Below are 56154 nucleotides of genomic sequence, written 5' to 3'. Positions count from 1 at the left end.
CCAAGCGGAACGCACAGTCTCGCTGCATCTCCGGGCAGCGGTCGGTGCGCAGCCTGGTGGAGAACGCGCAGGTGTCCGACGAAGGACTGCGGCGCTTCCACGCCGACAACGACCCGGCCGCCCGGCGTCGGGTCCGTTGAGTAGGAAGCCGGAATTCGCCTCGTCGCGAGTCGTCACCCGGAGAGCATCGAAGCCGCCACCTACCCGCAGCACCCGGCGCTGCCGGACGCGGCAGTGCGGTGCGAGATCGGCGCGCCCCGTTTTCTGGGTAGTTGGTGTCTATACAAGTGGGAGATGAATAGGCCCGATCATCGTAAGGACGGGATGATGGACGACTTCTTGCTGAGGCAAGCGCGGCAGGGCGATGGGCAGGCATTCGGTGAATTGACCGGGCCATATCGGCAAGAACTGCAGGTGCACTGCTATCGCCTGGTCGGTTCGGTTGCCGAAGCCGAGGACCTCGTTCAGGAGACGCTGTTGGCGGCGTGGCGGGGAATGGACCGTTTCGCGGGGAGTTCCTCGCTGCGTACCTGGCTCTACAAGATCGCCACCAATCGGTGCCTGAACGCCCTGCGCGATCACAGCCGCCGCGCGCAAGAGGTCACCGCGACTTCGTCGAACGAGCTTCCCGAGACGGGCCGGCTGTGCGAGGTGCCGTGGCTGGAGCCCTACCCGGACGCGGCAGAGGGATTTGATGCGCAGCCCGGCCCGGAGGCGCTACTGGAGAGCCGTGAAGCCGTGTCGTTGGCGTTCGTGGCTGCGGTGCAAACGCTGCCGCCTCGCCAACGGGCCGTCCTTGTACTGCGCGATGTGCTCGGATACCGAGGAGACGAGGTCGCGGGCCTGCTTGACACGACGTCGGACGCGGTCGCCAGTGGACTGAAACGAGCCCGACAGGCACTCTCGACCCGGCAGCGGGCACCCCAGCGCCCGGTGCTGCCGAATTCTGTTGCCGAGCGGCGCGTCGTCGACGCCTTTGTCGCCGCGTTCGAGCGTTGTGATGTACCAGCGATGGTCGAGCTGCTCACCGACGACGCGATATTCTCGATGCCGCCTTTGACACAGGAATACCAGGGCCGTGACGCCATCGCGGGTTTCTTCACCGAGTGGGGCTTCGCGCACGGCACAAGGCGATTCCGGCTCATACCCACCCGAGCCAACGGCCAGCCGGCATTCGCGCGTTATCTGCGAGATCACCACGCAGGCATAGCCCACGCACATGGGATCACGGTGCTGACGCTGGATGGCACCCGAATCGCTCAACTCACCGCCTTCCTCGACACCGGCCTGTTCCCCCGGTTCGGCATGCCCCGAACCCTGCCCATCGAGAGCGTCTGAGACCGATCCGCAACCGAAAAGGATGAACGAGACATGGTCCGCTACCTCGTGCTGTACGCAACACCCAAGGACCCCGCTGCATTCGAGCGGCACTACTGCGAGTCGCACATTCCGCTGATCAAGGTGCTGCCTGGACTCCGCCGGTTCGACTTCGGTCACTCTCCGACACCGGGTCGTGGTGAGCCGTACTTCTGGGTCTCGTCCTTGGAATGGGACGACATGGCAGCCCTGAAAGCGGCATTCACCTCGCCCGAGGGTGAGGCGGCCGCGCGCGACGTGGAGAACCTGACCAAGCCCGACATGCTTCGCAGCATGATCTTCGAATTCGAGGAAGTAATCCACTGATGGAAATCGACGGCTCACCCGACCAGCGCGGAAGCGGCCGGGTAGCACTACACGACTCGATAGAGATATCCGCGCCCGCGCAGCAAGTCTGGGAGCTGATCTGCGATTGGGCCGGTATGTCGCGCTGGTGGCTGCCTGCCGAAGAAGGTGGACTCCAAGGCCCTCAACTGATCAGTTGCGAGTTGGTCGGCGCACCGGGATCGGTACCCCGTACCCGGCGAATGGTGTTGAGCGATGGCGGAGTCGTCGAGGAAACGATCTTCTACCAGAACGACGAAACACGGCGAATCCACTACATCAAGGCTGACAATCAGCACGTCGTAGGATATGTCGCCACCACGTATGTCGACGATCTAGCCGACGGAGGTTGTGTGGTACACATCGCATCGAAATTCGACGCGACACAACCGGATGCCAGTTCGGCTGCGGCAGCCTGGTTCGCGGACATCTACCGATCCATGTTCGCGGGATACAGCCGATATTTCACACGACAATCGGCACACTGACATCCGTCGCGGGTGAACCTCCTAGCGTCGACAGCGAGCTGCGCCAAGTCAGAGTGCGACTGGGTGACCGGATGGCACCTCGAGTGTGTTCGGCTCTAGTTCTGGCTGTCGGCGTGGATGTGCGAATCGCAAGGCGCGCAGTCGAACTCGGTAGACGCGGTCATGGATTCGCGGCGTGGCGCCGGAACGGCGCGAGCGCCGCATCGCCGAGATTCGGTCCGGAGATGGTGACCGACGTGTCGCTGGACCCGATGACATCGGCGCAGCGCAGGGTGAATCGTGGGTGCCCGCCGATGATCGCGGTGAAATCCGGCTCGGCGGCGCCGAAGACGACGCGGGTGATCCCGGCCCAGACGATCGCCGCACTGCACATGGGGCAGGGCTCACCACTCGCGTAGATCGTGGCGCCGATCAGCTCCCCGGCGTGCCCGGCCTCGATCGCGGCCGTAATGGCGACCAGCTCCGCGTGAGCGGTGACGATGCCTGCGCTGGCCACCTGGTTGCGACCCTCGGCGATCACCGCTCCGCCCGCGACGATGACGGCGCCGAACGGGCGATTGCCCTCGTGACCGGCGTGCTCGGCGAGCGAGATCGCCCGCCGCAGATGGGTTTCCTCGTCCTTGATCATGCCGTTCCTTCACTCATGCGCGGCCACGCAAAATCGAGACGATCGCGGTCGGCCCACGGCGCTGCGCATTGTCGAGCGCGGTGCGGCCGGCTCCGTCACGGATCGACGGGTCGGCGCCGGTGTCGAGCAGGGCGGTCACGACCTGTTGGTATCGCTCGGATCCGTCTCCGTAGACGATCGCCTCGTGCAGGGCGGTCCAGCGCGGCGCTATTCGGAGGGGACGCCTGTTCACCTGAGATCTCCTGACTGGTTGCTGACTTCCACAATGCCCAGCGCGTCCGATAGAGTCCAAGACTTACTTTCCATCATCACGATAGATTGCATCTATAGGAACGGTCATGGAACTGCGCCACATCCGGTACCTGTTGGCGGTCGCCGATCACGGCAACTTCACCCGCGCGGCCGACGCGCTGCACATCTCCCAACCCACCTTGTCGCAGCAGGTCAGGCAGGCCGAGCGGGCGCTGGGAGTGGAGCTGCTCGACCGGTCCGGCCGCACCGTACGCCTCACCGAAGCCGGCGCGGCCTACGCGCATCACGCGCGACTCGCCCTGCGCGACCTCGACGCTGGCGAGCGCGCGATTCATGACGTGCAGGACCTGTCCCGAGGGCACCTGCGGGTGGCGATGACGCCGACCATCACCGCCTACCTCATCGGCCCGCTGGTGCATCAGTTCCATGTCGCGCACCCGGGCGTGACCCTCACCGTCGTGGAGACCACCCAGGATCGGATCGAGGCGGACCTGCTCGCCGACCGCGTCGATCTCGGCATCGCATTCACCGGCACCCACGCCGCCGGGATCGAGAACTCCGCGTTGTGCACCGAGAACCTCAGCCTGGTGGTCGGATCGAGCCACACCCTCGCCGCGCGATCGAAGCCGCTGCCGGTTCAGGAACTTGCACACCACCCCTTGGCTTTGCTCAGTCGCGACTTCGCAACCAGAGCCCACATCGACGCCTACTTCGATCAATGCGAGATCACGCCGAGCATCGGGGTCGAGGCCAACTCCATCGGCGCACTGATCGAGTTCGTTCGCCGAGGTCGGCTCGCCACCGTCCTACCCGACGCCATCACGCGTGCCCAGCCGGACCTGCTGCCCACCGCGCTCACCCCCGCGTTACCCACCCGAACTGTGGAACTCTTGCGTCGCAGTAGCACCTATCACTCGGCAGCCGCGCGCGCCTTCGCCGCGATCGCCCAGGCAGCCACACGGTCGAACTGAGCGAGCCGCACCAACAAAAGTCGGATCGCAGTCGAATCGACTATAGATGCGACCAATAATCACGATGGGCAACAAGTATTGGACTCTATAGCGACAGGTTGTGCATGGTGGGATCGGTCGGGACCATGCGATCGAATGTCGTTGCGCAGCTGGCCAACCTGTCGACCCATCCATCGGTGTCCCGCGGCGTGGACGCCGGCACCGTGACCGTCGAGGGATGGGTGTTCGACATCGGCACCGGCGCGGTCACGGTGTTCGACGCCTCCGGATCCGAAGCCGCACCGGCCGCCTGACCGCATAGTCACGGTCTCCGCGCGCCGCGCGGGAATCACCTTCCAGCACGCCGACCCACCCTTGCGTCGGGTCGGTATTCGACCAGAAAGGAAGCGCACAAATGGTGCACGCACAGCTCGACCCCACCGCCCGCCTGGCACTGGCCGCCGCGGCGGTGGAGGCCAAGACCGCGAAACATCTCACCTGGCAGCAGATCGCGGATGCCGCCGGCTACTCGGTGGCCTTCGTGACCGCCGCGGTCCTCGGCCAACACGCCCTCCCCGAGCAGGCCGCGACGGCGGTTGCCGAACTGCTGGGGATGGACGACCACGCAGCGATGCTGCTCCAGACGATCCCGACCCGCGGATCCATCCCGGGAGGTGTCCCGACCGATCCGACGATCTACCGCTTCTACGAGATGCTGCAGGTCTACGGCACCACCCTCAAGGCCCTGGTCCATGAGCAGTTCGGGGACGGGATCATCAGCGCGATCAACTTCAAGCTCGACGTGCGGAAGGTCGCAGACCCCGAGGGCGGCGAGCGCGCCGTCATCACCCTCGACGGCAAGTACCTGCCCACCAAGCCGTTCTGAGAAACGAAGACAACCGATGACCGATTTCGCACGCCACACCATCGACCTCGCGCGCCGCAATGTCGCCGAGGGCGGGCGTCCGTTCGCGACCGTTGTCGTCAAGGACGGCCAGATTCTGGCGGAGAGCCCGAACCGGGTCGCGCAGACCAACGACCCCACCGCACACGCGGAGATCCTTGCCATCCGCGAGGCATGCACCAAGCTCGGCACCGAGCACCTGACCGGCACCACGATCTACATCCTCGCCCTGCCCTGCCCGATGTGCCTGGGCGCGCTGTACTACTGCTCACCCGACGCGGTCGTCTTCCTCACCACCCGCGACGCCTACCAACCGCACTACGTCGACGACCGAAAGTACTTCGAGCTCAACACCTTCTACGACGAGTTCGCCAAACCCTGGGACCAGCGACGCCTGCCCATGCGCCATGAGCCCCGCGACGAAGCGGTGGACGTGTACCGCCTCTGGCAGGAGGCGAACGGCGGCGAGCGTCGCGTCGCCGGCGCTCCAACCGCCAACTGAACCCCAATGCGCAAGCCGTCCGAACAGCCCGCCGAAAGCAGCCGCTGTGGCGATGGCGACGGACGGTATCAGCCAGCAGATGGCCATCTCGCTACCCAGCAGCCATCGATAAGCCAAAGGAGAACGTAACCATGGACATTCGCAAGAAAATAGGCAAGCGCACCGGCGCCCTCGTCGGCGGAGCACTCGCCGTCGTCGCCGCGGGCACCATCGGCGCATTCGCGGTAGGCGGCGTGGACGCGGGCCCGGCGGCGCAACCGGTGCTCGCCGGCAGGGTCGAGCCAGCCGACCTGCGGCAGACCGATCACCTCACGCTTGCTGCCGCCACCGAGGCCGCGCAGGCCGCGCTCGCCGCCGCGAGCCAGGAGAATCAGCGAGTCAGCGTCGCTGTCGTCGACCGTGACGGCAATACCATCGTGCTGCTGCGCGGGGACGGCGCGGGACCGCAGTCCTACGAGTCCGCGGAGCGGAAGGCCTTCACCGCAGTTTCCTGGAACGCGCCGACCGCTCAGCTGGCCGAGCGTCTGGACAAGACCCCGCGGCTGGCCGACATTCCCGGCACCCTGTTCCTGGGGGGCGGTGTCCCGGTGGCGACGGGTGGTACACCGATCGCCGGCATCGGTGTAGCGGGTGCACCCAGTGGTGATCTGGACGAGAAATACGCCCGCGCGGGTGTCGCCACGCTCGGAGACTGAGGTCGGCATGGCGTGGTGCAAGAGCCGTGGCACCGATCCCGCGTCGCGCTGGGGTCTGTTCGGATGACGGTGTAACACGGTCGCCTCGTGCATCCCTGCTGCTCAGGCCACCGCGTGGCCCCGCTGCCCGGGTGCGGCGATCGCTTCGCGGTGGTCGCGATTTGAGGCAAACGCCTCATGCGACCACGGAGGCTGCGGACCGATGATCAGGGCATGACCAAGCGAATTCAGCAATCACGGAGGTTACCGGTCATGACCGAATTGGCATTCGAACCACCGACCGTCGAGCGGTTCGGTACGCGCACTTCAGATCACGCACCTAACGGCGGGCGAATCGATGCGGTCGACGTAAGCCGGCAGGTCGGGGCGCGGCAGATTCTCCAGCAGCTGTCGCTGTCGGTCGAACCAGGCGAGTTGGTCGCCATTGCCGGCGGCAGTGGCGCAGGAAAGAGCACATTGCTGGAGATCCTCGCGGGACTGCGACCACCGTCTGCCGGGGAGGTTCGGCATGACGGCGTCGTTCGCGGGGCCCGAGTCAGCGCCGATTCCCGTATCGGCTACGTGCCCCAAGAGGACATCATCCACCTCGAGATGCCCCTGCGCCGCACGCTGCGCTATGCGGCGCGGCTGCGGCTGCCCGCGGGCACATCGGCGGCCGAGGCGGACCGGGTAGTCGAAGAGACCATGCATGACCTCGACCTGGCTGATCGGGCCGAGGTGCCGGTCCGTGCGCTCTCCGGCGGTCAGCGCAAGCGGGCCAGTATCGCCGTGGAGCTACTGACCCGGCCACACCTTTTCTTCCTCGACGAACCCACCTCCGGGCTCGATCCGTCGACCGCAGCCGACGTGATGCGCCTGCTGCGCCGACTCAGCCAGCGCGGGGTCACAGTCGTCCTCACCACGCATGAGCCGAACTCCATCGACCGGTGTGACCGGGTGGTATTCCTGGCACGCGACGGCCACCTGGCCTTCACCGGCAGCCCGACCGAGGCGCGGCGCTACTTCGGCGTCAAGGATCTCGCCGAGGTGTACGACCGGCTGGCTCGGGAGCACACCCCGCAGATCTGGGCGGAGCGATTCGCGGACAGCGGTGGGAAGTCGAAAACCCGGCCTGGCTCGGCTCCACTGCCCAGCCCCGCCGCCCGTTCAGACGTCAAGCGCACAGACATGGTCCGGCAATGGTGGCTACTTACCCGACGCAATGTTGATGTTCTCCTACGCAACCGGCTGACCCTGGCGGTCCTGCTCGGCTCACCGGTGCTGGTCACTGCGATGATGGCGACGCTGTTCAAGCGAGACGCGTTCGATCCGCGTAGCGAAGCCGACCTCGGCCCGGCCCAGATCGTGTTCTGGATCGCATTCGCAGGCTTCTTCTTCGGCCTTACCTACGGCCTGCTCCAGATCGTCGGGGAGATGGCCGTCTTCCGGCGCGAGCGCCTGGCCGGGCTCAGCGTCGGCGCCTACGTGGCATCCAAGGTGACAGCGCTGCTTCCGGTGCTGGCTGGAGTGAGCGCGGTGCTCCTTGGTGTGCTACGGGCGCTCGGTCGGCTCCCCGCCGTCGGATGGGACGTGTCCGCCTTTCTGTTCGTGACGATTGTGATCGAGGCGATCTCGGCACTGGCCCTCGGATTGCTCGCCTCGGCCGCGGTCTCCAATGCCGCGCAGGCCGCCCTCGCCCTGCCGATGCTCTGCTTCCCGCAGGTTCTGTTCGGTGGCGCCATAGTCCCCGTTGACAAGATGGCCCTACCGGGACGCCTGATGAGTCTCGGCCTGTCCAACCGCCACGCATTCGAAGCGCTGGGTCGCGACCTGGAACTCGACCGGTACACCGCCAAGCTGCCGGCCATGTCCGCCTACGGCGATACCTTCCACGGAGGCACCGGCGCCAGTCTCATCGCGCTCGCCTCGTTTGCCGTTGGCCTCATGCTGGCCACGATATGGGTCTTGGACCGGCGGTCCCGGCCCAGCGCATCCCGGCGATGAAGGGCCCACGCAGTCGGTCCCGGTGTCGGCTCGGCCAACCCGGTACCGGGTCCCGACTGTGCGTAATCAGCCGGGTCTCCGGCGCGCTCCGCATCCCGACTTGCCCGTCCACCGGACGGGCATCGACTACGCCGCTGAGCCATGTGACGTCAATAGCGCACCCGGGCAGCATCATTGGTGGTTGCCGAGCTGAAGTACCTGGCGCAGTGGATGTTTCAATTTCGGACGGCCGCATTGACCGGGAACCCAGCCAGACCCCGATCGATCGCGGCGAGACTGGCCTGCGTGCGGTTGTTGACGCCGAGTTTGGCGTAGACACGTTCGACGTGGTTGCGTGCCGTTTTCTCGGCGATGAACAGTTCGGCGGCGATTTCTTTGTTCGATCGGCCTTGCGCGACGAGTCGCAGGATCTCGACTTCGCGGTCGGTCAGCCCGGCCGGCCAGGGCGTTCGCCGCGAGTTCCGCGGACCGGCCACCGCAAGCACGGCCGCAACCGACTCGGCGTCGAAGCGTCCGGCGCGCGCCTCTTTTCGCAGCTGATCGGCAGCGCCGCGAGGATCGAGCGGCGGCCGGTCGGGACGCGGCTCGAGCAGTCCCTGATAAGCCTCCGCCGTGGCAAGCAACCGGTCCTGCGCGGTCAACTCCGCGCCGGCGATCCCCCGGGGAAAGCCGGACCCGTCGATCCGTTCCCGGTGCTTCATCGCAATGGGCACCACCGACTCCAAGCCGTTGACTCGACTTAGTATCCGGCCGGTCAGATCCGGATACATCCGTACCCGTTCCCATTCAGCCGTAGTGAGCGGACCCTTCTTCTCCCAGATCCGGTTGGACACTCCCATTTTGCCAAGGCCGTGCACTAGGCCGGCACGGTAGAGATGCGTGATGTCCGACGGCGACATGCCCAGGTGTCGGGCCGCCCCGGCCACCAGATTCGCGACGCCACGCGAATGCCCCAGAGTGAACGGAGATTTGAGATCGGCGAAATCGGCCATGGCCTCGAGTAACTCGTCGCTCTCCTCGGCCGTCATGGTTCGGTCACGATCCGGTGCTTGGGCCAATGCTGTGGTCCAGACATCGATTTCGAGCAAACCGTCCACGATCGCCGCCGCGTCGCGATCGAACACCGCCGCCACGGCTGGGCTGAACTGACTGCCGCGCCGAGAACGGAGAACTTCCTTCGCATGCACGAGCCCACCCGTGCGCAGGTGCACCTCGACGACGTCTGCGACGTGCGCGATGTGGATCTCGACCGGGATATCGTCTCCGCGAGAACCGTTGGGCAGCCCCCGGCCGTCCCAGCGTTCGAAGGCGTAGGCCAGCGCCTTTCCGACCTGCTCGTCCAAGCCCATCCGATCGGAGAGAACCCCGGCGGAACGGCAATGGGACTGGATCAGTGTGGCGACCTGGCTGCGAGCCGTGACCAGAAAGGCAGTGGCGCGGATGCCGCGCTCCCAGCCCGGCAATCCGCGTCCGACATGACTCATCATCAGCCGCAGATACGGCAGGCCGGCCGTGTCCACCGTGTAGGTGTCGGCCCGGAAGGCGATGTCGTCGCCGAAGAGCGCCGAGAGTTCGTGGGAGTCGGCGTGACAACCGATCCACCCGACCAGATTGGCGTAGTACACGGTCGCCTGCTGTTGCAGGTCGAGCCTCATCCGCTCGGCGATCCGTGTCGCGATCAAGGATGACCGAAGCATGTGTTCCATCGGCTGACCCAGACCGAGGTCGATCGCAAGCGATATCGCGGCGAGCAGTTCGGCTCTGCTCAGACCCTTTCCCGAGCCGGGCACCGTCCCGTGCGGGTGCATCTTCCCATTGTCCACCCGGACAACAGCCATCTCTGCGCGAAAGACGAGACCACCGTGTACCCGCGCCACAGCACGCGCGTCGTGACCAGCGCGGGTTGTGGAGCCCTCCGGCTGCCTAGAGGTGGGCGCCGTCGCGCCACCCGCGCCGGGGTTGCCGAATCATTACCCATCGCCACCTGTGTGGTGGAATTTTGTTGTTATTCGCGTGATTTCCTGGTTGCGGTGGGCGTGCTCGGGTGACTATGTAGCGCATGGATTCGAGGAACGCCGCTGCGCGGTTGCTCGCAGAGATCCTTGCCGCCGGCTTCACCGTGGATGGGTTCATCCGCTTCCTGCGGGCCGACCCGACCGCTGACACCGCGGTGCTACCGCCATCGTCTGGTCAGTGGCGGATACCGCCGCCCGGGCAGAGCTACTGAACCCGAACGCACGGGGCGAACCCTTTGCCGTGCGCCGATCGTGCGGCGTCCGGTGGTGGACATCATGGGGTGCGTCGTCAACGTCTCGAGGGTCGATTCTTATGCGCGACAGCGGATGCTGATCGCCGCACCGCGTTGTGCCGGTCAATGATCCGATGACCGAGTGGATCGATGATCGTGCGCGGTCGGCCGAAATGGTCGCGCAGCTGCCGGTGACGCCGTGCGGGTTCGTCGCCGTCGTTGGCAAACCGGCCCGATCGACGGTGATTGCCGTTCGGGCACTGGAGGATTCGGTGATTTCCTGCCCGGACGTCCGGGCTACCGCCCTGCCCGGACGTCGCCACGGCTGGGGCCGCTTCATCCGCAGCCCCGGCCATGACTGGCGCTCAGGATTGGGCCGCTGGCCGCTTCGACAGCAGGAAGACGACAATCGCCGCTATGACAGCGATGACGAACGTCGCGAACGACGCGACGGCAAAGGCGTGATCGGCATGCTGTCCGAGTGTCACGCGCTCCGCGGGCCTGGTGTGACCGGAACCGGCAGGCGGGTCAGGCCTGCTGCGCCCCGCGTGCCAGCAGCAACAGGGCGTCGACCAGTTCCTCTGCCGGAAGGCCGGTGGCGAGGCTGCGCAGTTGCAGTCCGAAGACCAGCGCGACAGCGGTGCTCGCCAGCCGCTCGGCGTCCGGTACGTCGAGACCGGTGAGGATCCGCGCGGCCAGCTGGTCGTATGCGGCGAAGCACTGCGCGGCCGCGGTGCGCAACCGCTCGTCGCGGCCGGCCTGGACATAGAGCTCGAAGGGTGCGATGTACCTGCCGTCGGACTGCGTGCACCCGGCGACCTGGCCGACCGTGGCGGAGGCCCGATCGATGTCCATCCCTTCGGTCCCGCACTGGTCGGCGAGCTCGGTGAAGCGCCGGGTCTCCTCGGCGACGAAGTGCAGCAGGCTCTCACGCAGCATCTCGTGCTGGGTCGTGAAGTGGTAGGTGACCGAACCAAGGGAGACCTTGGCCTCCTCGGCGATCCGCCGGTTGGTGACCCCGGCGACGCCGTCCTCACCGATGATGCGCAGGACGGCGTCGATGATGCTCTGCCGGGTTCCGGAGGACTTGGACATAGCGGCCATTGTGCCACCGGTGCGGGGCGGGATCAGGACGGCGGTCGCCGAGGTCAGCGGGATGCTGTACGCGCCGCGGATGCCGCCGATCGCGCGGTGTAGGCGGACGCGTGAGCTGCTTTTGACATGGTCACCCAACTTTCGTACTGTTCGTTCGTTCGAACGAACAGTTTTCAGGAGGCTAATCACATGCGCATTGCAGGATCAACCGTTCTCCTCACTGGTGCCGTGGGCGGCATCGGTCAGGCCATCGCCCGAGAACTGGCTGCCAAGGGAGCCAAGCTGGTCCTCTCCGGGCGCCGTGCCGACGCCCTGGAGGCGCTCGCCGACGAGCTCGGTGCGCGAGCGGTCACCGCCGATATGGCCGACCCGGATCAGCTCGACCACCTCGCCAAGGCCGTCCCCGACACGGACATTCTGATCGCCAACGCCGCTATGCCCTCCACCGGCGATCTACTCGACTACACACCCGAGCAGATCGACCGCGCGCTGACGGTGAACCTGCGCGCCCCCGTCATGCTGGCCCACGCGCTCGCGCCCCGGATGGTCGCGGCGGGCCGGGGACATATTGTCCTCGTCGGCTCGATCTCCGGGAAGGCGGCCACCAAGTACTCCTCGCTCTACAGCGCGGCCAAGTTCGGGCTGCGCGGCTTCGCGCTCTCTTTCCGCCAGGACTTGCACGGTACGGGGGTGGGGGTCTCTCTGGTCCAGCCCGGCGCCGTACGCGACGTGGGCATGTTCGCCGCGACGGGCGCCACCCCGCCGACCGGCGTGCGCATGGTGTCCCCGCGCCAGGTGGTGACGGGGGTGGTACGGGCCGTTGAACGCGATCTGTGCGAAATCAATGTCGCGCCGGTGGAATTGAAGATACTCAGCGCCCTCGCCGGGCAGTTCCCCGGCTTGGCGGAGAAGGCACAGCGCGGCTCCAGTGCCGAGCGCACCATCAGCGAGGTCGTGGCGGCCCAGCGGGACATGCGGTAGCCGCCTGCTGCGGCGCCGACGGAGGCCGCCCGCAGTGGCGACCGGCCACCGCGGGCGGACGGACGGCGCCGAGCCGACCGTCACCTGCCGAGTGCCGACCATGGAACAGGATTGCAGGTCACGGCCGATCGGCAGCCGAAAACCTTTCGCGCAAAGCGATTTTCTTGAACTTTCCAGTGGCCGTCCGGGGAATCGCGGACACGAACTCGAATCGTTCCGGCAGCTGCCAACGGGCGAATTCCGCCGCCAGATGCTCGCGCAACTGGTCCGGATCCGTCGTCGCACCGTCGCGCAGCGCGATGACCGCCAGCGGGCGCTCGCCCCACCGCGAGTCGGGAACGGCGATCACCGCCGCCTCCGCCACCGCCGGGTGCGCCATCAGGTGATTCTCCAGGTCCACTGAAGAGATCCACTCGCCGCCGGATTTCACCAGGTCCTTGGCTCGGTCGCAGATCCAGATGCAGCCACGGTGGTCGATGCGGACGATGTCCCCCGTGCGGAACCAGCCATCCGGTGTGAAACTGTCCGCTCCCTTGCCGCCGTGATATGCGGCGGCCACCCACGGTCCGCGTACTTCCAGTTCACCCATGGCGCGGTCGTCCCACTCGATGAACTCACCTGTCTCGCTACGTGCGCGAATGTCGAAGAACGGCATAGCGACTCCCTGCCGGGCACGGAACTTGTACTGCTCATCCGTGCTGCTCTCCTGGAGGTCGGCGGGCAGACGGCTGACGGCGCCCAGCGGCGCGGTCTCGGTCATTCCCCACGCCTGCACGACCGTGAGGCCGTGGCGGTCGTATCCCTCGAGCATGCTGCGCGGCACCGCGGCACCGCCGACGATCAGCCGGTCGAGGCAGCTGAGGTCCCAGCGTTGCGGTTCGGCGTCGAGTGCGTCGAGCATCGCCATCCACACGGTCGGGACCCCCGCCGTCATGGTGACCCGTTCGGCGGCGAGCAGATCGAGCACGCTGGCCGAGTCCAGCCGCGATCCGGGCAGTACCAGCCCGGCCCCGAGCAGTGCAGCCGCATAGGGGAGACCCCAGGCGTTGGCGTGGAACATGGGTACGACCGGCAGCAGTGTGTCCCGTGCCGATACCCCCAGCGCATCGGGGAGTGCCGCGGCCAGCGAATGCAGCACCAGCGCCCGGTGCGAATACACCACCCCTTTCGGTCGGCCCGTGGTGCCGGACGTGTAACACATTGCGGCGGCGCGTCGTTCGTCGAGAACCGGCCACACCATCGGCTCCGCGGCGTCGATCAACGTCTCGTAGCCGAGCATCCCGTCCGGTGTCGGGGCATCGCGGGTGATGGCGATGATGTGCTCGAACGGGTGCGCGTGGCGGAAGGTCTCGAACACCTCGAGGAGGGATTCGTCGACCACGATCACCCGGTCCCGGGCGTCTCCCACGATGAAGGCGAGTTCGTCGGGATGCAGCCTGGGGTTGAGGGTGTGTACGACCGCCCCCATCGCAGGAACCGCGAAGTACAGCTCGAGGTGCTCGGACTGATTCCACAACAGCGTCGCGACCCGGTCGCCGTCGCCGACTCCGAGTTCTGCCAAGGCCGAGGCCAGCTGGCGCGCGCGTACGGCGCACGCCCCGAGCGTGGTCCGCTCAACGCTGCCGTCGGGGCGGCGTGAGACGACCTTCGCTCTGTCGTGGAAGCGCTCGGCGCGTTCCACCACCGCGGTCAGCGACAGCGGATAGTCATCCATGGTCAGTCCATTGATCACGTACAACTCCTGAATGATCTGGGCGCAACAGGCCACCGGGGAACGCCCGCTGACGCGATGACATCCTCGGCCGGCCTGTCGTCTGCGTTCAGAATGTGCGGACGGGCAGCGGCTTGATCAGCGGGGCCAGCAGGACTTCGGACTGCTCAACCGTGAGCACCTCCGACGGGTCGAGCTTGATGATCTCGCGCTTGGATTCGTCGATCTCCCACACGTCCTCACCGATCAGACGGCCCTGGTCGTCGTAGGGCCAGATCATGTGCTCGACGTTCTTGACGAGAAAGGTCGCCTCCGGGTCCACGTCCGCGCCGGCCTCGGCGAGGATGACGCCGGGTGTCTGCTGATAGATCGCCGCGGTCGAGCAGATCGTGTTGTCGCCGACCGCGAGCTTTTCGTCATCGACGTAGAAGATGCACTGTCCGGTGCCGGACCACTCGTTGTACACGGCCTGCACTGCTTCGGCACCGTCCAAGACCGTACTGATGCCGAACACGTTGAAGTTGTAGACGGGGTGCGCGACGGTCATCTCCGGGGCGAAGATCTCTCGCCAGCGGCCGGCCATCTCCAGGTAGCGGTGCCTGTTGTAAGCGTGCAGCAGGTACAGGTGGCGCGGGTTGTCAGTGACCTCGATCAGTCGCTCCACAGCGAGGTTGGTCTTGGTGATGTCGAACCGGCTCATGTCGCGGTTCCTTCCTGCCACCGATCCGCGGCGTAATGCGAAGGTCTGCGGGCCGCAGGACATCTGCGTGCGACCTCCGAAGGGAACGTGACCGATCGGCCACGACACGCCACAGTAAGAGATGCAGTTCACAATCTGCTCGTCGCGGGACAACAAGCTTCCCGATGTCAATTGTGCTCGCATCACACATCCGCGCCCGGCCGGCCAGCCAATTCCGACTAGGAACTGTGGCAGGCTCACAATGGAGGACGTAAATACCGGAGTGGGCGCACGAGCCACCAATACGACAGCGCTCTAACTTACGGCCATGCTCACATCTAGATCCCGAATTTCGACGTCCAACCTCTTGCCCGGTGATGTTGAGGTTCCCCGCTGAACGGTCGCCGACCGAGTCCATCGATTGCGCAATTCCGTTGTCGGCCAACCTATTTGCTAATCGGATGGCGGTGTGGGCCGAGCAGCGGGAGCTGCCGCGAAACACTTCTTCCTGTCCTATCGGATCACGATCAGAGCCTCCGTTAGAGCGAGGGAACCTCATTTCACCCAAATCCGCTGGCGCTAGTGGCGCGGGCACAACCTTGGCACCGAACTTTGGCGCAGAGCGCCGAGACAACCGGTGTGCGGCCACCTAACTTCGGGTCCGCGGCCAACAGCCGCCGTGAAACAGAAGTAAGGAGATTCGATGCATACCGTGGACATGCAGGCCGGTCAGGTTCGGCCATGCTGACGCTGCGCACCCCCGAGGAGCGGTTCGCTGAGCTGCCCGACTTTCCCTACGAACCTCGGTATTGCGAGGTCGATGACACCGAGGGCGGATCGCTGCGGATGGCGTGGGTCGAGGCCGGGCCCGAAGACGCAGACCCGATCCTGATGCTGCACGGCGAGCCGTCGTGGTCGTTTCTATACCGGCGGATGATCCCGATCCTGGCCGCCGCCGGCCATCGGGTCATCTGCCCGGATCTGGTCGGCTTCGGTCGCTCCGACAAACCGACCCGCCGTGAGGATCACACCTACGCCCGGCATGTCGAATGGATGCGCGCGCTCGCCTTCGACGCGTTGGACCTGCACAACGTCACCCTGGTCGGCCAGGACTGGGGTGGGTTGATCGGGTTGCGGCTGGCCGCCGAACACCCGGAACGGTTTTCGCGCATCGTGGTCGCCAACAGTGGTCTGCCGGCCGGTGACTTCCCGATGCCCGAGATCTGGTGGCAGTTCCGGGAGGCCATCCAGAGCCAACCGACGATCGACATCGGCGAATTCATCCAGTGGGGTTGCACCAAGGTGATGAGCGACGCGGTACGCGCCGGATACAACGCACCGTTCCCCGACGACAGCTACTGCGCCGGCCCGCGGGTAATGCCCGGCCTGGTGCCCACCTCGACCGACGACCCGGCCGCGCCGGCCAACCGGGCGGCCTGGGCGGTGCTGAGCCAGAGCACGACACCGATGTTGGTGGCGTTCAGCGACGCCGATCCGATCACCGGTCCGATGGCGGGCGTCTTGCAAAGCGAGATGCGTGGCGCTCAGGGCATCGAACATCCGGTTATTCACGGAGCCGGTCATTTCCTGCAGGAGGACTCCGGTGAGGAACTCGCCGGGCACATCGTCGAGTTCTTGGCGGCCGGTCCATCAGCCTGACCCGGGCTCAACAACAAACAATGATCTGGCACAAAGGAATCAATAAATGAGCCGCTTCGATATCACCCAGACCAACATCGCCGTGGAGCGACTGATCGAGACCACGGAGAACCCCCGCCACCTCTATCTCCTGCACGCCTATAACCGCCACCGCTATCTGGAGATGGCGGGCCGCTTCGAAGAGATCTTCGCGCCCGATATGACGGTCGCCGAGCCCGTCTACCACTTCAACTTGTTCGGCTCGATCACCACGCTCGTTGGGGCCGAGGCCGTCAAGGGGGTCTATCGCGAGTGGACCGGCACGGCTCAGTGCGTCTTCTACACCGGAGGCGACGAGAAGTTGGCGGTGAGCGACGACATGATCGTCTCGTCGGCCACGCTGTACCAGCAGACACCGGGAAGCATCCTCGCCGAGGCCGGTCTGGACGTGGACCCCGACGCCACTTATTTGATGAAGACCCGGGAGCACATGATCTGGCCCTACGACGATGAGGGCCGCTTGGTCGGCGAGGACGTCTGGGAATACGACGAATCGCTCCGCGAAGTCATCCCGCTCGACCCGAGTGAGGTCCTCACCGTCGAGCAGTCCGGCAGACTGCTCAACCCGCTCATCAAGCCGCTCCCGGTCTATAACCCCTTCACCGGCCGAACGCAACCGGTCGCGTCGTAACCAAGGCCTATGGTCACCGGCGGGGGTAGCGGATGGCCGAGCTGTCCTACCCGGCGCGATCACAGTTGGGGCAGGGCACTCGATGCCAGCTTGGTCGCGGCTGATTGTCGCGGGGCGATAACTGTGACTATATTCGGCCGTCATGGAGGTCGAATGGCCGCCGGTGCGTGAGCCGTCTGCGCAACGGGTCTGGCGGGAGATATTGCGGCCGATGGGCACGCAGATGCGTGTCTCCGCCAGTGACCTCGCGCAACGGTCGGTCGCCCGGATGCAGACCGAGTTGCCAGAACTGTTCTCCGATCCGCAGAACGTCCAGGAGAACCTGGTCAGCACCGAGGCGAGCCTGCGGCAGCTGGCTCAGATCATCGAACTCGCCGGCGACCCTCGGCAGGTCGAGTTACCGCCGTCAACCCTGGCCATCGCACGGTCAGCGGTGCACCGACAGGTCGCACTCGCGGATTTGATGCGGCTTTACCGGCTGGCTCAGGAACGGGTGTGGCAGTGGATGTTCGCACACATTGTCGACAAGGCGCCGGACGCCGCCGATCAAGCGGTAGCGCTGGATCTGGCAACGGGCTGGCTGTTCGCCTATGTCGATGAGGCGATGGTCCGAGCCGAGAAAGCGTATGAGATCGAGCGCGAGGCCTGGCTGCGCAGCGCTGCCGCAGTCCGCGCGGCGGCGGTCGAGGAGATTCTGGCCGACCGTGAGCGCAATGCACAGCGGGCATCGAAACGACTGCGCTACGACGTGAACCGGCGCCACGTCGGGGCCATCGCGTGGGTCGAGCAGGCTTCCGAGGGCGGCGAAACCCAGGCAGCTCTGGGCGAGGCTCTCGCGGGGCTCGCCCAGACGCTGGGTGCCGAGAGCACCCTCATCCATTCCCTGGGCTCGCTTGCGGTCGCGAGTTGGATGAGCCGCAGAGACGCCTTCACCGCCGACAGCCTCGATGCGGTGGATCGTGGCAAACAAGTACCAGGTGTGATCCCCGGCGTGCGGATCGCGGTGGGCGAGGCGGGCCGAGGCCTGGAGGGCTTTCGCCGCACGCACCTCGAGGCAGACCACGCGCGGCGGGTTGCGTCGCTGGTGGGGCCGCGTGGGGCAGCGATCACTCGCTACCGCAGCGTCGCCGTCGCGGCGCTCGGCACCGCCGACCGCGATCACGCACTGTCGTTCATTACCTGGGTGCTCGGGCCGCTGGCCGCCGCCGACGAGGCCACCTCCCGGCTGGCGATGACGCTGTCGGTGTATCTCGACGAAAACCGCAGCCGCAGTCGCGCGGCCGAGCGTCTCATGGTTCATCCCAACACGGTCAGCTACCGAGTCCACCAGGCCGAGGCACTGCTCGGACGCAGCGTTGCCAACGACTCCTTGGACCTTCAGGTCGCGCTGGCGATGCTCCCCGCTCGACCCGGCCTCGCGCGTCCCCGTCCCGACGAACTGTGACGTGAGCACAACGAGCGCGGCGAACGTTGTTGCCCGGCGCTGAGAGAATGTGACCTGGGTCTCTTAACGTTGCTGCGCAGCGGGCCGCTCGGCCCCGCAGCGCACCCAATGGAGGGCCATCATGCAGTCCGTGCAACAACTCGACGTCAGCTACCCGCGCGATCTGCGCAGCTGGGAGGCCTGAGCGATGAGCGCCATCGAACCGAACCCGGACCAGATCGCAACCCTGTTTTCGGCCGCGTCCGACAACAGCGACCCGGTCGTGATGATCAACCTGTTGAAGTTCGACGAGAACAACGGTGCGGCCACCTACCAGCAATACGCCGAGGCCGTACAGCCCCATCTCGACGCCGTCGGCGCCACCATTCTGTATGCGGGCGACGCCAGCCACGTCGTGGCCGGCGACGTCGACAAGGCGTGGTGGGATGCGATCGTCGTCGTCCAGTACCCCTCACGGACCGCGTTCGTCACCATGGTGACCAGCCAGGACTACCAGGAAAAGGCCCACCCCTACCGGGCGGCAGCGCTGGAGAGCACCCATCTGATCGCGACCGACCCATGGCCGGTCGGCCGATGACCGATGCCGCGATGCTCGAGCAGCGGCAAATCTTCGTCGGCGATGTGCGCTCACCCGTGTTGGTCGGTGGCCCGGACGGCACCGACGAAGCGGTGGTGTTCGTGCACGGAAATCCGGACGCCGGCAGCGACTGGATGCCGCTTCTGACACAGGTCGCGACCTGCGCGCGGGTCATCGCTTCGGACATGCCCGGCTTCGGCGGTGCGGAACGACGCATCGAGACGCTGCCCGGCGTCGGCCACTGGTCCTGGCTCGAGCAACCGGAGAAGGTCGCGAAGTTCGTCGTGCCGTTCCTGCGGGAACAGGTCGGCGGGCTCGACAGAACTCAGTAGCTGCGCGCGTGATCGTGGGCGCGAAACCCTACTGACCGCGGCGCAGCTCCGTCCGTCCCGGAAATGTCGTCGGCGACTTCCGTGAATATTCGCCCAGCTGGGCATCGGCCAGGTGGGCCGCGCACCGAACGAGTCGCCGTGCGGGGCGAAGGCCGAGGTGGCGTATGTGGACCGATTTCCCATACGCCCGGGCGGGCGGCGCCGGAGTCGAGATTTTCGATTATCGGAACCGGGGCCGCCGCGCGGGCTGATTCCAGTCAATAGCAAATGAAACTGTCGGTCGATCGACCACAGTCGGAGCGGAAAGGCTCGATGACGGTGAACAGCTCTGCGTCCGTTGAGACGTCATCGCAGACGCGCTGGGACACGATGCTGGCGAAGGCGAAGATCGCCCCACGGGCGGTGGGGCAGTTCTACGGCACCACACTGGACACCTTGCGGATGGTCCCACGCCGCCCTTTTCAGCTGCGCGAATTCATCGACCAGGCGTGGTTCATCGCCAGCGTCTCGATTGTGCCCACCCTGCTGATCGCGATTCCGTTCTGCGTCATGGTGATCTTCCAGATCAATGTGCTGCTCAACGAGGTCGGCGCCATCGATCTGTCCGGTGCAGGCGCGGGCTTGGCCGTCATCCGCGAGATCGGCCCGGTGGCCACGGTGCTGGTGGTCGCGGGGTGCGGTGCCACCGCGATCTGCGCCGATCTGGGTTCACGCACCATCCGCGAGGAGATCGATGCGATGCGAGTGCTCGGCATCGACCCGCTGCAGCGGCTGGCCGTGCCGCGGGTGCTCGCTTCCACGGTGGTCGCGCTCTTCCTGAACGGCTTGGTGACCGCGGTCGGCCTCACCGGCGGATACCTCTATGCCGTGTTCCTGCAGGGTGCGACTCCGGGGCAGTTCATCACCGCGATCCCGATCCTCACCGGGATCCCCGACCTGTTGATCAGCGAGCTCAAGGCCGGTGTTTTCGGGCTGCTCGCCGCACTGGTCGCCTGTCATTTGGGGCTGCACGCGAAGGGCGGCCCAAAGGGCGTCGGCGACGCGGTGAACCAAACCGTCGTCTTCAGCTTTGTCCTGCTATTCCTCGCCAACTCCGTTATCACCACCCTGTCGCTGCGCTGAACGGATCAACGAAATGACCACTAGCGAATACGGTGCCGTAGCGGCGCTTAGTCGGAAATCATTGGGACGCAAAGCCGTTCGGGCTGCGGCGAGCCCGGTACACGGCGTCGTCGGACTCGGCGATCAGCTCTCGTTCCATCTGCACAGCATCGGCTGGATTCCGCGGACGCTCGGCCGCTATCGTCGCGAGGTCGTCCGCCTCATTGCCGAGGTCAGCTTGGGCACCGGTGCGCTCGCGGTGATCGGCGGCACCGTCGTGATCGTCGGATTCCTCACCGCCGCAGCAGGATACGAGGTCGGACAGCAGGGAAGTGACTCACTGGGCCGGGTCGGCATGGAGGCGATGTCCGGGTTCATCTCCGCCTTTTTCAACACCCGCGAGGCCATCCCGGTGGTCGCCGGCGTCGCGCTCACCGCGACGGTCGGCGCCGGCTTCACCGCGCAGCTCGGGGCGATGCGGGTCAGCGAGGAAATCGACGCGCTCGAGGTGATGTCGATACCCGCCGTTCCGTACCTGGTGACCACTCGAATTCTCGCCGGCCTCATCGCTATCGTGCCGCTGTACGGCATCGCGCTGTTCATGGGATACGCCTCAACCGAATTCGTCAGCATTGTGCTCTCCGATCAATCCCAGGGCACCTACACGCACTACTTCAATATCTTCCTCGTGCCGGGCGACGTGCTGTGGTCGCTGGTCAAGGTGGTGGCGTTCTCGTTGGTCATCATGTCCGTGCACTGCTATCACGGTTATCACGCCTCCGGCGGCCCCGCCGGTGTCGGTATCGCCGTCGGTCGCGCGGTGCGCACTTCGCTCATCTCGATCATGATCATCGACCTGATCATCGGCATCGCCGTCTACGGCGGTATCCACTCCACTGTGCGGGTGTCCGGATGAAGCTCGAGGTCTCCCGTCGTCGCGCACTTCTGCTCGGCATCAGCGCGCTGGCCGCGTTCGTTCTTGCCGTATCCGGCGCCGTCGCGTCCTGCAGTGGGACGTTCGTCGCGAGTATGCGCGTCTATATGTATGCCGACCGGGCCGGGTTGTTGATGGCGCCAGGGTCGGACGTCAAGGTGCACGGCGTCGTTATCGGAAGGGTCAGCGCGGTCGACCTCGACAACGAGCGGGCGAAGCTGACCCTCGATCTGAATCCCGGCCTGGCGCAACAGATTCCGGCCAATGTCGGCGCCGAAATCACGCCGACCACACTGTTCGGGCGCAAGTTCGTCACCCTGATGTGGCCCGAGCAACCGGTCTCGGCGAACCTGTCCGCCGGCTCGGTGATCGACGGCTCGAAGGTGACCGTCGAGATCAACGACATCTTCCAGGCGCTGCTGACAGTGCTGAAAACCGTTGAGCCGCAGAAGGTGAACGCCACCCTTACCGCGCTCAGCACCGCACTCGACGGGCATGGCGGCCGCTTCGGTGACCTGATGGTCGCCCTGGATCGGTACCTCGGACAGTTCAACGACTCGATCCCGGTGTTACAGCGCGATGTTCCGTTGCTCGCCGACAATCTGGATACCTTCGCCGCGGCCACACCCGATTTCCTGACCACGATGCGGAATCTGTCGACTACCAGCAACACCATCGTCGAGAAGCAGGCGAGCCTGAGCGCATTCCTGCTCTCCTTCACCAACTTCGGCAATACCGGCGAGAAGTTCCTGGACTCCTCGGCCACACCACTTATCGGTGCCGTCGAGGCACTGGAACCGACCACTCGGCTGCTCGCCGAGCAGTCGCCGTCGTTCCCGTGTTTCCTGTCCGCCCTCAACCAAGACCGAAAGTATCTCGAGCGGGCATTCGGCGGCGGCAGGCCCGGCCTGAACGCCCTCGGCACGATCCTGATGGGCGACCCGCCGTACACCTACCAGAAAGACCTCCCCGTGAACGGTGCCGACAACCCGCCGAGCTGCTTCGGATACCCGTACGGGCCCGGCAGCACACCCCCCGGCCACACCGACTTCAACACCGGCACCACAGTTTACGGTCCGGTACGGGCACCCGAAGACCTGCTCGGCAACCCATTCGCCGCACTGATCTACGGACTCACCCGATGAACGCCCGTCACTCCGGAATCAAGCTCGTGATCTTCCTGACGATCACCTCGATCATCACCGCCGTGCTCGTCGTGGTCGTAGGTGACCTGCGCTTCGTCCCCACACGCAGCTACCGTGCGCTGTTCACCTCGGCCTCGGGCATGAAGTCCGGTGACGATGTGAAGCTCGCCGGTGTCCCGGTCGGCAAGGTGAAGTCGGTGGCATTCGCGCACGACAAGCTGATCGAGGTCGCGTTCACCGTCTCCCGTGACATCGATGTGCTCCAGAGTTCCACCGTCGCCATCAAATACAAGAACCTCATCGGCGACCGCTACCTCGAGGTCACCGTCAAGCCGGACGGTTCCGGTATCAGATCCGAGCACGATCCAATTCCGGCGGCGCAAACCAAACCTGCCCTCGACATCGATAGCCTCGTCAACGGGTTCAAACCCCTGCTGCAAGGTCTCGACCCGGACCAGACCAATAAATTGTCCGGGTCGCTGATCGCCGTGCTCAACGGCCAGGAACAGAACATCGCCGCACTGGTGGAACAGATCGGCACACTCGGCAATTCGCTGGCCGACCGCGACCAGGTCATCGGCGAGACCATTGCGAGGCTCGATACCGCGTTGGGTGCGATCCATCAGACCGGTGATCAATTCGACAAACTGGTCGTCAACCTGCAGTCGCTGGTCAGCGGCCTCGACAACGACCGCGCCACCCTCATCACGGGCCTGGAGCGGATCGACGCGGGCACGGCCGAGGTGGCGCAGATTCTCACGGACAACCGGCCCGCTATTGCCGGCGACATCACCGAACTACAGCAGTTGGCCGGCAATCTCAACGCGGATTCGGACACGCTGGCGCTGCTGCTGTCCAAGCTGCCCACGACGTACCCGCTGATCACCCGCGTCGGTAGTTACGGAAGTTTCGTGAACTGGTTCGTCTGCGGACTCGCGATTCGTTACCCGGCGATCGGCGGCGGCCATCAGGACACGCCGATGTTCACCGCGCCCGCCGAAAGGTGCAAGCCATGAAACCGTTCTCGGAACGCAACCCGGTCCGGATGAGTCTCATCGGCACCGGTGTCGTCCTCGCGCTGCTCGTCCTGGCGTTCAACTACGAGAGCATCCCAGGATGGCCCGGCGCGAAGTCGATGGTGGCCGAATTCGCGGATGCCAGCGGATTGAAACCTGGTGATGCCGTGCAGATTTCGGGTATCGAAGTCGGCAGGATCGAACACATTACGCTGACCGACGACCACGTCGATATCGCGATGCGGGTCGACACGCACGGTCGAACCCTCGGCAGGCGAACTACTGCGGCGATCAAGGTCGAAACCGCTCTCGGACGCCGGTTCGTGGAGCTGCGTCCGGACGGTGACGGTGGCATCGGTGACCGGATTCCGTTGGACCACACCACCTCTGGCTACGACATCACCGAATCACTGAACCAGTTGACCAGCCGGTTGGCAGGCACCGACAAGAAGCAGCTCGCCGATGCGGTCGACAGTGTGTCGCGCGTGCTCGATACTCTCCCGGACAATCTGCGCTCGTCCTTGGATGGTGTCTCGCGGCTGTCGGCCACCATCGCCTCCCGCGACGGTGCCTTGCGGGATCTGCTGGCCCACGCCAATTCGGTCACCGGCATCCTCGCCGAACGCAACCAGAACCTCACCGCACTGATGACCGACGGCGGATCGCTGTTCGCCGCGCTCAACGACCGCGCCGCAATGATCCGTACGCTGCTGGCCAATGTCCGTGCGGTCAGCGACGAACTGCACGGACTGGCCCGGGATAACAAGGGCACTACCGCTCCGATGCTTGCCGAGGTAGATCGAGTTCTAGGACTGCTCAACACCAATTACGACAATCTGAACGCCGCCATCCTCGGGTTGCGGCCCTACCTCACCCAGCTCGGCGAGGCGGTTGCCAGCGGGCCGTTCTTCGGGGCACTGCTGCACAACATCACTCCCGCGAATCTCAACGGACAACAGCCGGGAAGCCCCGGAGGAGACAGTCACCGATGACAGCATTGCGCGCGAGCCTGTCCCGCGTACCCTTGCCCGGACGGATTCTCGCCGTCCTGATCGCCTTGGCGGTCATCGCTGTCGGCGCCACACCCTGGCTGGCCCGGGCCGCCACGGTGCGGGTTACCGCGTACTTCACCAACTCGGTCGGCGTCTATCCCGGTGACCGGGTGACGATCCGTGGCGTTCCGGTCGGCGAAATCGACGACATCACACCGATCGGTGACCGCGTCCGCATCACCATGCACTTCGACTCGTCGCATCCGGTCAGCGCCGACACGCACGCGGTGATCGTTGCACCGACGCTGGTGTCGGGCCGCTACATCCAGCTCATGCCGAAGCACGGGACGGAGCCGGAACTTCGGGACGGAGCGGTGATTCCACTCGAGCGCACCGCGGTGCCCGTCGAATACGACCAGATCAAGCGGCAGGTCACCGACCTCGCCGATCAACTCGGCCCCAAGGACGGCGACCCCACCGGCACATTGACCCGGTTCACCGATGCCACCGCCAAAGCCCTGGGCGGCAACGGCGCAACCCTCAACAACACCTTGATGAACCTGTCGCAGGCCATGCGGACCCTTGCCGATGGCGGTCCCGATCTGTTCGGGACGATACGCAACCTGCAAGCCGTCGTGTCCGCGCTCGCGGCCAACGACGGTCAGGTTCGGATGTTCGTCAACCAGCTTGCCGGAGTGTCGAATCTGTTGAACGACAACCGCACTCAGCTGGACGCGGCATTGCAGTCGATGCAGGCGATGCTGCCGGAGATCCGCAGCTTCGTCGCCGACAACCGCGACGCGCTCAACAAAGACGTCGCATCGCTCACGCGCATTACCTCGCTGCTGGTGAACCGTGCGGACGACCTCGCCCAGATCCTGCATCTCGCGCCGACAGTTGTAGACAACCTCTACAACATCTACGACCCCCAATCGAACTCGTTGACCGGCAACGTCGCACTTCCGGACTTCCCCGACCCCATGTCGCTGATCTGCGCGCTGCTCACCACTGTCGATGCGCCACAGGAGGAATGCTCGCGCGCCAGCGCACACTTCGGCGACCTCTTCGGTGCCGCCGCGCGTGCGGCAATGGGCAGTTCGGGGTCCGCGCCCGGTCCCGCCGCGGCGGCTCCCGGTATTCCCGGTCTGCCAGCCATTCCCGGGCTCACCGAGCTACTCATTCCAGGAGCAGGACGATGAAACCCTCGACAGCACTGCGGGCCGGCGGCGTACTGCTGCTCAGCGCGCTACTGTCCGCTGGCTGCCGGTTCAATGGAGCCAATTCGATTCCGCTGCCGGGCAACTCGATCCACAACGGCTCGTACACCGTGCGGGTGGAACTGCGAGACATCCAGAATCTGGTCGGCAACTCGTTCGTCAAAGCCGATAACGTCGCCGTCGGCACGATCACCTCGATCGCGGTGCACGACAACATCGCGGTGGCGACCGTCGAGATCGACAACAACGTCCACCTGCGCGCCGATGTGAAAGCCCAACTGGCGCAGACCAGTGTGCTCGGCGCTCAGTATCTCGAGCTGACCACCCCGAAGGACGGCAGGACAAATCGGCAACTACGCGATGGCGATGTGATTCCCCTCGCCGCCAGTGCGGAATACCCCGCGACCGAAGAGGTGCTCGCCGCGCTGTCGCTGGTTCTCAATGGCAGTGGGCTGCAACAGATCCGGACCATCATGACCGAGCTGAACGGTGCGTTCGGCGGTCGGGAAGGTGCGATCAACAAGTCCTTCGAGCGAATCGCGACATTCGTCAACGGGCTCGATGTCCAACGCGACAGCATCGTGCGCGCGATCGACAGTCTCGACGCGTTCTCCCGGGAACTCGCCGACCAGAAGGACACACTCCGCACCGGCATCGAACAGATCCAGCCGGCGCTGGCCATTCTCGATGATCAGAAGGCACAACTTGTCACCATGCTCGACAGCGTCGGCAACTTCGGCGACCGAGCCGCTCAGGTGCTGCGTTCCAGCCGGGCCGACCTCACCGCCGACCTGCACAGCCTGGAACCAGCGTTGACCCAACTCGCCGCTGCCGGTTCGGATTTGACCGGCGCGCTGCTCGTCGGCCTGACCTTCCCGTTCCCGGTCACCGTTGCCGACAAAGCCATCAAGGGTGACTACGTCAACCTGTTCCTCACCCTCGACCTCAGTGTGGAGGCCATCGACAAGAAGATCATCGGCAGCATCCCGTTCAAGGACCTGGTGCCGATGTCGAACCGGGCGGTGGATCCATTGGTCGCGCCGACCCTGCCCGCACCGGCTACCGGCGACCAGAACGGGGGACGGTGATGAAAACCCGATTGGTCAGGGGTCAGCTGATCGTCTTCGCGATTCTCGCGGTGGTCAGCCTGGTCTACGGTTCGATCCACTACGTGAGCGTCCAGCGTGTCACCGGGCTCGGAACGTATACGGTGACAGCCGAGTTCGCCGACGCGGGTGGGATCTACGAGTCCGCGGTGGTCACCTACCGCGGCGTCGAGGTCGGCCGGGTCAGCGGTGTGGACCTGGACTCCGGTTCCGTCCTGGTTCGGATGCAGTTGCGTCACGGCCGGAATATCCCGGCGAGTGCCGCGGCCGCGATCAAGAGCATGTCCGCCATCGGTGAGCAGTACGTGGATCTTGTTCCGTCCGAGGACCACGGTCCCTATCTCGAGGACCGAGCCGTCATCCGCCGCACGAAGACCACCGTGCCGATTCCGACGGGGCAGGTGCTCGACAAGACACAGATGTTGCTGCGCAGCGTATCCACCGATTCCCTGCGCACCGCGCTCGACGAGACCTACCAGGCGGTCAATGGCACCGGGCCGGCGCTGGCATCGCTGATCGAGTCCTCGGCCGAGTTGCTCGATCTCGCGCAAGCCGATATCGGCCCGACCATCGCGCTACTCGACGACGCGGAGCCGTTGCTCCGGACCGGGAACTCGGTGCGTACCGAGATCCCCGCCGCGACACGTGATCTCGCATCCTTCACCGAACAGCTCGTGCGCAACGACGCCCAGGTTCGCGACATTCTGGATCAGGGGCCGCTCGCCGCCGACACCGTCACGGGCACACTCGCCGACCTGACCACACCACTGCCGGTGCTGCTGGCGGATCTGCAGACCGTCGGTCAGGTACTTCGGGTCAATGTGCCGCAACTGCGCCAGATCCTCGTCGTCTATCCAGCCCTTGCGACGGCCACTGCCTACAGCGTCGTGGGCGCTGGATTTCAGACCGACGACGATTTGCGGGCGCCGGCGGCGGCGCTGGATGTCAAACTGGGCGACACACTCAACCCGCCGCCGTGCACCGAGGGGTATCAAGCCACCCAGCGGCGCGACCCGTCGGATACCAGCCCGGCTGAAGTCCCGCGCGACAACTATTGCAAAGTCGCGCCGGACAATCCGAAGGTCGCGCGAGGCGCTCGAAACGTGCCGTGTGCTACCGATCCGGCCGTCCGTACCGCCGATGTCGCGAACTGCCCCGGCGGGTTGCCCTCTACCTGGCCGGAGATGCTGGCCCGTCCCGGCGAACCGGTTCCCGCCGCGGCACCGCCCGCTCCTGGTGCGGCACCGCCGCAGATTCCGGCCGCGGCTCCGCTGCGGGCTCCGGACACTCCGGCGGCGGCCGTGACCGCCCCCTACGCCGAAGGAGATGGAACGTTCCGGGGACCCGACGGTCTCACCTACGTCCTGGGGCAATCAGCCCAGTTCGCCACCCAAGGAAAGGAGTACCAGGGATGGCAGTCACTACTGATCAAGTAGCTGAGGTCGCGACCCCATTCGAGGTGGAATCCAGTACCGAGTCGGTGAATTCGCTGAATCCGCCGGGTCCACGGTGGCGAGCGTGGGCGATCATCGCGCTCACCATCGCGGTGCTGACGCTGGGTGTGGTGAGTGTGCACCTCGCGCTCGAAGTCCGCGATAACCAGCGCGACGACAACCGCGACCAGGCCGTTGCGGACACCGCCCGTCGAATCGCAGTTCAGTTGGTCTCACTCAACCACACCTCGGCGAAGCAGAATCTCGACACGATCGCGGCCGATTCGACGGGATCGTTCCGCGACCAGTGGGACAAGATCTCCGGCAACTTCGCGTCGGTGCTGCAGAGCGGTCAGGTCGAATCCACCGGCGAGATCAAGGAATCCGGCATCGTCGCGATCGACGATGACCATGCCACGGTGCTGACCGCGGTCACTTCCGTGGTCAAGAACACCGAAGCTCCCGAGGGGCAGCAGCGGGTCTACCGCATGAAGATGACCCTCGACCACAACGACGGTCGATGGCTCGTCTCGAACGTGGAGTTCGTCGCATGACCACCAGCAGCACCGATACCACCGGCGCCATCGGCTCCAGCGATGACAACGAACCCGAGTCCGACACCGCCGCTCCGACCGGTGTGGAGTCCGCGCCCGTCAGGCCGGTACCGCGCGGTCCACGCGGTTGGCTTCAGCGCGCATCGACCCTGAGCCCCCGCGCCACTGTCGCCACCTTTGCCGTGCTGGGAATCCTGTTGGTCGCGTTGGCAACAGCCACGATGCTGTTGGAACGCAGTGCGGCTGATCATCGCGCGACGGTTGCCGCCGGGCAGGCGGCCAAGGATTCCGCGGAGTCGCGTATTCCTCGGGTGCTGTCCTATGACTTCAATACCGTGGACAGTGAATTCGCCTCCGCCACAGACAATCTCACCGGCCCGTTCCGAGCGGATTTCGCTCAGCTCGGCTCGCGGGTCATCGTGCCTGCGGCACACCGTGATTCGATCATCACGCACGCGAAAGTCGTCGGCACGTCCGTGGTAGCGGCCGACCCGGGCAAGGTCAGGCTGTTGCTGTTCCTCGATCAGGAGACCACCAGCACCAAGTACCAGGGACCACGCCTGGATGGCAGCCGGGTTCGAGTGATCATGACGAAAGTCGCCGACCAATGGCTCATCTCGGACATCACACCTGTCTGACACCCATTCCATCGACCGGTATCACTGCTGAAGGCCCCGAAGGCCGTAGGAGTCTCATGGGGCGCTGCGGTCAGGACCGTTGTAGATCATCCTGGTCGACGAGCCTGACCGCGGTAGCTCCTACTTCTGGGTTCCGTCGGTAGTGGTCGGTGCGGGGGCGAGCAGGGCGGTAAGGGTAGCGCCGACGGCGGCTCGGGCGGCCTCCGCGGAGAGGCCTTGATGGCGGCGGAGTATGTCCCAGGTCTCCCATGAAGCGGCGGCGTAGGCGGCCTCGCGGGCGGGGCGGTCGAGGCGCTCGAGTTCGGGGAGGTTGGCGCGCAGGTGGGCGCGCAGGGCGGCGCGGCTTTCGTGTAAACGCTCGGCGAGGAAGACGGATTCGTGCTCACGCAGCACGGCGGCGCGGCGGGTGCCCGAAATGCGCTCGTACAGTTCGGCGCGCAATTCGACCAGGGTCTCGATGCGATGACCCGGATCGCCGGTCACCGGTCGGAGCAGGGGGAGCCAGTGTCGCTCCATTTGCGTCTGCGCGGCGTCGACATACAACGACTCGAGGTCGGTGAAGTGATGGAACACCGACCTGGTCGCGACTCCGGCCCGCTCGGCCACGGCCCGTGCGGTCGGCTGCAGATTGCCTTCTTCGGTGAGCGCCAGCACGGCATCGAGCACCGCCTGACGGTTCCTTGCCGCCCGAGCGGTGCGTCCATCCATCGCGGATCACCTTAACAAGCCGGAGAAAAAGTTGCACTCATGATGCAAGAACATTTAGGGTCGGGACCATGCACGCACTGCGCACGCCCGAGGAACGGTTTGCCGGCCTGCCCGACTTTCCGTTCCCGCCGCACTATGTCGAGGTTGCGGCCGGTGACGGCGGCGACACCCGCCTGCGGGTGCACTATCTCGACGAAGGCCCGCGAGACGGCGAAGTCGTCGTGCTGCTGCACGGCGAGCCGTCCTGGAGTTTCCTCTACCGCAGCATGGTTCCGGTGCTCGTCGCGGCGGGCCGGCGGTGTGTCGCGCCGGATCTGATCGGCTTCGGCCGCAGCGACAAGCCCGTCGACCGAGCCGACTACACCTATGCTCGCCACGTCGAATGGCTGCGCGAAGCGCTCTTCGACCACCTGGATCTCGCGTCCATCACGCTGGTCTGCCAGGACTGGGGCGGTCTGATCGGGCTGCGGCTCGTCGCCGAACATCCCGATCGCTTCGCCAGGGTGGTCACGGCCAACACCGGACTTCCCGACGGAACGGCAAAGCTGACCGACGCCTTTCTCGCCTGGCAGCGGTTCTCCCAGGAGACGCCGCAGTTCCCGGTCGGTGCCATTATCGAAAATGGTTGCCGGACAAATCTTTCCCCCGAGGCGGTGGCCGCCTACGACGCTCCGTTTCCCGATGAGAGCTACAAGGCCGGTGCCCGCGCCTTCCCCCTACTGGTCCCGACCCGGCCCGACGATCCGGCCGCCGCGGCGAACCGCCGGGCCTGGGAGCAGCTGGCCCGCTTCGACAAACCGTTTCTCACCGCTTTCTCCGATGGCGACCCGATCACCGCCGGCGGCGAGAAGATCTTCCAGCGCAAGATTCCCGGAGCGGCCGGTCAACCGCACACGGTGATCGAGGGCGCTGGACATTTTCTACAGGAGGACAGCGGTCCTCGGCTCGCATCGGTGGTGAACCACTTCATGGACGCTTCTTCTCAGCACCCGACCGAAAGGCAGTAGGGCACGTGTCGATCAGCAGGCGTGGGTTCTTCGGTAGCGGAGCGGCGGCGACCGCCGCCATGGCGACCGCTGCCATGGCCACCGGGAGCCCGAGCGCATCCGCCGAGCCGCGGATGGACATTCACCCCGACAAGCCGAATATTCTCGTCGTCATCGTCGACGAGATGCGGACCCCCATGTGGTTCCCGGACCAGGCCGTGCTCGACACCATCCTGCCGAACATCGCCGGATTGCGCGCCAAGTCGGTCTCGTTCGAACAGCACTACACCGCCGCCAACGACTGCACGCCCTCCCGCGGCGCGCTGGTGACCGGCCTGTACTCACATCAGACCGGCTGTCTGTCGACCTCGACCTCGCAGCTGTCGCCGAGCTTCCCGACCTGGGGATCGATGCTGCGCGAACAGGGTTACCGCACCTCGTGGTGGGGCAAATGGCACTTGGGCCACGACGCCGACACGACGCCGGGCGGGTTGGCGCGTCACGGCTTCGACGGCGGCACCTACCCCTCGCCCAACGGCACGCCCGAGCAGGGCCTGCAGATGGACGGCCGGATCGTCGACCAGTTCGTCGACTGGTTCAATACCGATGCGGGCCAAGGCCCCTGGTGCACGACGGTGTCGCTGGTCAACCCGCACGATGTCCAGTGGTGGCCGCGCTGGACCCGGCGCACCTTGGCGTTCAACAACATTCCGCGCTGGATCGACACCCTGCCCGCCAATCACGAGACCCTCGAACAACTCTCGCGCAAGCCTCGGTTGCAGATGGCCCTGGTGCAGGTGTCGGCGGCGACCTTCGGCGTCGCCCCGTACGGCACGCCCGACGCCGACCAGGAGTGGATCGACCTGCTCAATCTCTACCTGTGGTTCCAGCAGCAGGTAGACATCCAGATCGGCCGGGTACTGACGGAACTGGCGACCCGTCCGGAGGTGGCGGCCAATACCGTGGTGGTGTTCACCTCCGATCACGGTGACTACGCCGGCTCCCACGGCCTGCACGGCAAGGGCGGCGGGGCCTACGACGAGGCCATCCGGGTGCCGCTGTTCGTCTACGACCCGCGCGGTGACCTCACTCCGGCAGCCGGCACCCGCACCCAGCTGACCTCCAGCGTCGACCTCGCCCCGCTGCTCCTGACCATCGGCGCGGGCGGCAACGGCTGGCGCGGCGACAACCGCTACGCCCATCTGGGAGGCAGACACGACATCGCCGCGGTCTGCCGCGACCCGCGCGCGCCGGGGCGGCCCTGGATCGTGCACACCACCGACGAACACTCCATCGAGGAAGCCGCGGTGCTGTTCGACCACAACGCACCCGGCCATGTGGTGGCCGTCCGGACCGCCGACGCGAAGTACGTCCGCTATTCGCACTGGGTGCAGGGCTCCGCGGAGATCGACCCGTCGCTCGAGGAGGAATACGAGCTCTACGACTACTCGACCCGCGGTGGTGAACTCGAACTGGACAACACCGCCGCGGCGGGCGGGAGCCTGCGCGAGGTGATGAGCCGACTGCACGACCAGGCCGTCAGCGAAGAACTGCACCGACCGCTGCCCGATTACCTGCAGCAGGCACAGCAAGAGGGCTGGAACGACTACCACACCCAGATCGCCAAGCCGTTCGGCGAGCAGCTCGGCGACTTCTTCCGCGACGGCATCGGCGCGAGGTAGCAAACGATTCGGAGCGGGTCAGGCGGCGTTACGTGTATTAACGCGGCAGGTAGGCGTCGGTTACATTGCAGAAATACACGGTGCTGACTATCGGTTTTCCGAGCGGCGACTGTCCGCGCTGAAAAGGAAACCTCTATGACCGTGTACCACCAGCGAATCGGCGGGACGACCTATACCTTCGACGGTCTGATCGATCTGCTCGCGAAGGCCACACCCCGGCGCAGCGGCGACGAACTCGCCGGATGCGCGGCGCATTCCGACGCCGAACGCGCTGCGGCCCAGTGGACCCTGGCCGAGGTGCCGCTCACCACCTTCCTGAACGATCCTGTGGTGCCGTACGAGACCGACGAGGTCACCAGGCTGATCATCGATACCCACGATCGCGCCGCGTTCCAACCGATTTCGCATCTGACCGTGGGCGGGCTGCGTGACTGGCTGCTCACCGTGGCGGCCGAGCAGTACGCCGCCGACACGCTGGCGGCGGTCGCACCCGGACTCACCCCCGAAATGGTGGCGGCTGTCAGCAAACTCATGCGCAATCAGGATCTGATCGCTGTGGCGAGCGCCGTGCGCGTGCGCAGCGGATTCCGGACCACGATCGGCCTGCCCGGCACGCTGGCCACCCGGCTGCAACCCAACCATCCCACCGACGATCCGCATGGCATTGCCGCCGCGGTTCTGGACGGGCTGTTGCTGGGCTGCGGTGACGCGGTCATCGGCATCAATCCCGCGACCGACTCGCCGAAGGCCACCACGGACCTGCTGCACCTACTCGACGAGGTGCGGCAGCGCTTCGACATTCCCACCCAATCGTGTGTGCTCGCGCACGTGACCACCACGCTGGGACTCATTGAAGCGGGCGCGCCGGTGGACCTGGTGTTCCAGTCCATCGCCGGCACCGAGGGGGCGAATTCAGGTTTCGGCGTGAATATTTCGCTGCTGCGCGAAGCCAACGAGGCCGGGCGCGCACTACGGCGCGGCACCGTCGGTGAGAATGTCATGTACCTGGAAACCGGTCAGGGCTCTGCGCTTTCGGCGGGGGCGCACTTGGGTGTCGGCGGCAGACCAGTCGACCAGCAGACCTTGGAAACCCGCGCCTACGCCATCGCGCGAGACCTCGACCCGCTGTTGATCAATACCGTTGTCGGCTTCATCGGACCCGAATACCTCTACGACGGAAAGCAAATCATCCGCGCCGGACTGGAGGACCACTTCACCGGAAAACTGCTCGGTCTCCCCATGGGCGTGGACGTTTGCTACACCAACCACGCGGAATCCGACCAAGACGATATGGACACACTCCTCACTCTGCTCGCCGCCGCGGGTTGTCCGTTCGTCATCACCGTGCCCGGTGCCGACGACATCATGCTGGGCTACCAGAGCCTCGCCTACCACGACGCGCTCTATGCACGAAGAGTTCTCGGTCTGCGCCCCGCGCCCGAGTTCGGCGCTTGGCTCGACAGTCTCGGCATGATGGACACCGACGGTCGCATCCTCCCTGTTGAACCATTGTCGTCTCCGCTGCGTGCGCTGGCTTCCGGAGGTGTGGCTTGAACACGATGCCAGCGACTCCTCGCACCGCGTGCAGTGACGGTGCAGAAGACATTGCCGCGCAGAACTTCTGGACCGAGCTGCGGCGGACAACCCAGGCCCGGATCGGGCTCGGCCGGATGGGGGACACGCTGGCAACCGCGGAGGTGCTCGCCTTCCGAGCCGCGCATGCGGCCGCACGGGATGCGGTGCATCATCCACTCGAAGTGGTTGGTTTTGCCGACGCGCTCGCGGCGGTCGGGTTGGGCAAGCCGTTCCACGTCCGCAGCCGTGCAGCCGATCGTTCGGAGTATTTGCGCAGGCCGGACCTCGGTCGGTTGCTCGGCGAATCGGTCGATGCCATCTCGTATCCTACTGTCGAACAAGACCTCTCGGCTGCTGCCAAGGTCGGCGCGGATATCGGGTTCGTCTTGGCAGACGGGTTGTCGCCTCGGGCGCTTGCCGATCATGGTGTGCCTATGCTCGCTGCACTCGTTGCCGCACTGGGACAGCGATACACCCTGGCCCCGCCGGTGATCGCTACCCAGGCGCGTGTTGCGCTGGGAGATCATATCGGTGCGGCACTGGGGGTTTCGACGGTGCTGGTGCTGATCGGTGAGCGGCCCGGTCTTTCCGTTGTGGACAGTCTGGGCATCTATCTGACGCATCTGCCACGGCCGGGGCGGGCGGATTCGGAGCGGAATTGCATCTCCAACATCCATCCGCCTGATGGTCTCGGGTACGAGCGGGCCGCCCAGGTGGCGGTGGGATTGATCAATGGGGCACGGCGATTGGGACGGTCCGGCGTCGATCTCAAGGACACGTCTGGTAGCAGCTCGCTGAACTCAGCGGATGGGCTTGTCCTGGAGGCGAGTGATTCCGACAGGTGACCCAGTTGACTGCCTCGGAGACGCGAACTGGACGCCAGGGCCGTTACTCCCGATGCGGGAGTAACGGCCCTGGCGCGGCACGGAGGGGTCAGCGTTCGTGTGTCTCTTCTAGGACTGTGCGGCCGATAAGGGCGTACCGGGCGGGTTCGCGGCGCTTGAGGTATTCGGCAAATCCGAAGCCGCCCAACGCAATAAGCCCGACCAGCCACGGCGTCGCCTTCAACACCAGCGACCCGGATTCACTACCGGCGGCGGTGCCCATATTGAAGACGAGCAGGAGCACTACACCGATCATGGCCAACCCACCCACCAGTGGTGCCAGGAAGGTCCGGAACCAGTGTCGGGTCTCGGGGTGATTGCTGCGGAAGTATTTCAGCACCGCGAACGAGCAGGCCGCCTGCACGACCAATATCGCCATGGTGCCGAGAATGGCCAGGAGCGTGTAGGTCCCGGTGTACGGATCCTTACCCGCGATGCCGAAGCCGGCCACTAGCAACACAGCGATCATGCTCTGCACCAACCCCGCGATATGTGGCGATCCATGCCGAGCATGCGTGCGCCCGACCGTGCGCTTGAGCACGGGGAACACCCCTTCTCGTCCAAGCGCATACAGATAGCGGGCCGCGCAGTTGTGGAATGCCATACCGCAGGCCAGCGATCCGGTCATCATCAGCCACTGCATTGCACTGACTGCCCAGTGCCCGACATAGGTTCGAGTCGGATTGAAGAACACATCCATGGGGCTGTCCGACCCGGCCAACGTGGCCGATTCAGCAATGCCGCTGCCGGACATGGCCATCCACGACACCAGCACGTAGAACACGCCGACGCCGACCACCGCGATCATGGTGGCCTTGGGGATGATCCGTTTGGGATCGCGCGACTCTTCTCCGTACATCGCGGTCGATTCGAAGCCCACCCACGACCAGAAAGCGAAGAACAGGCCCAAGCCGGCCGACGGCCCGGTGAAGGCGTTGATCGGATTCAGCGGCTCGAAGGAGAACCCATGCGGCCCGCCGCCGTGCAACGCCACCGCGACGGCCATCACGGCGAGCACCAGACACTCGGTTGCGAGCAGGATGACCAGCAGTTTCTCCGCGACGGCCACGCCGAACCAGGTGCCGACCGCATTGATGGCGAGCATGGCGACCGCGAACACCCACCAGGGCACGTCCACCCCGAACTGCGCGGCAACGGTGTCGGCGCCGAAGCTGGAGAAGATGCCGACGAGCGCCCCTTCGAACACCATGTACGCCAGGGTTGCCAGCAGCCCCGACGCCAAGCCGATCGACCTGCCCAGGCCGAAGGAGATGAATCCGTAGAACGCGCCTGTCGCTGTGATGTGTTTGGACATGGTGGTGAAACCCACTGAGAACACCGCGAGCACCACCATGGCGATCAAGAATGCGGCGGGCGTTCCGGTCCCGGTTCCCGCCGAGATCATGAACGGCACATTGCCGGTCATGGCGGTGATCGGCGCGGCGGTGGCGATGGCCATGAAAACCACGCCGACCAAGCCGACCGTATTCGGTTTGAGCCGATGGATTCCATCGGGCGGCGTGTCGCCGGGTGATGTCGCGCTGGGGGCGCGATCGATCTGCTGTGTCATGAATCCATCTCTCTACTAACGGGTTTCGGATCTTGGGGTGATCAGCTCAGCGGTGGCCGATGGTCGGACCCACGCTTTGTCGGTATCCAGAGACCCGGGGCGATTCGGTTTTCGATAGCGCGGAACGCTATCGGCGGTCTGTAACGGCGTCGGCATCCGACGGTGACCGCGGACGAGAAAGTGTGGAGCGGCTTTGTCTCGAGTCGCGACAAAGCGGCGTTACCGGAATTAACGTCGGCGAAACGCTGATCAGCGACCCTATGGCAAATCGACAGAACGGGCGCCGCAAGCGCGCCCGAGATCCGGAGTAGGAGGAAGGGCCGATGAGATCAGCTCCGCCGCGTCCACCCGTGGTGGTCCGGCGCTCCTCGATCCGCGGATTGACGCGCCGGGAGTTACCTTTCGTGCCGGTGTTCGCGCAGTCGGTGGCAGCTATCGCACCATCGGGGACAGCCGTGGTAACACCGGCATTCGTGATCGCCGCCGCGGGGGGCGCCGCGAGTGTGGCCGCATTTCTGGCGGCGGCGCTGCTGGCTTGGTGCGTCGCGCTGGTCATCCGGCCGATGGCGCAGCGGCTGGCCGTGACCGGTGGGCTGTATACCTATGTCGCGCAAGGGCTCGGTTCGGTGGTCGCCGTGCCGGTCGGCTGGTCCGCGATTGTCGGGTACGGGTGTGTGAGTGTCGCCGGTCTGATCGCGGTGGGAACCTATCTCGATCAGATCGCTGTGGCCGCCGGGCTCGCTGGATTCGGTGGCACGGCCACCATCGTTGGACTACTGGTGGTCGCCGCGCTCGTGGCGCTGGTCCTCATGGTGCGCGGGATTCGTCTCTCGGCTTCGGCAACCCTGCTGGTGGAATGTGTTTCGGTGGTGACGGTGCTTGCTCTCATGGTCTACCTGCTGGCCCGATCCGGAGATGATGTCAGTGGCGGACGGGTATTCGCATGGCGTGGTGGCACCGGCGATCTCGCTATGGGAGCGGTCGTCGCCATCAGTGCGTTCGTCGGGTTCGAGAGTGCGACCACGCTGTCCGCCGAGGCCTACCGGCCGTTCCGTTCGGTGCCGCGGACGTTGATATGGACACCGATCGCGGCGGCCGTCATCTATCTGGTCGCGGTGTGCGCGCAGGCGGTGGCGCTGGCCGCCGCGCCCGACGCGGTATCGGGTAGTTCGACGCCGGTCACCGAGCTATTCGTTCAGGACAACTCCCGGGTGCTCGGTGCCGTACTCGATCTCGGCGTGGCCGCATCATTCTTCGCATGCACCGTTGCCTCGGTCAATGCTTTGGTGCGAGTGCTGTTCACCATGGGCCGTGAGGGGATCGCCCCGGCTGCGGTCGGCCGAGCGCATCCACGGTTCCATACGCCCGCGGCCGCCATTGTCGCGGCGGTCGGCGCGGTGGCCGGTTGTGCGGTCGTCTATCTGCTGTCGGGAGCCGAACCGCAGGACGGGATACGGTCCTTCCTCACACTGAGTGCGCTCGGATACCTCGGCTCATACCTTCCGGCGTGCCTGGCCGCCCCTGCGCTGTTGCGTCGGATCGGTGAATCTAGTATGGGGATAACGATTCTCGGTGCTGTTACCGCAGTCGTACTCGGCGCTCTCATGATCACGTCCGCATTCTCGACGCAGAGCAACAATATCGTGCTGGTAGCCGTGTACCTCGTCGTGCTGCTGGCTTCGGCGGTCTTCACACTCGGCCTGCGAGTCTTCGCGCCGGATCGGTTGCGAGGCATCGGGATCTACGACGAACCGCTGCCGACCGATCTTTTACAGAGCACGATCTTTCGGTAGGCGACGCATGAAGGATTCCCGGCGGACGAATACCGTAACCAACTCGATCGCAATACTGGAGGCCGTCGCCGACTGCGGAGCCGGTGTGACCGCCAAGGAAATTGCCGAGCGCCTCGGCATCGCCCCGGCGACGACCTACCGGTTGCTCAATTCGCTGGTGGCCGATGAGTACCTGGTTCGTACCGCAGATCTGCGTGGTTTCGCTCTCGGCGCGCGCCTGCGCGGGCTCGCTACCGCCATCAACGTCCCGGTGGTGCCCACCGCAGCGCGCACGCTGCTCGACGAATTCCGCGGCTCGACCCGATTCGCGGTGCACCTCATGAACTTCAGACCCGCCGCCGTCCAAGTGATCAGCGAAGACCCGGACCACCCCATTCCGGGTGCACGAGAGTTGGCGCGGCACCTACACGCCTCCGCCGCGGGCAAGCTGCTGCTGTCCTCCCGCACGGAGTGGCGGACCATGGTCGCCACCCCGGTGCGGATTGCCGCGCGCACCAAGGTCGACCACGGTGCGCTCGCCCGTGATCTGCAGCTCATCCGGGAGAGCGGATATGCCACAGCCATCGACGAACTCATTCCCGGCATCGCCTGCCTCGCGCTACCGATCTACAAACCCTCCGGCACGCTGACCGGAGCGCTCTGCCTGAGTGGGCCGAGCAATCGCCTCACCGTGCTGGAAACCCATCGTGATTCAGCGCGCGACTGTGCCGCTCGGCTCGGCCCACTGCTCTACTGAGCGGACCATGCGGGTTATGCGTTGACCGGGCCCGCACTGGCGATGTTCGCCCGCGGCGACCCGCGAATCTTCGGATTCCGCCAGATGGTCCCGGGAGATGCCTGGCGACTTCTGTCTTTCGGCATCCCCGAATCCGAACGCGCTGCCAGACACCAACTTCGGCGACGGCTGACAGCGATCGGCTGCGGTAGTGACTTCCCGGTGGTAGTCGGTGACCGACGGCCGGGCGACCCGGCGACCCGTGTCGCGTCGAGCGAGAAGGCGCATCGGGTGCTCGGCTGGAACCGCTCGAGCGGAGTGACGCACGTCACATCGGATCGTGTCATGTTTCAGCGATCCGCGGTGTCTCGAGGGCATGACTGAGCACAGCACACGCCACAAGGTCGCCGTTATCGGCGGCGGTTATGCCGGAACACTTGCAGCCAACCATCTGCGGATGCGCACCGATGTCGATATCACGCTGGTCAATCCCCGCCCGAAGTTCGTCGATCGAATCCGGCTGCACCAGTTCGTATCCGGCACCGGCGATGCGACAATTGACTACGGCACGCTGCTCGGTGAGGGCATCGAGTTGGTTGTCGACAGCGCCGCGCGCATAGACACCGCCACCCGTACGGTGCGGCTGGCGTCGGGTCGCGTGCTCGACTACGACCATGTCATCTACGCGGTCGGCAGCACCGCAGCGACACCGTCTGTGTCCGGCGCGGCCGAGTTCGCTTTCCCCATTGCTGAATTCGAGTCCGCGCAGCGGCTGCGCGCCGATCTGGCAGAGTTGCCCCTCGATGCTCCGCTCACCGTGGTCGGCGGCGGACCAACCGGCATCGAAACGGCCGCCGAACTGGCCGAACAAGGACGCACGGTCACGCTGGTATGCGGCGGAACCCTGATGCCGTCATTGAGTGCGCCGGGTCGCCGGTACGTCGCCAAGTGGCTGTCCAGGCACGGTGTCACCGTGCTCGAAGCCGACGTGGTGACCGAGGTCCGGCCGGATGCGGTCGTCTTCGCCGACGGAGCGGTGCGTCCGAGCGCACTCACCATCTGGACGGCCGGTTTCGGCGTGCCGGAGCTGGCGGCCGCAAGCGGGTTGCAGACCGACGCACTCGGCCGACTGCTCACCGACGAGACGCTGACCAGTATCGACGACGACCGCATCGTCGCGACCGGCGACGCCGCCGCACCGTCGGGCCAGCCGCTTCGAATGAGTTCCCAGGCTGCGGGGGCGCTCGGGGCGCAGGCTGCCAACACAGTGCTGAGCCACATTGCGGGGACCGAACCCGCGGTGATCAACTTGGCGGTCATGGGGACGTGCATCAGCCTCGGCCGGCGCGTCGGCATCCGACAGCTCGCCCGCAAAGACGACACCTCGGTGAACCTCTACATCGGCGGCCGCATTGGCGCGCGGATCAAGGAGGTGACCTGCAGGATCGGGGTAGGGAAGATCCGCCGCGAGGCCCGCAAGCCGGGTTCCCTGATCTGGCCCAAGGGTGGCCCGCGGCCCGAGCAGCCGGCCGCCGCTGCGCCGGTGGTCACCTCCTCGTGACAACCGACGAGCATGCCGAGCGGTTCACCGCGCTGCGGCCGCTGCTGTTCACGATCGCCTACGAAATCCTCGGCGCGGCAACCGAATCCGACGACGTGCTGCAGGACAGCTATCTGCGGTGGGCCGAGGTGGACCTCGCGACGGTGCGGGACACCAAGTCGTATCTGGCACGGCTGGTGACCCGTCAGGCGCTCAACGCCTTGCGCGCCAGCGCGCGCCGTCGTGAGGACTACATCGGCCCGTGGCTGCCCGAGCCGCTGCTGCTCGACGAGCACGACGCGTCGGCAGACGTCGTGCTCGCCGAGTCGGTGTCGATGGCGATGCTCGTGCTGCTCGAAACACTGTCCCCCGACGAGCGAGCGGTGTTCGTGCTGCGCGAGGTATTCGGATTCGATTACGACGACATCGCCGCAGCGGTGGGCAAATCCGTGATGACGGTGCGCCAGGTGGCGCACCGCGCCCGTGCGCACGTGCAGGCGCGGCGTAAACGCTTCGAGCCCGTCGACGCGGCGCGGATCACGCAGATCACCGAGCAGTTCATGACAGCGGCGGCCACCGGTGACACCGAGGGCCTGCTCTTGCTCCTCGCCCCGGACGCCACCTGGACCGCCGATAGCGGCGGCAAGGCCATCGCGGCGCGCCGGCCGGTGGTGGGCGCGGAGAAGGTGGCCCGATGCCTCGTGGACCTGTTCCACAGCGCGAGGAGGACGCCGAACCTGCGAATCGAGACGGTCAACTACAACAATGCCCCCGCGATGGTCGTCTACCGCGACGACCGCCTGGAAGGGGTCTTCCTGATCGAGATCGTCGACGGCAAGATCACCAACTTCTACGCCATCCGCAACCCGGACAAACTCGTCGCGGTGGCGGTTCCGCGTCAGATCAGCCGGTAGGGAGCAGACAAGCCGCTGCCGCGTGTCGTGCGTCTCGGCAGCGGGCCGGTTTGGTCACCTGGCGCCTTCTGTAGGCGCGTTCATCTGCGGTGATTCGCTGGTCGGTACCTGGCTGGTCGGCTCGGCGAGCTGCTGAGCGGACACTCGAGTTCCGCGGGGCCTGAGCAGGTTCTCGACAAGGGTGTCCACCAGTTCACGCGGGATGCTCGACCCCGTCAGGGCACAATAGACGATCGGACCGACAAGAGCGTCGATCGTGGCGTCGGGGCCGAGGCAGGGCGAGATCTCGCCGGCGTCGATTCCGCGCGTGAGCATGTCGCGCTCCTGGTCACGGCGCGGACCGAGATAGCGCTTGTGCAAGCTTTCGGCTGTGTCGGGATCATGCTGCGCCTGGGCGATGAGGGCGAGCAGGACCTTGCCGGCGGGGTCGCGGGCAAGAAATCGCGCGAAGCGGCGCAGGTAGCCACGGATGCTTTCGGCCGTGGGCTCTTCCGTCGGGACGGCGAGGTGTTTGTTGCTGTCTTCGATGAGCGTGTCGAGCAGGATCTCGACCTTGGAGGGCCACCAGCGGTAGATCGTCTGCTTTGCGACGCCGGCGCGACGCGCGATCGCCTCGATGGTGAGAGCACCGAATCCGTGCTCGACCAGCAGATCGTCGGCGGCATGAAGCACAGCCAGGCGCGCGGCCTCGTCGCGTCGAGGGCCGGAATGCGCCCTGCGGGGCTGGGAGTTCGCGGCGGGCATGCGAGACACCATACCCATCGGTGGTATCGGCATGTAGTCTAGTCGCAACGTTGCGTCTAGACTAAAGAACCCTGTAGGAGTGAATGTGTCCACCACGTCCGACCGCCGAGCTCTCATCATCGGTGCCTCTCGCGGGCTGGGGCTCGTCCTGGCCAACGAACTCGCTCGACGCGGCTGGCGAGTCATCGCCACGACGCGCCGCGGCGGCGGCGAGCTGCAGGCGAATGCCGATGCCTCGCACGGACGGCTAGAGGTCGAATCGTTGGAGATGACAAGCTCCGTCCAGCTGGCCGAGCTGGCCGAGCGCCTGGCCGGCCGTCGGTTCGATCTGCTTTTCGTCAACGCTGCAATCGACCGAGGCAATCTACCGATCAGCGAGGTCTCGACCGATATGTTCACCGAAGTGATGACCACCAACGCGTTGAGCCCGCTGCGCACCCTCGAGGCCCTGCGCGGACTCGTCGAGCCCGGCGGGACCGTCGCGGTCATGTCCTCTGAGCAGGGCAGCATCTCGCGAAACACCGAGGACGGCTTTGAGCTCTACAAGGCCAGCAAGGCCGCGCTCAACCAGCTGATGCGCAGTTACGCCACCCGCCATGCCGACGACGGTCAGACCAAGCTGCTCATCGACCCCGGCCACAATCGGACCCGGCTCGGCGGACCCGACGCGCCCCTCACACCCCGCGAGAGCATCCCTGCCGTCGCTGACGTCCTCGAAGCGCAGGCCGGCGCCCCCGGCCTGCAATTCCTCGATCGCCACGGGGAGACAGTCCCGTGGTAGAGCTCCCGGCGCCCCGACCTGCCGGACCGCCGTCTTCTCATCGGCGTCGGATGACCGCGAGCCTGAACTGAGGCGGCGGGTCTCAGAGTCTGGTGTAGTTCGCTTGGTCGTGTTCGAACGCCGTCAGGATGTCCGGTGTCAAGGTCAGGCGGGTGTTGGCAGTGGCGGTGAGGTAGTCCGCGAGGTTGGCGGGTTCGTTCGTCTTCTCGCGCATCGCGCGTTCGAACGCCGATTGCGCACCGGCACGGGCGGCGTACTCGATGTCGGCGGGGGTGAAGTGGGCGGTAGCGCGCACCAGATGGTCGAGGTCGATGTGTTCGGCGACGGGGCCGAGGTAGCGCCGCCAGATCGCCGCGCGGGCCGGTTCGTCGGGTGGACCGACCGGTATCACGTAGTCGAAGCGGCCCGGCCGCAGGAACGCCGAGTCCAGCGAACGAACCGAGTTGGTGGCGCAGATCAGCAGGCGGCTGTAATCCTCCCGGAATGCCGGAATCAGCTTGAGCAGCTCGTTCGTTACTCCGTGCGCCGCGCTGGTCGCCGTCCCCTCGCGGGCGCCCGCGATCTCCTCCACCTCGTCGATGAACAATAGAAGTTCGTCGAGTTCGGCCAAGTCCGCGAATACCTCACGCAAGGACGCCGCGAGCCCGCCGCTTGCCGTCGCGGCCAACCGAGACGGGAACAACTCGACGAACGGCCACCCCAGTCTCGACGCGACCGCTTTCGCGAAACTGGTCTTTCCGGTGCCCGGCGGACCGAACAGAATCACGCTCTTGGGCGGCCGAACCCGATAGCGCTCCGCGACATCCGGGTTCGCCAACGGCAACACGATCCGTTGTTCGATGATTTCTTTCTCCCGGTCCATCCCGCCCATCGACTGCCACAACCCGGGTGGCAGCAGCCGCCCACCCAGCTCGGTCAGCAAAGAAGACTGCGCGGGCGCCAACGGTTCCAGCAGTTCGTAGTAGACCAAACCCGTCCTGCGCAGATATCCGGAATTCTCGAACGCGACCGACCCGATGGCATCTTGCGGGAGGAGCGTGCAGATCCGCCGCACCCCATTCGACCGCAGCCGCCGCTCCAGTTCGGCAAGCAGCGCACTACCGATACCGCGCCGCCGCCACTGCGTACCCAGCGCCACCAACAGGACCCAGGCGCGCTCGTTCTGGATCTGGGCAACCGCCATTCCGACGATTTCTTCGCCGACCTCGGCCACCACCGCTGGCTGCCCTGCTCGCGCGGACGCCAGCACCTCCGCCAACGCGAACACCGGCTCCTCGCCGATCGCCCGGCTCTGTTCCCAGATCTCGATTGCCTGATCCAGATCATCGTCGCGGAATTCACGCAGTCGCCATACCGGCATACGCACCTCGAACTGCCATTGGAGGGTGGGCCAACTGAGACGCTCTTTCAGTAAACACCCACAGCAGGTGTGAGCAAGCCGGGTCGCAAACCTCAGGCAAATGCAGATCGGCGAGATGAAAATCCGCACCACCGGCGGCACAAGGCGCCATGACCGATGTTGTGGGGTGGCCACCGGACGGGGCGTTTCCGCCGTCGCCGCACAGGCCGCGCTCTTCTACCCGTGGCCGGGCCTGGCATTCGTTCCGATTCGCGACGCGCCGATCTGCCGGTGGGCGCTGGTGTGGCGCACGGCCGCCGAAAGCCCACTGATCCGGGCCTTTTCCCAAGCTTTAGCCGACACCGGCGATCTTGCGCGACACGATGTTTGCGCGCACCGGATCGCCGACAACCGCGGAGCAATAGGCCCGCACCGGATCTGTCGTCCCCGGATCCGGCTACTTCGGGGCGTTGTAGATGGCTCGGATGCACTCGTGCAGGGAGAACCCCGCACCAGTGCCACATGCCGACGTGCACGGGTGGCGGCGTCGTGTCATCGGGTGATGTCGCCGGTCCGGTTCGGCGTGCATTCGCCCTCGAGCTGGTCAGTCGTGGGTGGCGTCGGTTGCATCTGGTTCAGCAAGAGCGTCGAACATCGTCATGACGAGGTTGACCACGTCGCGAGGAGTGAGGTTCTGTTCGCCGTCGATCCACATGGTGAGCCATTCGTCGGCGGCAGCGACCATGCCGACCGACAGCAACAGCTGGTCCTTTGCTGAGCGAGTTTTCGATGGTGGTAGCAAGCTGGCGACTAGTTCGGCGAGTTTGTGTAGCCCCTCCTGCCGGCACTTTCGTGAGACCGGGCCGCCGGCGGCAGCTTCCCGCAATTTGATTCGAGCTCGTCCCGGATCCCCTTCCAGGGATCGAACCAGCGCGGCGATCATCGCGCGGGCTCCTCTGTCCGATGAACCACTCTCGGCGTCGATTGCGGCACGGCACGCGGTGATCTCTTCTTCGATGAGTTGGGAATACACTGCGGCCAGCAGTGAGTCGAGGTCGGGAAAGCTCTCAGCAAAGTAGCGGTCTCGCAGCTCGGCTCGGCGAAGCACCGCGCGGATCGACGTCCCGGCATAGCCGTGTTCGCCGAACAGCTCGAAACCGGCGTCGATCAAGCGTTGGCGCCGCTCGGCGGTGCGCTCGGCCGCAGTTTTCCCGTCGTAGTCTCTCATCGGTGTCTCCATACTCACTCGGCAAGATGTGCGGAGCCGCGAAGCTACGGCTGATGACGTGTCCGCCGACGTTGGTTACATCATTTGAAAAGTAGCAGCACTCACCATCTGATGTCAGTTGCATCAGATGGTGAGCGGACTCGGGCTGGTTACGCTGCCGTGGCTGTCGTGATGAGATCTGCCGCCTTGGCGCCGATGAGGATGCTCGGCGCGTTCGTGTGGCCGCGGATGATGGTCGGCATGACGGAGGCGTCAGCGACGCGCAGTCCCCGCACCCCGCGAACTTCCAATTCCGGTGTGACCACGCTGTCGGCATCGCTGCCCATCCGACAGGTGCCCACGGGGTGGTAGATGCTGTGGGATTCGCTCTCGAGTGAGCGTTCGAGGGTGGCTTCGCTGGTGTCGGTGGCGCCGACCGGGCGCGCCATCGTGCCGAGCACGGTGCTCAATGCCGGTGCGTGGGCGATCCTCGCGCAGATCCGCAGACCTTCCATCATCGCGGCGCGGTCAGCTCCGTCACTGTCGGACAAATACCGGGGATCGATGATCGGTTTTGCTTTCGGGTCCGACGAGGCCAAGGTGATGTGCCCGGTGCTGTGTGGTTTGACGAGAATCGATCCGAGGGACACCGCGTCGTGTCCATACGGTTCACCGAGTCCGGCGTCGAAGAAGGGGCCGGGCCCGAAGAACAGCTCCAGGTCGGGCAGCCTCAGGCGTGGGTCGCTGCGGACGAATCCGTAGGCCTCGGGAGCCGGAGAAGTGAGCATGCCGCGGCGTCGGATCAGATAATCAGCGATGTGCAACGGTCGTCCGGCCCGGACCAGCGTCGGCTCGTTCACGTCGAATCCGAGCACCGACACCAAGTGATCGCAGAGGTTTCGGCCTACTTGCGGAGCGTGGTGCAGTGTGTCGATGCCAAGGCGCGCCAGCTGGCGATGGTCCCCGATACCGGAAAGCATCAGCAGCTGCGGCGAATTCACCGTGCCCGCCGACAGGATCACTTCGCGGCTGACGCGAATGAATTGGATTCGGCCGTCTTTTTCGAACTCCACTCCAACGGCCTGTTTGTTGACGAACCTCACGCGGGTGACCGTGGCGTCGGTAATGAGGGTGACGTTTTCCCGTCGTATGGCGGGCCGCAGGTAGGCATCAGCCGTGCTCCATCGGGCGCCTCGATGCTGGGTGACGACCGTTTGGGTGAACCCGCTCGGCTGCGGAAGGTTGGCGCGCTCGGTCGAATAGCCCGACTGTCGAGCCGCCTGTAGCCAGGCCGCAGTGAGACGATTAGGGCTGCGCTGATGTGAGACGTGCATCCGCCCGCCGACGCCCTCATCGGGTTCGCGCGCAGCCTGGACATCCTCGATCGCGCGGAAGTATCCGACGATATTGTTGAACGACCACTGTTCACCAGCATGCTGCGCCCATTCGTCGTAGTCGGCCGCAAACCCGCGCACCCACATCATCGCGTTCATCGAAGACGAGCCGCCCAGGGTTTTACCGCGCGGCCAATGGATCCGTCGCCCGTCCAACTCGGACTGCGGCTCGGTCGAATAGTTCCAATCGACGTCACTGCCGAACAGCTGCAACCAGGTGACCGGCATGTGAATACGCCGGTCGGTGTCTTTTCCACCGGCCTCCAACACCACGACCCGATTGCGGGAGTTGGCGCTGAGCCGTTCTGTGATGATCGAGCCAGCCGATCCGGTACCGACGACAACATAGTCGGCGACGATCGAGGTTTCGGCATGCTGGTCGTTCATGTCATTTCACTCCTTCGTTGGTGGCAGTGGTCGCGCATCATGCGCCGGCCATACGACGCCGTTGTCCTTCCCGATGCGGGTCGGGCGCGTCTCCACTCGTGCCGCTGTAAACACCTCCGACTGGGTGGAGCCCAGCCCGGCGACGTTGTGACCCGCCGGTCCTGGGGCCGCCGACATAGACGCCTGTCGGTTCATGTAGTCAGCCTACGTCCATCTGAGAGCAGATACAATCAGATGACAGATGCTCCCACATTGAATTCACGGGGAATGGGCGCACGAGTTCTGCGGCCAAGAGCGCAAGGGAGTCGCACCCAGCGCGTTGCGCGCGCTGGCCAGCCTCTCGCTGGCACTGCTCTGGCACCGCCGTGTAGCGCGAGAACGTCCATGTCACCAACTGCCCGGTGAACGAGGCTCCGACGCTCAGCCGAGCTGCGCGCGGCCGTCGTAGCGAGCTGTCCTGGCGAGCAGGTAGTCGACTTCGGCCCGGGCTCGCTCGCTGAGCGCTGTGGACGGACGGCGTTGTGCGGCGCTGGCGAGAATGCCGCGCCGCGCCAGGACATACTTGCGCACGGCGAGCCCAACGCCGGGCTGTTGCTCGTAGCGGATCAGCGGCAGGTGGGCATCGAACAGATCGTGGGCGGCGTCGCGGTCTCCCGCGGCAGTCAGTCGCACGACGTCGACCAGGAGCTCCGGAAAGCAGTAGCCGGTCATGGCGCCGTCGGCGCCGCGTTCGGTTTCGAAATCCAGGAACAGCCCGCCATTGCCGCACAGGATGGAAATATGCGGCATCGATCCGTTTGCCTCGAAGCCGCGCAATGCCGTGATCTTCTCGAGGCCCGGCCAGTCCTCGTGTTTGAGCATCACACAGCTCGGGTGGTCGGCGACGATGCGCCGGATCACCGCGGGGGTCATCTGAACCGAGAAGGTGAGTGGGTAGTCCTGGATGACGAACGGCACGTCGGCGCCGATCGCTTCGACCGTGTCGGCGTAGTAGTTGACGATCTGGTCGTCGGTGCGCAGCGACGGGGGTGGCGCGACCATGACGCCAGCGGCCCCCGCGTCCATCGCCGCCGAGCTCACCCAACGCATCGACGCGAATCCCGGTGCCGAGACTCCGACCACGACCGGAAACTGCGCCCGTTTCACGACGCGGCGCACAATCCCCAGGGCTTCGTCTTGATCCAGCTTGGGGGCCTCGCCGAGCTGGCCGAGGATCGTGGTTCCGTTCGCGCCGATTTCGGCATAGAAGTCGATCAGGCGGTCCAGCGAGGTTTGGTCGACCGCGCCGTCATCGGTGAAGGGGGTGGGAGCCATGGTGTAGACACCGCTGGCTTCCCGGGACAACGTTGTTTTCGTCATTTGATGTGTACTTTCTGCAGGGAGTTCGCCTCCGGCCAACGCGCCGAAGGTCTGCGATGAACCGTGTGACCTGATCCGATACATCACCGCAGATACGAAGCACCGTTCACATCGAGAACGGCGCCCGAACTCCATGCCGCCTCCGGTGCGGCGAGATAGCGCACGGCTGCGGCGATCTCGGCAGGTTCGGCTACTCGGTGGAAGGGGCTTTGTGCGCGCACCTCGTCGGTGACCCGATCCGCCACCCGTTCGGTGGCAACGAACCCTGGTGCAACGGAGGCCACCACAATCCCGTAGGGCGCCAATGATATTGCCAGCGATTGCCCCATTGCCTGCACCGCGGACTTCGTCGCGCCATAGGCGGGATGGTCGGGTTCGCCGCGAAACGCGCCGCGCGAGCCCACATTGACGATGCGTCCGGAGACGCCACGCTCGATCATGTGCCGCGCCACCCCATAGGAGACGTTGGCGGTGCCGAGCAGATTGACGTCCACTGTCCGGCGCCAAACCTGCTGCCACTGTTCATAATCGGTCGACGGCAGCGGATGCGGCAGATTGACCGCCGCGTTGTTGACCAAGACGTCGATCCCTCCGAGCCCAGCCACGGACGCGTCGACGATCGCCGCGGCATCCGCCGGATTCGCGATATCTCCGCAGACCAGGACATGCCCGTCGCCGGGCAGCCCGCGCAGCGTCGCCTCTGCATCGGAGCGACGCGACGAGTAATGCACCGCAACCCGATCGCCGACCTCCGCGAACGCAGCCGCCACCGCTCGTCCGATTCCTCGGGATGCGCCAGTTACCAATACACCGCGGCTCACTCACCAACTCCATTCATTCTTCTCGCCGGTGTGCGCCAATAGCGGCGTACCGTCACCCGGCAGACCAGTCGGATACTGTCCATATATCGTATATCAACCCGTGAGTATCGGAGACATCCGAAAGAAGCACCAGTTCACCGCGCTGAAGAGCCTCTGATCGAGTAGCTCGAAGAGATCGCAAGGGCGCTGTCCATCCAGCGATGGAATATGACATCCCGACGCGGCATGCTAGCGCCGCATCCAGCTAGCTCCTGCCGTATCCAGCCCCGGGCCGGGGTCTGTCGAACGTCGTCGAATGGTGGTCGCGCAGGGCCGTATTCGACCGCCATACGACTGCCGTCGGCGAGCAGTCGGAGTGGGTAGCGCAGCAATTTATCTGGACGGGGCAGTAGGCGAAACGGGCACCGGAATCCGTAGTCCGACCGCCGCTACCAACGGCACGGCACTCCGATACGCCGCGGCGGACCGACCCGCCGTGACAGCAGGTGCCGCGCGTCTGCCCTGAACGGCGCACGCCATCTTGGTTCGCGGTCGATATCTCAGATACCATCACGGCAATGAACGCATCGCCGCTCCCCTTCATTGATCGGCCGGAAAACCTGACCGATCGGGTACTTCACGCGATTCGGGACAGCATCGTCAGCGGGGCGTTGGCCGCCGGAAGCCGGGTCAGCGAGGCGCAGGTGGCGTCGATGCTGAATGTCAGCAAGACGCCCGTCCGCGAAGCGTTGCTCCGACTGCGGCATGTCGGTCTTGTCGAACCGTGTGAGCGTGGGCTGCGAGTTGTCCGCCCGTCGATCCGAGGCATTCGCGATGCCTATGAGTTCCGCGCTGGGATCGAACGCAGTTCGAGCTTCTACGCCGCCAATCGCGCGGACGCGCAGGCGCGGGAACAGTTCGTGATGCTGGCACACAAGTCCGTGAAGGCCGCCGAGGCGCACGATGCCACGACCTTCCGCGGCCACGACCGGTCGTTTCATCGCGCCATCGCGCAGGCGAGCGGGAATTCGGTGCTCGCCGAGGCCGTCGACGATTCACTCGTACTGACCTCGGTTCTCCGAGAGCGCGACGTTCCGCCCTCGCAGGACTCGATCAACTGCGCCCATGAGCACGTCGCGATTGCGCAGGCGATTCTCGCCGGGCAGGCCGAAAAGGCGGGGGAGCTGATGTCGGAGCACGTGTTGCACGTGATGGCGATCGTGCTCGCCGCGCGGCCGGTGGCAGACGACGGCCAGCCGGAGCTCAACCCCTGAGCATCAGCCACAGCGCGAACAGCACAGGCCGTCGGCGAATCCGGCATGTGCTGTTCGGTTGCCCAATCCAGTGCCCCGAATAGCGGCGGTTATTCCTTCGGTGGGTCGGATCACCGAGCGTCGGCTGTGTTGCGGCCTGAAGAAGAACAGCTATGTGGTCTGCTTCTCGGCTCAACCTGACCGACTGCCGCCGCGGTCGGCCATTGCGGTGATGACTCGGGTCAAACCTTCGCGGAGGTCTTCGATGCCGCAGGCGTAGGAGATTCGTAGCGCGTGCTTGCCGCTGTCCGCCCCGAAAGCGGTACCGGGCACGACCGCGACGCGGTGTTCTTCGAGCAGCTCCCACGCGATCTCGTCGGATGGCCCGAGCCGTTCGGGGTAGGAGAGGTACAGGTAGAACGTCCCGTGTGGCTGACCGGGTGACAGCAGATTCTGCTGCGTGAGCAGATCCAGCGCCGCACTGCGACGGCGCTCGAATTCCTGGCGCATCGCTTCTCGGTCGGCGTCGGCTTCCTCGAGTGCGGCGGCGGCGCCGAGCTGGGCGAACGTTGTCGGGCAGATGGTGGTGAACTGGCGGATCCGCAATGCGGGTCGGATCAGTTCCGGCGGCCCCGCCAGCCACCCCAGACGCCAGCCGTCCATGGCATAGGCCTTGGCGAACCCGCCGACGACCAATGTGCGGTGCCGCAGGCCGCCGAGCGATGCGGGGGAGACGTGCCGATGGCCGGTGTAGACGAGCTCGCCGTAGATCTCATCCGACAGCAGCAGGGCACGCGTATTGTGCAGAGCTTCGCCGATCTGCGCCAACCGCTCCGGATCCGTCACGGCGCCGGTCGGGTTGTGTGGCGTGCACAACACCACCATGCGGGTCCGCGGGGTGATAACGGATGCCAGCTCATCGGGGTCCACCTGATAGCCGTTCTCCGCACGCAGTGGCAGCAATACCGGGGTGGCCCCGGCCAACCGCACGCAGGCGACATAGGCCGACCATGCCGGAACCGGAACCACGACCTCGTCGCCTGGCCCGCAGAACGCCATCATGGCGAGGAAGACCGCCTCGTTGGCGCCGATCGTCACCAGCAGCTCGTCCTCCGGGCGGTAGCGCAGACCGTGTCGGCGGCCGAGATACCGTGACAGCGCCTCGCGGAGCTCCAGCAGTCCGGAGTTGGGGCCGTAGTGGACCTTGCCATCCGCGATCGCTTGGATCGCGTGCTGCTTTGCGACGTCGGGTGTATCGAAGTCCGGGCGTCCGATTTCCAAGTGGATAACGCGTTCCCCGGTGCGTTCCAATTCGCTGGCACGATCGAAGATCGCGCGAATCGAAGAGGGGGTGATCTCGGCGAGTCGTGCCGCTGGCCGGGCGAGATCGAGTGCGGCGTTCATTCGGTTGACGGTTCCTTTCGATGCAGCACCGTTGCGATTCACACGGAAGCGATCAGGCCGCCGTCGACGCGAATCATGCTGCCGGTGATGTAGCTGGCCCGTTGGCTGGCCAGGAAGGCAACCAAGTCCGCGTACTCCGACGGGCGGCCGTAGCGGCCGACCGGGATCGAGGCGACACTCTCGGCCGCGACGTCTTCGACCGACCGGCCCTCGCGAGTGGCCTTGGCCGTGTCGAGTTGGGTGATTCGGGCAGTCGCGATCCGGCCCGGAATGATGATGTTGCTCGTGATGCCGTAGGGGCCGACCTCACGCGCCAGGGTTTTGTTCCAGCCCACCAATGTGGAGCGAAGCGCGTTCGAGAGTCCGAGGTTGGGGATCGGGGCAACGACGCCGCTGGACGTACTGGTGATGATGCGACCCCAGCCACGTTCACGCATACCCGGTACGACGGCGTCGACGATCCCGATGACCGAGAGCACCATCGCTTCGAAGTGCTCCGACCAGGCCGACCGGCGCTGGCCGGAGATCGCGGTCGGCGGCGGGCCGCCGGTCATATTGACAACAATGTCGATCGGTCCGAGCTTGTCCTCGACAGCGGCGATGTTGTCCGGGATGGAATCGAGATCGCTCAGGTCCCACTGAACGGCTGCGGTATCGGTTTGCGCGCCGACTCGCTCAGTGGCCGCGTCCAACGCCTGCTTGTTGATGTCGGCGAGACCGATCTTGGCGCCTTCGGCAGCGAGTGCGTCGGCGATCGCGCCGCCGAGTCCGCCGCCAGCGCCGAACACTAGCGCCACCTTGTCCTGAAGTTCGAGATCCACCAATTGCTCCTGGAAGTTGAGACCAGCGGCTGTTGCGAGATATCGTATCTCATTGCTCGTACCGCGCAAGAGCCCTCTGAACAGCGGTTTTCTCCTATATATGGTCAATGTCTTCGGCGCCACTGTGAGATACGAGATATTGTCGATCGCAACATTGATGAGCGCAACTGGGTCTTCAGCGAACCGATCTTTCGACGGTTCGTCGGTGACTCGGTGCCCATTCGTCCGGAATCCAGGTCTCGTTGCACGTCGCGCCAAGGCATGCGATAACACGTGACCGATGCCGCCCGACGAAGCCATCGGTAGCAAGTGAGGGTGGTGACCGAAACCGTCCCCAATTCTGGGAATGGATAATACTCGAATCGCGTATGTCCCTGGCGCGTAGAGGATTACGGATGGCGCTGTTCGTGAGTTCGCGGCTGAGAAATGATCGGGGGCTGCGATGAGCCCGACCGTTGATCACTATCGAATCATCCCGTCGCTGACCGTTCCCGGTTACGCATCGGACACGCTCAAAGGCATCGTCAGTGCCACTCACGCGGCGGTTCAGGCCAATGTCGACAACCTTGGCGCGGGCACGCCGTCCAGGGCTCCGAAATTCGTGAAACTGTTGCGGGACAAGAATCTCATCGACGATAAGAACCAGTCGATCGCGACGACCAGCCACAATGAAACCGTCTCCGCGCTGAACGACATCAAAGCCTCGATGGAAGACAATGACGAAGGCGTCGACAGCTCGACCTACGGAACCTACTCCGTGGCGGGCGACGCATACGACGACATCGAGAAAGCGGTCAAGCGACTCCAAGGCGCCATCGAAGACGCAGAGAAGACGCCCGGACCGAGCATCGATAGGATTACGGGCAATCAGTACTGGCCGGAATCGGTGGAGGGCCCACTACGGACCGCATGTGCCTCCACCGCTGCAACGGTGGAGCAGCGGATGCGCGATGCCGCGACCGATATCCAGCGGCATGCTTACCACATCAACAACTCCGCACCCGACAACCCGACGAGCAGCTACTACGGCGGGACCACGAGGGCGTTGACAACCGCGTGGTCGGGTCACAGCTATGTGCCGCCCGCCGATGCCAGCACCATCGACAACATCAAGGGATTCGCCGAGGCGGAACTCGGCGTCACCGAAACCGGAACCAACCACGTGAACCGGCCGTACAACATCGATGACGCATGGTGTGCGTCCTTCGCCACCTGGGTCTGGGAACAATCCAAGATCCACGTGGACTGGAGCAATAAGAACTACGTGCCCAGCGTCTGGTCCGACGCCGTGGGCAAAGGCTGGGCCGACAGCAGCATGGCGAATGCCCGCCCCGGCGACCTCGTCGTCTTCGCTGGCCAAAGTCACATCGGTGTGGTGGTGGCCCGCAACGGCAACACCATCACCACCATCGAAGGCAACTCCGGCGACGCCGTGCGCCAGCACACCTACGACATCTCCAGCGGAAGATTCACCGGCGTCGTGCACCCGCCTGCCAGTTCGAAGACTGCGGTCGCCGTGTAACCGGTAGGCGCCGGAGTCGGTCCCACGCCCTCGCGTCGGGGCGGGCGGCAAGCGGTTCACCGAGGCGGGCGCATTTGCATCGGAAGGCCGTCTGGACGAATCATGATCCACTTGGGGAGCCGCTGCGGTGCGCGCGACTTGTCCGCATGAATGTCAGTTGCGGCATCACCACTGTTACGTTGCTGCATCATTGCTGGGACGCTGTTCCTACGTTGCCGCCCGGCGGTCGGCGAGACCGTAGGGTCGTCTCGCCGAGATCGTTCTGCGAGAAGGAGGCGACTGGACATGTCGAAGTACCTGTGGCGGGTCGGCTACTCACCGGAGGGGGCGCGCGGTTTGCTCGCGCAGGGCGGCAGCGCGCGCCGAGCGGCCATCACCGAAATGGTCGAGAGTGTGGGCGGCCATGTGGACGTCTGCTATTTCGCTTTCGGTGAGGACGACCTGTTCGTAATCGGTGATGTCCCGGACGAGGTTTCGGCCGCGGCACTCGCCATCCGCACGGCTGCTTCCGGTGCGGCGATATCGCACACCGTGGCGCTGCTGACCCCTGAGCAGGTCGACGAAGCCGTCACTCGGGAGGTCACGTATCGGCCGCCGGTCTAGGCTCGGCTTTTTCACGCCCGGCGCATCCTGCGCCGGGCTGTGGTGGCCGAGGTGCAGCAAGCCGGTGTCGTTGACAACGAAATACTTTTATGCCCAACGGATTTGGGTGTGGTCCGGGTCTTGGGTGGCTTTCGTGTCGGCATGGCAGTGGTTGCGCTGCTGGCCGCCCGCAGCCCTATTCGCGTTGCGCGGCCGGCGTTTTGGTCGGGCCGCTGACGTCGGTGGCAAAGCCGCGCCAGTCTCTGCGCCTGGGAAATGGGGTCTCACCTGGGCAAATTCACACCTCTATTGATCGTGCCAATATTCGACGGTACATTGATTGACGATTTATTCCCGTCACCGGAGGAGACCAACCGATGGCGACAGTTCGTCCCGATCCCGAGTTGTCGGCGCCCGCTGACGCGCTGCACGTCGAGGATGCGGGCTATCACAAGGCGTTGCGGCCGCGCCAGCTGCAGATGATCGCGATCGGCGGCGCGATCGGAACCGGACTGTTCCTGGGTGCGGGTGGTCGGTTGCACACGGCCGGTCCCGGACT

At 65.4% G+C, this 56154-nt stretch carries 56 protein-coding genes and 1 pseudogene; 40 read left to right on the top strand and 17 right to left on the bottom strand.

The genetic code is table 11. The features are described from left to right. The first annotated feature begins 327 nt into the window (after positions 1–327). From ACWEO2_RS39320 to ACWEO2_RS39310, 3 genes are read left to right on the top strand one after another with little or no spacing between them, the layout of a single operon-like run. Entirely contained in the window at positions 328–1338 is a 1011-nt protein-coding gene (locus ACWEO2_RS39320; protein WP_452410011.1) for a sigma-70 family RNA polymerase sigma factor, read from the top strand. A gap of 33 nt (positions 1339–1371) precedes the next feature. Next, positions 1372–1683 carry an EthD family reductase gene (locus ACWEO2_RS39315; RefSeq protein WP_452410010.1) on the top strand — a complete coding sequence of 104 codons (312 nt, stop codon included), beginning with the start codon at positions 1372–1374 and terminating at the stop codon, positions 1681–1683. Next, a complete protein-coding gene (locus tag ACWEO2_RS39310) occupies positions 1683–2189 on the top strand; it encodes an SRPBCC family protein (protein ID WP_452410009.1) in 507 nt (168 codons plus the stop codon). The genes ACWEO2_RS39315 and ACWEO2_RS39310 overlap by 1 nt, the downstream gene beginning before the upstream one ends. 160 nt (positions 2190–2349) lie before the next feature. Here ACWEO2_RS39310 and ACWEO2_RS39305 read toward each other — a convergent pair whose 3' ends face one another. Then, positions 2350–2817 (bottom strand): nucleoside deaminase, encoded by a 468-nt coding sequence (locus ACWEO2_RS39305; RefSeq protein WP_452410008.1) that lies wholly within the window; start codon positions 2815–2817, stop codon positions 2350–2352. A gap of 13 nt (positions 2818–2830) precedes the next feature. Then, complete coding sequence (locus ACWEO2_RS39300; RefSeq protein WP_452410007.1) at positions 2831–3049, bottom strand: ankyrin repeat domain-containing protein; 219 nt, start codon at positions 3047–3049, stop codon at positions 2831–2833. A 106-nt stretch (positions 3050–3155) separates the two neighbouring features. On the opposite strand from ACWEO2_RS39300, the gene cynR reads away from it, so the two are divergent. The 6 genes from cynR to ACWEO2_RS39270 all read left to right on the top strand — a co-directional run bounded on the left by cynR (position 3156) and on the right by ACWEO2_RS39270 (position 8103). Next, on the top strand, positions 3156–4040 hold the full coding sequence (gene cynR / locus ACWEO2_RS39295; RefSeq protein WP_452410006.1) for a transcriptional regulator CynR: 885 nt from the start codon (positions 3156–3158) through the stop codon (positions 4038–4040). Positions 4041–4144: 104 nt separating this feature from the next. Then, positions 4145–4333: a carbonic anhydrase gene (locus ACWEO2_RS39290; RefSeq protein ID WP_452410005.1), complete on the top strand. Its 189-nt coding sequence runs from the start codon at positions 4145–4147 to the stop codon at positions 4331–4333. Between the two features lie 101 nt (positions 4334–4434). Continuing rightward, positions 4435–4905, top strand: a complete 471-nt coding sequence (gene cynS / locus ACWEO2_RS39285) for a cyanase (protein ID WP_452410004.1) — start codon at positions 4435–4437, stop codon at positions 4903–4905. A gap of 16 nt (positions 4906–4921) precedes the next feature. Next, on the top strand, positions 4922–5425 hold the full coding sequence (locus tag ACWEO2_RS39280) for a nucleoside deaminase (protein WP_452410003.1): 504 nt from the start codon (positions 4922–4924) through the stop codon (positions 5423–5425). 131 nt (positions 5426–5556) lie between these two features. Then, a complete protein-coding gene (locus ACWEO2_RS39275; RefSeq protein WP_452410002.1) occupies positions 5557–6120 on the top strand; it encodes a GlcG/HbpS family heme-binding protein in 564 nt (187 codons plus the stop codon). Positions 6121–6333: 213 nt separating this feature from the next. Then, positions 6334–8103, top strand: a complete 1770-nt coding sequence (locus tag ACWEO2_RS39270; protein WP_452410001.1) for an ATP-binding cassette domain-containing protein — start codon at positions 6334–6336, stop codon at positions 8101–8103. Between the two features lie 215 nt (positions 8104–8318). Here the strand turns inward: ACWEO2_RS39270 and ACWEO2_RS39265 are convergent, their stop codons facing one another. Next, positions 8319–9911 carry an HD domain-containing phosphohydrolase gene (locus tag ACWEO2_RS39265; RefSeq protein WP_452410000.1) on the bottom strand — a complete coding sequence of 531 codons (1593 nt, stop codon included), beginning with the start codon at positions 9909–9911 and terminating at the stop codon, positions 8319–8321. A 251-nt stretch (positions 9912–10162) separates the two neighbouring features. On the opposite strand from ACWEO2_RS39265, the gene ACWEO2_RS39260 reads away from it, so the two are divergent. Further along, complete coding sequence (locus ACWEO2_RS39260) at positions 10163–10330, top strand: hypothetical protein (RefSeq protein WP_355182029.1); 168 nt, start codon at positions 10163–10165, stop codon at positions 10328–10330. 386 nt (positions 10331–10716) lie between these two features. Here the strand turns inward: ACWEO2_RS39260 and ACWEO2_RS39255 are convergent, their stop codons facing one another. Further along, positions 10717–10839, bottom strand: coding sequence for a hypothetical protein (locus tag ACWEO2_RS39255; RefSeq protein ID WP_452409999.1), 123 nt, complete (start codon positions 10837–10839; stop codon positions 10717–10719). 40 nt (positions 10840–10879) lie between these two features. Then, the gene (locus ACWEO2_RS39250; protein ID WP_452409998.1) at positions 10880–11584 is read right to left on the bottom strand and encodes a TetR/AcrR family transcriptional regulator; all 705 of its coding nucleotides are present in this window, start codon (positions 11582–11584) and stop codon (positions 10880–10882) included. A 51-nt stretch (positions 11585–11635) separates the two neighbouring features. On the opposite strand from ACWEO2_RS39250, the gene ACWEO2_RS39245 reads away from it, so the two are divergent. Continuing rightward, the gene (locus ACWEO2_RS39245) at positions 11636–12427 is read left to right on the top strand and encodes an SDR family NAD(P)-dependent oxidoreductase (protein WP_452409997.1); all 792 of its coding nucleotides are present in this window, start codon (positions 11636–11638) and stop codon (positions 12425–12427) included. A 118-nt stretch (positions 12428–12545) separates the two neighbouring features. Here the strand turns inward: ACWEO2_RS39245 and ACWEO2_RS39240 are convergent, their stop codons facing one another. Both ACWEO2_RS39240 and ACWEO2_RS39235 read right to left on the bottom strand, forming a co-directional pair. Beyond that, complete coding sequence (locus ACWEO2_RS39240; RefSeq protein WP_452409996.1) at positions 12546–14159, bottom strand: long-chain fatty acid--CoA ligase; 1614 nt, start codon at positions 14157–14159, stop codon at positions 12546–12548. A gap of 88 nt (positions 14160–14247) precedes the next feature. Continuing rightward, entirely contained in the window at positions 14248–14991 is a 744-nt protein-coding gene (locus ACWEO2_RS39235) for a hypothetical protein (RefSeq protein ID WP_452409995.1), read from the bottom strand. Between the two features lie 567 nt (positions 14992–15558). Between ACWEO2_RS39235 and ACWEO2_RS39230 the strand changes: the two genes are divergently transcribed. The 15 genes from ACWEO2_RS39230 to ACWEO2_RS39160 all read left to right on the top strand — a co-directional run bounded on the left by ACWEO2_RS39230 (position 15559) and on the right by ACWEO2_RS39160 (position 29635). Beyond that, the gene (locus ACWEO2_RS39230) at positions 15559–16476 is read left to right on the top strand and encodes a haloalkane dehalogenase (RefSeq protein WP_355182017.1); all 918 of its coding nucleotides are present in this window, start codon (positions 15559–15561) and stop codon (positions 16474–16476) included. A 46-nt stretch (positions 16477–16522) separates the two neighbouring features. After that, positions 16523–17146, top strand: coding sequence for a hypothetical protein (locus tag ACWEO2_RS39225; RefSeq protein WP_452409994.1), 624 nt, complete (start codon positions 16523–16525; stop codon positions 17144–17146). 142 nt (positions 17147–17288) lie between these two features. Further along, a complete protein-coding gene (locus ACWEO2_RS39220; protein ID WP_452409993.1) occupies positions 17289–18590 on the top strand; it encodes a PucR family transcriptional regulator in 1302 nt (433 codons plus the stop codon). 187 nt (positions 18591–18777) lie between these two features. Continuing rightward, on the top strand, positions 18778–19167 hold the full coding sequence (locus ACWEO2_RS39215; RefSeq protein WP_452409992.1) for a DUF1330 domain-containing protein: 390 nt from the start codon (positions 18778–18780) through the stop codon (positions 19165–19167). After that, positions 19164–19499, top strand: a complete 336-nt coding sequence (locus ACWEO2_RS39210; RefSeq protein ID WP_452409991.1) for an alpha/beta fold hydrolase — start codon at positions 19164–19166, stop codon at positions 19497–19499. The genes ACWEO2_RS39215 and ACWEO2_RS39210 overlap by 4 nt, the downstream gene beginning before the upstream one ends. 369 nt (positions 19500–19868) lie before the next feature. Beyond that, entirely contained in the window at positions 19869–20621 is a 753-nt protein-coding gene (locus tag ACWEO2_RS39205; protein WP_354957960.1) for an MlaE family ABC transporter permease, read from the top strand. Between the two features lie 13 nt (positions 20622–20634). Beyond that, a complete protein-coding gene (locus ACWEO2_RS39200; protein ID WP_452409990.1) occupies positions 20635–21516 on the top strand; it encodes an MlaE family ABC transporter permease in 882 nt (293 codons plus the stop codon). After that, on the top strand, positions 21513–22679 hold the full coding sequence (locus ACWEO2_RS39195) for an MCE family protein (RefSeq protein WP_452409989.1): 1167 nt from the start codon (positions 21513–21515) through the stop codon (positions 22677–22679). Before ACWEO2_RS39200 ends, ACWEO2_RS39195 begins: the two co-directional genes overlap by 4 nt. Next, positions 22676–23695, top strand: coding sequence for an MCE family protein (locus tag ACWEO2_RS39190; protein WP_452409988.1), 1020 nt, complete (start codon positions 22676–22678; stop codon positions 23693–23695). The genes ACWEO2_RS39195 and ACWEO2_RS39190 overlap by 4 nt, the downstream gene beginning before the upstream one ends. Then, positions 23692–24687: an MCE family protein gene (locus ACWEO2_RS39185; RefSeq protein ID WP_452409987.1), complete on the top strand. Its 996-nt coding sequence runs from the start codon at positions 23692–23694 to the stop codon at positions 24685–24687. The genes ACWEO2_RS39190 and ACWEO2_RS39185 overlap by 4 nt, the downstream gene beginning before the upstream one ends. Beyond that, positions 24684–25886 carry an MCE family protein gene (locus tag ACWEO2_RS39180; RefSeq protein ID WP_452409986.1) on the top strand — a complete coding sequence of 401 codons (1203 nt, stop codon included), beginning with the start codon at positions 24684–24686 and terminating at the stop codon, positions 25884–25886. The genes ACWEO2_RS39185 and ACWEO2_RS39180 overlap by 4 nt, the downstream gene beginning before the upstream one ends. Continuing rightward, positions 25883–26992 (top strand): MCE family protein, encoded by a 1110-nt coding sequence (locus ACWEO2_RS39175; RefSeq protein ID WP_452409985.1) that lies wholly within the window; start codon positions 25883–25885, stop codon positions 26990–26992. The genes ACWEO2_RS39180 and ACWEO2_RS39175 overlap by 4 nt, the downstream gene beginning before the upstream one ends. Beyond that, on the top strand, positions 26992–28446 hold the full coding sequence (locus ACWEO2_RS39170; protein WP_452409984.1) for an MCE family protein: 1455 nt from the start codon (positions 26992–26994) through the stop codon (positions 28444–28446). The genes ACWEO2_RS39175 and ACWEO2_RS39170 overlap by 1 nt, the downstream gene beginning before the upstream one ends. Beyond that, on the top strand, positions 28422–28997 hold the full coding sequence (locus ACWEO2_RS39165; protein WP_452409983.1) for a hypothetical protein: 576 nt from the start codon (positions 28422–28424) through the stop codon (positions 28995–28997). Before ACWEO2_RS39170 ends, ACWEO2_RS39165 begins: the two co-directional genes overlap by 25 nt. After that, entirely contained in the window at positions 28994–29635 is a 642-nt protein-coding gene (locus ACWEO2_RS39160) for a hypothetical protein (protein WP_452409982.1), read from the top strand. Before ACWEO2_RS39165 ends, ACWEO2_RS39160 begins: the two co-directional genes overlap by 4 nt. A gap of 120 nt (positions 29636–29755) precedes the next feature. On the opposite strand, the gene ACWEO2_RS39155 is transcribed toward ACWEO2_RS39160, so the two are convergent. Next, positions 29756–30343: a TetR/AcrR family transcriptional regulator gene (locus ACWEO2_RS39155; protein WP_452409981.1), complete on the bottom strand. Its 588-nt coding sequence runs from the start codon at positions 30341–30343 to the stop codon at positions 29756–29758. Positions 30344–30411: 68 nt separating this feature from the next. Here ACWEO2_RS39155 and ACWEO2_RS39150 point away from each other — a divergent pair, with 68 nt between their 5' ends. From ACWEO2_RS39150 to eutC, 4 genes are all read left to right on the top strand, one after another. Then, positions 30412–31350, top strand: coding sequence for a haloalkane dehalogenase (locus ACWEO2_RS39150; RefSeq protein WP_452409980.1), 939 nt, complete (start codon positions 30412–30414; stop codon positions 31348–31350). A gap of 59 nt (positions 31351–31409) precedes the next feature. Beyond that, positions 31410–33011, top strand: a complete 1602-nt coding sequence (locus tag ACWEO2_RS39145; RefSeq protein ID WP_452410014.1) for a sulfatase-like hydrolase/transferase — start codon at positions 31410–31412, stop codon at positions 33009–33011. Positions 33012–33146: 135 nt separating this feature from the next. Further along, on the top strand, positions 33147–34565 hold the full coding sequence (locus ACWEO2_RS39140; RefSeq protein ID WP_452409979.1) for an ethanolamine ammonia-lyase subunit EutB: 1419 nt from the start codon (positions 33147–33149) through the stop codon (positions 34563–34565). A 5-nt stretch (positions 34566–34570) separates the two neighbouring features. After that, entirely contained in the window at positions 34571–35431 is an 861-nt protein-coding gene (gene eutC / locus ACWEO2_RS39135) for an ethanolamine ammonia-lyase subunit EutC (protein WP_452409978.1), read from the top strand. 88 nt (positions 35432–35519) lie between these two features. Here eutC and ACWEO2_RS39130 read toward each other — a convergent pair whose 3' ends face one another. Continuing rightward, a complete protein-coding gene (locus ACWEO2_RS39130; RefSeq protein ID WP_452409977.1) occupies positions 35520–37040 on the bottom strand; it encodes an APC family permease in 1521 nt (506 codons plus the stop codon). Between the two features lie 323 nt (positions 37041–37363). Between ACWEO2_RS39130 and ACWEO2_RS39125 the strand changes: the two genes are divergently transcribed. From ACWEO2_RS39125 to ACWEO2_RS39105, 5 genes are read left to right on the top strand one after another with little or no spacing between them, the layout of a single operon-like run. Further along, positions 37364–38833: an APC family permease gene (locus ACWEO2_RS39125; RefSeq protein WP_452409976.1), complete on the top strand. Its 1470-nt coding sequence runs from the start codon at positions 37364–37366 to the stop codon at positions 38831–38833. 7 nt (positions 38834–38840) lie between these two features. After that, positions 38841–39569 carry an IclR family transcriptional regulator gene (locus ACWEO2_RS39120; RefSeq protein ID WP_452409975.1) on the top strand — a complete coding sequence of 243 codons (729 nt, stop codon included), beginning with the start codon at positions 38841–38843 and terminating at the stop codon, positions 39567–39569. Between the two features lie 42 nt (positions 39570–39611). Continuing rightward, positions 39612–39932 (top strand): hypothetical protein, encoded by a 321-nt coding sequence (locus ACWEO2_RS39115; RefSeq protein WP_452410013.1) that lies wholly within the window; start codon positions 39612–39614, stop codon positions 39930–39932. Next, positions 39925–41109 (top strand): NAD(P)/FAD-dependent oxidoreductase, encoded by a 1185-nt coding sequence (locus ACWEO2_RS39110; protein ID WP_452409974.1) that lies wholly within the window; start codon positions 39925–39927, stop codon positions 41107–41109. The genes ACWEO2_RS39115 and ACWEO2_RS39110 overlap by 8 nt, the downstream gene beginning before the upstream one ends. Continuing rightward, a complete protein-coding gene (locus ACWEO2_RS39105) occupies positions 41106–42002 on the top strand; it encodes an RNA polymerase sigma-70 factor (protein WP_452409973.1) in 897 nt (298 codons plus the stop codon). The genes ACWEO2_RS39110 and ACWEO2_RS39105 overlap by 4 nt, the downstream gene beginning before the upstream one ends. 54 nt (positions 42003–42056) lie before the next feature. On the opposite strand, the gene ACWEO2_RS39100 is transcribed toward ACWEO2_RS39105, so the two are convergent. Beyond that, positions 42057–42746: a TetR/AcrR family transcriptional regulator gene (locus tag ACWEO2_RS39100; RefSeq protein WP_452409972.1), complete on the bottom strand. Its 690-nt coding sequence runs from the start codon at positions 42744–42746 to the stop codon at positions 42057–42059. Between the two features lie 85 nt (positions 42747–42831). On the opposite strand from ACWEO2_RS39100, the gene ACWEO2_RS39095 reads away from it, so the two are divergent. Then, a complete protein-coding gene (locus tag ACWEO2_RS39095) occupies positions 42832–43527 on the top strand; it encodes an SDR family NAD(P)-dependent oxidoreductase (protein ID WP_452409971.1) in 696 nt (231 codons plus the stop codon). An 82-nt stretch (positions 43528–43609) separates the two neighbouring features. Here ACWEO2_RS39095 and ACWEO2_RS39090 read toward each other — a convergent pair whose 3' ends face one another. The 5 genes from ACWEO2_RS39090 to ACWEO2_RS39070 all read right to left on the bottom strand — a co-directional run bounded on the left by ACWEO2_RS39090 (position 43610) and on the right by ACWEO2_RS39070 (position 50034). Beyond that, positions 43610–44887 (bottom strand): ATP-binding protein, encoded by a 1278-nt coding sequence (locus ACWEO2_RS39090; RefSeq protein WP_452409970.1) that lies wholly within the window; start codon positions 44885–44887, stop codon positions 43610–43612. Positions 44888–45470: 583 nt separating this feature from the next. Then, positions 45471–46094: a TetR/AcrR family transcriptional regulator gene (locus ACWEO2_RS39085; RefSeq protein ID WP_452409969.1), complete on the bottom strand. Its 624-nt coding sequence runs from the start codon at positions 46092–46094 to the stop codon at positions 45471–45473. Positions 46095–46243: 149 nt separating this feature from the next. Further along, a complete protein-coding gene (locus ACWEO2_RS39080) occupies positions 46244–47854 on the bottom strand; it encodes a GMC family oxidoreductase (protein ID WP_452409968.1) in 1611 nt (536 codons plus the stop codon). Between the two features lie 420 nt (positions 47855–48274). Continuing rightward, entirely contained in the window at positions 48275–49213 is a 939-nt protein-coding gene (locus tag ACWEO2_RS39075) for a dihydrodipicolinate synthase family protein (protein WP_452409967.1), read from the bottom strand. Positions 49214–49296: 83 nt separating this feature from the next. Continuing rightward, a complete protein-coding gene (locus ACWEO2_RS39070) occupies positions 49297–50034 on the bottom strand; it encodes an SDR family NAD(P)-dependent oxidoreductase (RefSeq protein WP_452409966.1) in 738 nt (245 codons plus the stop codon). A 557-nt stretch (positions 50035–50591) separates the two neighbouring features. Here ACWEO2_RS39070 and ACWEO2_RS39065 point away from each other — a divergent pair. Further along, positions 50592–51287 carry a GntR family transcriptional regulator gene (locus tag ACWEO2_RS39065; RefSeq protein ID WP_452409965.1) on the top strand — a complete coding sequence of 232 codons (696 nt, stop codon included), beginning with the start codon at positions 50592–50594 and terminating at the stop codon, positions 51285–51287. Between the two features lie 171 nt (positions 51288–51458). Here ACWEO2_RS39065 and ACWEO2_RS39060 read toward each other — a convergent pair whose 3' ends face one another. Continuing rightward, positions 51459–52670, bottom strand: coding sequence for a pyridoxal phosphate-dependent aminotransferase (locus ACWEO2_RS39060; RefSeq protein ID WP_452409964.1), 1212 nt, complete (start codon positions 52668–52670; stop codon positions 51459–51461). Positions 52671–52708: 38 nt separating this feature from the next. Next, entirely contained in the window at positions 52709–53491 is a 783-nt protein-coding gene (locus ACWEO2_RS39055; protein ID WP_452409963.1) for an SDR family oxidoreductase, read from the bottom strand. Positions 53492–53933: 442 nt separating this feature from the next. On the opposite strand from ACWEO2_RS39055, the gene ACWEO2_RS39050 reads away from it, so the two are divergent. The 3 genes and pseudogenes from ACWEO2_RS39050 to ACWEO2_RS39040 form a co-directional block, all read left to right on the top strand. Beyond that, positions 53934–55013 carry a CHAP domain-containing protein gene (locus ACWEO2_RS39050; protein ID WP_452409962.1) on the top strand — a complete coding sequence of 360 codons (1080 nt, stop codon included), beginning with the start codon at positions 53934–53936 and terminating at the stop codon, positions 55011–55013. A gap of 285 nt (positions 55014–55298) precedes the next feature. Continuing rightward, positions 55299–55616 (top strand): GYD domain-containing protein, encoded by a 318-nt coding sequence (locus tag ACWEO2_RS39045; protein ID WP_355181947.1) that lies wholly within the window; start codon positions 55299–55301, stop codon positions 55614–55616. Between the two features lie 356 nt (positions 55617–55972). Then, positions 55973–56154 (top strand): annotated as a pseudogene (locus ACWEO2_RS39040) (amino acid permease); the annotation flags it as partial.

The organism is Nocardia sp. NPDC004278, from assembly GCF_053602975.1.
This window is presented reverse-complemented; position numbering and strand designations above follow the sequence as displayed.

Excerpts from the sequence above, each read along its gene's own strand:
- ACWEO2_RS39265 (WP_452410000.1), bottom strand. The coding sequence starts at position 9,911 with ATGCACCCGCACGGGACGGTGCCCGGCTCGGGAAAGGGTCTGAGCAGA.
- ACWEO2_RS39120 (WP_452409975.1), top strand. The coding sequence starts at position 38,841 with ATGAAGGATTCCCGGCGGACGAATACCGTAACCAACTCGATCGCAATA.
- cynR (WP_452410006.1), top strand. The coding sequence starts at position 3,156 with ATGGAACTGCGCCACATCCGGTACCTGTTGGCGGTCGCCGATCACGGC.
- ACWEO2_RS39090 (WP_452409970.1), bottom strand. The coding sequence starts at position 44,887 with ATGCCGGTATGGCGACTGCGTGAATTCCGCGACGATGATCTGGATCAG.
- ACWEO2_RS39075 (WP_452409967.1), bottom strand. The coding sequence starts at position 49,213 with ATGACGAAAACAACGTTGTCCCGGGAAGCCAGCGGTGTCTACACCATG.
- ACWEO2_RS39150 (WP_452409980.1), top strand. The coding sequence starts at position 30,412 with ATGCACGCACTGCGCACGCCCGAGGAACGGTTTGCCGGCCTGCCCGAC.
- ACWEO2_RS39315 (WP_452410010.1), top strand. The coding sequence starts at position 1,372 with ATGGTCCGCTACCTCGTGCTGTACGCAACACCCAAGGACCCCGCTGCA.
- ACWEO2_RS39125 (WP_452409976.1), top strand. The coding sequence starts at position 37,364 with ATGAGATCAGCTCCGCCGCGTCCACCCGTGGTGGTCCGGCGCTCCTCG.
- ACWEO2_RS39155 (WP_452409981.1), bottom strand. The coding sequence starts at position 30,343 with ATGGATGGACGCACCGCTCGGGCGGCAAGGAACCGTCAGGCGGTGCTC.
- ACWEO2_RS39205 (WP_354957960.1), top strand. The coding sequence starts at position 19,869 with ATGCTGGCGAAGGCGAAGATCGCCCCACGGGCGGTGGGGCAGTTCTAC.
- ACWEO2_RS39320 (WP_452410011.1), top strand. The coding sequence starts at position 328 with ATGGACGACTTCTTGCTGAGGCAAGCGCGGCAGGGCGATGGGCAGGCA.
- ACWEO2_RS39185 (WP_452409987.1), top strand. The coding sequence starts at position 23,692 with ATGAAACCGTTCTCGGAACGCAACCCGGTCCGGATGAGTCTCATCGGC.
- ACWEO2_RS39195 (WP_452409989.1), top strand. The coding sequence starts at position 21,513 with ATGAAGCTCGAGGTCTCCCGTCGTCGCGCACTTCTGCTCGGCATCAGC.
- ACWEO2_RS39080 (WP_452409968.1), bottom strand. The coding sequence starts at position 47,854 with ATGAACGACCAGCATGCCGAAACCTCGATCGTCGCCGACTATGTTGTC.
- ACWEO2_RS39180 (WP_452409986.1), top strand. The coding sequence starts at position 24,684 with ATGACAGCATTGCGCGCGAGCCTGTCCCGCGTACCCTTGCCCGGACGG.
- ACWEO2_RS39245 (WP_452409997.1), top strand. The coding sequence starts at position 11,636 with ATGCGCATTGCAGGATCAACCGTTCTCCTCACTGGTGCCGTGGGCGGC.
- eutC (WP_452409978.1), top strand. The coding sequence starts at position 34,571 with ATGCCAGCGACTCCTCGCACCGCGTGCAGTGACGGTGCAGAAGACATT.
- ACWEO2_RS39190 (WP_452409988.1), top strand. The coding sequence starts at position 22,676 with ATGAACGCCCGTCACTCCGGAATCAAGCTCGTGATCTTCCTGACGATC.
- ACWEO2_RS39305 (WP_452410008.1), bottom strand. The coding sequence starts at position 2,817 with ATGATCAAGGACGAGGAAACCCATCTGCGGCGGGCGATCTCGCTCGCC.
- ACWEO2_RS39175 (WP_452409985.1), top strand. The coding sequence starts at position 25,883 with ATGAAACCCTCGACAGCACTGCGGGCCGGCGGCGTACTGCTGCTCAGC.
- ACWEO2_RS39110 (WP_452409974.1), top strand. The coding sequence starts at position 39,925 with ATGACTGAGCACAGCACACGCCACAAGGTCGCCGTTATCGGCGGCGGT.
- ACWEO2_RS39225 (WP_452409994.1), top strand. The coding sequence starts at position 16,523 with ATGAGCCGCTTCGATATCACCCAGACCAACATCGCCGTGGAGCGACTG.
- ACWEO2_RS39060 (WP_452409964.1), bottom strand. The coding sequence starts at position 52,670 with ATGAACGCCGCACTCGATCTCGCCCGGCCAGCGGCACGACTCGCCGAG.
- ACWEO2_RS39050 (WP_452409962.1), top strand. The coding sequence starts at position 53,934 with ATGAGCCCGACCGTTGATCACTATCGAATCATCCCGTCGCTGACCGTT.
- ACWEO2_RS39215 (WP_452409992.1), top strand. The coding sequence starts at position 18,778 with ATGAGCGCCATCGAACCGAACCCGGACCAGATCGCAACCCTGTTTTCG.
- ACWEO2_RS39275 (WP_452410002.1), top strand. The coding sequence starts at position 5,557 with ATGGACATTCGCAAGAAAATAGGCAAGCGCACCGGCGCCCTCGTCGGC.
- ACWEO2_RS39270 (WP_452410001.1), top strand. The coding sequence starts at position 6,334 with ATGACCAAGCGAATTCAGCAATCACGGAGGTTACCGGTCATGACCGAA.
- ACWEO2_RS39130 (WP_452409977.1), bottom strand. The coding sequence starts at position 37,040 with ATGACACAGCAGATCGATCGCGCCCCCAGCGCGACATCACCCGGCGAC.
- ACWEO2_RS39260 (WP_355182029.1), top strand. The coding sequence starts at position 10,163 with ATGGATTCGAGGAACGCCGCTGCGCGGTTGCTCGCAGAGATCCTTGCC.
- ACWEO2_RS39065 (WP_452409965.1), top strand. The coding sequence starts at position 50,592 with ATGAACGCATCGCCGCTCCCCTTCATTGATCGGCCGGAAAACCTGACC.
- ACWEO2_RS39145 (WP_452410014.1), top strand. The coding sequence starts at position 31,410 with ATGGCGACCGCTGCCATGGCCACCGGGAGCCCGAGCGCATCCGCCGAG.
- ACWEO2_RS39160 (WP_452409982.1), top strand. The coding sequence starts at position 28,994 with ATGACCACCAGCAGCACCGATACCACCGGCGCCATCGGCTCCAGCGAT.
- ACWEO2_RS39165 (WP_452409983.1), top strand. The coding sequence starts at position 28,422 with ATGGCAGTCACTACTGATCAAGTAGCTGAGGTCGCGACCCCATTCGAG.
- ACWEO2_RS39210 (WP_452409991.1), top strand. The coding sequence starts at position 19,164 with ATGACCGATGCCGCGATGCTCGAGCAGCGGCAAATCTTCGTCGGCGAT.
- ACWEO2_RS39310 (WP_452410009.1), top strand. The coding sequence starts at position 1,683 with ATGGAAATCGACGGCTCACCCGACCAGCGCGGAAGCGGCCGGGTAGCA.
- ACWEO2_RS39140 (WP_452409979.1), top strand. The coding sequence starts at position 33,147 with ATGACCGTGTACCACCAGCGAATCGGCGGGACGACCTATACCTTCGAC.
- ACWEO2_RS39280 (WP_452410003.1), top strand. The coding sequence starts at position 4,922 with ATGACCGATTTCGCACGCCACACCATCGACCTCGCGCGCCGCAATGTC.
- ACWEO2_RS39230 (WP_355182017.1), top strand. The coding sequence starts at position 15,559 with ATGCTGACGCTGCGCACCCCCGAGGAGCGGTTCGCTGAGCTGCCCGAC.
- ACWEO2_RS39115 (WP_452410013.1), top strand. The coding sequence starts at position 39,612 with ATGTTCGCCCGCGGCGACCCGCGAATCTTCGGATTCCGCCAGATGGTC.
- ACWEO2_RS39100 (WP_452409972.1), bottom strand. The coding sequence starts at position 42,746 with ATGCCCGCCGCGAACTCCCAGCCCCGCAGGGCGCATTCCGGCCCTCGA.
- ACWEO2_RS39200 (WP_452409990.1), top strand. The coding sequence starts at position 20,635 with ATGACCACTAGCGAATACGGTGCCGTAGCGGCGCTTAGTCGGAAATCA.
- ACWEO2_RS39290 (WP_452410005.1), top strand. The coding sequence starts at position 4,145 with ATGGTGGGATCGGTCGGGACCATGCGATCGAATGTCGTTGCGCAGCTG.
- ACWEO2_RS39170 (WP_452409984.1), top strand. The coding sequence starts at position 26,992 with ATGAAAACCCGATTGGTCAGGGGTCAGCTGATCGTCTTCGCGATTCTC.
- ACWEO2_RS39085 (WP_452409969.1), bottom strand. The coding sequence starts at position 46,094 with ATGAGAGACTACGACGGGAAAACTGCGGCCGAGCGCACCGCCGAGCGG.
- cynS (WP_452410004.1), top strand. The coding sequence starts at position 4,435 with ATGGTGCACGCACAGCTCGACCCCACCGCCCGCCTGGCACTGGCCGCC.
- ACWEO2_RS39220 (WP_452409993.1), top strand. The coding sequence starts at position 17,289 with ATGGAGGTCGAATGGCCGCCGGTGCGTGAGCCGTCTGCGCAACGGGTC.
- ACWEO2_RS39045 (WP_355181947.1), top strand. The coding sequence starts at position 55,299 with ATGTCGAAGTACCTGTGGCGGGTCGGCTACTCACCGGAGGGGGCGCGC.